At 61.6% G+C, this 57,241-nt stretch carries 49 protein-coding genes (1 of these 49 only partly in view); 25 read left to right on the top strand and 24 right to left on the bottom strand.

The window, feature by feature from the left end:
• The first annotated feature begins 112 nt into the window (after window positions 1–112).
• From K6N12_RS10320 to K6N12_RS10310, 3 genes are all read left to right on the top strand, one after another.
• Complete coding sequence (locus K6N12_RS10320) at window positions 113–772, top strand: YggS family pyridoxal phosphate-dependent enzyme (protein ID WP_097625083.1); 660 nt, start codon at window positions 113–115, stop codon at window positions 770–772.
• An 82-nt stretch (window positions 773–854) separates the two neighbouring features.
• The gene (locus K6N12_RS10315) at window positions 855–2,765 is read left to right on the top strand and encodes a propionyl-CoA synthetase (RefSeq protein ID WP_131710934.1); all 1,911 of its coding nucleotides are present in this window, start codon (window positions 855–857) and stop codon (window positions 2,763–2,765) included.
• A gap of 256 nt (window positions 2,766–3,021) precedes the next feature.
• On the top strand, window positions 3,022–3,957 hold the full coding sequence (locus K6N12_RS10310) for a flagellin N-terminal helical domain-containing protein (protein ID WP_097625081.1): 936 nt from the start codon (window positions 3,022–3,024) through the stop codon (window positions 3,955–3,957).
• A gap of 65 nt (window positions 3,958–4,022) precedes the next feature.
• Here K6N12_RS10310 and K6N12_RS10305 read toward each other — a convergent pair whose 3' ends face one another.
• Window positions 4,023–4,730 (bottom strand): DUF1013 domain-containing protein, encoded by a 708-nt coding sequence (locus K6N12_RS10305; RefSeq protein ID WP_003589549.1) that lies wholly within the window; start codon window positions 4,728–4,730, stop codon window positions 4,023–4,025.
• A 229-nt stretch (window positions 4,731–4,959) separates the two neighbouring features.
• On the opposite strand from K6N12_RS10305, the gene acs reads away from it, so the two are divergent.
• Window positions 4,960–6,915 (top strand): acetate--CoA ligase, encoded by a 1,956-nt coding sequence (gene acs / locus K6N12_RS10300; protein WP_097625080.1) that lies wholly within the window; start codon window positions 4,960–4,962, stop codon window positions 6,913–6,915.
• A gap of 190 nt (window positions 6,916–7,105) precedes the next feature.
• On the opposite strand, the gene K6N12_RS10295 is transcribed toward acs, so the two are convergent.
• Window positions 7,106–7,327: a DUF1674 domain-containing protein gene (locus K6N12_RS10295; RefSeq protein WP_097625079.1), complete on the bottom strand. Its 222-nt coding sequence runs from the start codon at window positions 7,325–7,327 to the stop codon at window positions 7,106–7,108.
• Window positions 7,328–7,435: 108 nt separating this feature from the next.
• Between K6N12_RS10295 and htpX the strand changes: the two genes are divergently transcribed.
• The 4 genes from htpX (at window position 7,436) to purH (ending at window position 13,402) form a co-directional block, all read left to right on the top strand.
• Entirely contained in the window at window positions 7,436–8,398 is a 963-nt protein-coding gene (gene htpX, locus K6N12_RS10290; protein WP_097625078.1) for a zinc metalloprotease HtpX, read from the top strand.
• Window positions 8,389–9,777 (top strand): RsmB/NOP family class I SAM-dependent RNA methyltransferase, encoded by a 1,389-nt coding sequence (locus K6N12_RS10285; protein ID WP_097625077.1) that lies wholly within the window; start codon window positions 8,389–8,391, stop codon window positions 9,775–9,777. The genes htpX and K6N12_RS10285 overlap by 10 nt, the downstream gene beginning before the upstream one ends.
• A 183-nt stretch (window positions 9,778–9,960) precedes the next feature.
• Entirely contained in the window at window positions 9,961–11,634 is a 1,674-nt protein-coding gene (locus K6N12_RS10280) for a heparinase II/III family protein (RefSeq protein ID WP_097625076.1), read from the top strand.
• 151 nt (window positions 11,635–11,785) lie between these two features.
• Window positions 11,786–13,402, top strand: a complete 1,617-nt coding sequence (gene purH / locus K6N12_RS10275; protein WP_097625075.1) for a bifunctional phosphoribosylaminoimidazolecarboxamide formyltransferase/IMP cyclohydrolase — start codon at window positions 11,786–11,788, stop codon at window positions 13,400–13,402.
• Between the two features lie 8 nt (window positions 13,403–13,410).
• On the opposite strand, the gene K6N12_RS10270 is transcribed toward purH, so the two are convergent.
• Together K6N12_RS10270 and K6N12_RS10265 are read right to left on the bottom strand one after the other, a co-directional pair.
• Window positions 13,411–14,799, bottom strand: a complete 1,389-nt coding sequence (locus K6N12_RS10270; protein WP_097625074.1) for an MFS transporter — start codon at window positions 14,797–14,799, stop codon at window positions 13,411–13,413.
• 23 nt (window positions 14,800–14,822) lie between these two features.
• On the bottom strand, window positions 14,823–19,598 hold the full coding sequence (locus K6N12_RS10265; protein WP_131710933.1) for an NAD-glutamate dehydrogenase: 4,776 nt from the start codon (window positions 19,596–19,598) through the stop codon (window positions 14,823–14,825).
• Between the two features lie 275 nt (window positions 19,599–19,873).
• Between K6N12_RS10265 and pdxY the strand changes: the two genes are divergently transcribed.
• The 3 genes from pdxY (at window position 19,874) to K6N12_RS10250 (ending at window position 23,172) form a co-directional block, all read left to right on the top strand.
• On the top strand, window positions 19,874–20,749 hold the full coding sequence (gene pdxY, locus K6N12_RS10260) for a pyridoxal kinase PdxY (protein WP_131710932.1): 876 nt from the start codon (window positions 19,874–19,876) through the stop codon (window positions 20,747–20,749).
• A 71-nt stretch (window positions 20,750–20,820) separates the two neighbouring features.
• On the top strand, window positions 20,821–21,462 hold the full coding sequence (locus tag K6N12_RS10255) for a carbonic anhydrase (RefSeq protein WP_097625071.1): 642 nt from the start codon (window positions 20,821–20,823) through the stop codon (window positions 21,460–21,462).
• Between the two features lie 96 nt (window positions 21,463–21,558).
• Window positions 21,559–23,172, top strand: coding sequence for a GGDEF domain-containing protein (locus K6N12_RS10250; protein WP_097625070.1), 1,614 nt, complete (start codon window positions 21,559–21,561; stop codon window positions 23,170–23,172).
• A 51-nt stretch (window positions 23,173–23,223) separates the two neighbouring features.
• Here K6N12_RS10250 and K6N12_RS10245 read toward each other — a convergent pair whose 3' ends face one another.
• From K6N12_RS10245 to K6N12_RS34800, 3 genes are all read right to left on the bottom strand, one after another.
• Window positions 23,224–24,045, bottom strand: coding sequence for a lytic murein transglycosylase (locus K6N12_RS10245; RefSeq protein WP_097625069.1), 822 nt, complete (start codon window positions 24,043–24,045; stop codon window positions 23,224–23,226).
• A gap of 168 nt (window positions 24,046–24,213) precedes the next feature.
• On the bottom strand, window positions 24,214–25,248 hold the full coding sequence (locus K6N12_RS10240) for an aspartate-semialdehyde dehydrogenase (protein ID WP_003589565.1): 1,035 nt from the start codon (window positions 25,246–25,248) through the stop codon (window positions 24,214–24,216).
• A 111-nt stretch (window positions 25,249–25,359) separates the two neighbouring features.
• Window positions 25,360–25,566, bottom strand: coding sequence for a hypothetical protein (locus K6N12_RS34800; RefSeq protein ID WP_097625068.1), 207 nt, complete (start codon window positions 25,564–25,566; stop codon window positions 25,360–25,362).
• Window positions 25,567–25,660: 94 nt separating this feature from the next.
• Between K6N12_RS34800 and K6N12_RS10230 the strand changes: the two genes are divergently transcribed.
• The 5 genes from K6N12_RS10230 to K6N12_RS10210 all read left to right on the top strand — a co-directional run bounded on the left by K6N12_RS10230 (window position 25,661) and on the right by K6N12_RS10210 (window position 32,010).
• Window positions 25,661–27,415, top strand: coding sequence for an alkaline phosphatase (locus K6N12_RS10230; protein ID WP_097625067.1), 1,755 nt, complete (start codon window positions 25,661–25,663; stop codon window positions 27,413–27,415).
• Between the two features lie 97 nt (window positions 27,416–27,512).
• Window positions 27,513–27,980 (top strand): hypothetical protein, encoded by a 468-nt coding sequence (locus tag K6N12_RS10225; RefSeq protein ID WP_097625066.1) that lies wholly within the window; start codon window positions 27,513–27,515, stop codon window positions 27,978–27,980.
• Between the two features lie 6 nt (window positions 27,981–27,986).
• Window positions 27,987–28,679 carry an ABC transporter ATP-binding protein gene (locus K6N12_RS10220; RefSeq protein ID WP_097625065.1) on the top strand — a complete coding sequence of 231 codons (693 nt, stop codon included), beginning with the start codon at window positions 27,987–27,989 and terminating at the stop codon, window positions 28,677–28,679.
• Complete coding sequence (locus K6N12_RS10215; RefSeq protein ID WP_097625064.1) at window positions 28,676–29,938, top strand: ABC transporter permease; 1,263 nt, start codon at window positions 28,676–28,678, stop codon at window positions 29,936–29,938. Before K6N12_RS10220 ends, K6N12_RS10215 begins: the two co-directional genes overlap by 4 nt.
• A 185-nt stretch (window positions 29,939–30,123) precedes the next feature.
• Window positions 30,124–32,010, top strand: a complete 1,887-nt coding sequence (locus K6N12_RS10210) for an MFS transporter (protein WP_097625063.1) — start codon at window positions 30,124–30,126, stop codon at window positions 32,008–32,010.
• Between the two features lie 36 nt (window positions 32,011–32,046).
• Here K6N12_RS10210 and lpxE read toward each other — a convergent pair whose 3' ends face one another.
• Both lpxE and leuB read right to left on the bottom strand, forming a co-directional pair.
• The gene (gene lpxE / locus K6N12_RS10205) at window positions 32,047–32,799 is read right to left on the bottom strand and encodes a lipid A 1-phosphatase LpxE (RefSeq protein ID WP_179867095.1); all 753 of its coding nucleotides are present in this window, start codon (window positions 32,797–32,799) and stop codon (window positions 32,047–32,049) included.
• Between the two features lie 231 nt (window positions 32,800–33,030).
• Window positions 33,031–34,143, bottom strand: a complete 1,113-nt coding sequence (gene leuB, locus K6N12_RS10200) for a 3-isopropylmalate dehydrogenase (protein ID WP_012559363.1) — start codon at window positions 34,141–34,143, stop codon at window positions 33,031–33,033.
• Between the two features lie 168 nt (window positions 34,144–34,311).
• Between leuB and K6N12_RS10195 the strand changes: the two genes are divergently transcribed.
• Window positions 34,312–35,244 (top strand): pyridoxal-phosphate dependent enzyme, encoded by a 933-nt coding sequence (locus tag K6N12_RS10195; protein ID WP_097625062.1) that lies wholly within the window; start codon window positions 34,312–34,314, stop codon window positions 35,242–35,244.
• Between the two features lie 60 nt (window positions 35,245–35,304).
• Here the strand turns inward: K6N12_RS10195 and leuD are convergent, their stop codons facing one another.
• From leuD to K6N12_RS10180, 3 genes are all read right to left on the bottom strand, one after another.
• Window positions 35,305–35,913 (bottom strand): 3-isopropylmalate dehydratase small subunit, encoded by a 609-nt coding sequence (gene leuD / locus K6N12_RS10190; protein ID WP_064841181.1) that lies wholly within the window; start codon window positions 35,911–35,913, stop codon window positions 35,305–35,307.
• A gap of 133 nt (window positions 35,914–36,046) precedes the next feature.
• On the bottom strand, window positions 36,047–36,466 hold the full coding sequence (locus K6N12_RS10185; RefSeq protein ID WP_097625061.1) for a VOC family protein: 420 nt from the start codon (window positions 36,464–36,466) through the stop codon (window positions 36,047–36,049).
• Between the two features lie 110 nt (window positions 36,467–36,576).
• Window positions 36,577–36,810 carry a hypothetical protein gene (locus K6N12_RS10180; RefSeq protein ID WP_003589579.1) on the bottom strand — a complete coding sequence of 78 codons (234 nt, stop codon included), beginning with the start codon at window positions 36,808–36,810 and terminating at the stop codon, window positions 36,577–36,579.
• A 113-nt stretch (window positions 36,811–36,923) separates the two neighbouring features.
• Here K6N12_RS10180 and K6N12_RS10175 point away from each other — a divergent pair, with 113 nt between their 5' ends.
• Window positions 36,924–37,829, top strand: a complete 906-nt coding sequence (locus tag K6N12_RS10175) for an HpcH/HpaI aldolase/citrate lyase family protein (RefSeq protein WP_097625060.1) — start codon at window positions 36,924–36,926, stop codon at window positions 37,827–37,829.
• On the top strand, window positions 37,829–38,035 hold the full coding sequence (locus K6N12_RS10170) for a DUF1737 domain-containing protein (RefSeq protein WP_003589581.1): 207 nt from the start codon (window positions 37,829–37,831) through the stop codon (window positions 38,033–38,035). The genes K6N12_RS10175 and K6N12_RS10170 overlap by 1 nt, the downstream gene beginning before the upstream one ends.
• Before the next feature lie 187 nt (window positions 38,036–38,222).
• Here the strand turns inward: K6N12_RS10170 and K6N12_RS10165 are convergent, their stop codons facing one another.
• The gene (locus tag K6N12_RS10165) at window positions 38,223–38,660 is read right to left on the bottom strand and encodes a metallopeptidase family protein (protein ID WP_003589582.1); all 438 of its coding nucleotides are present in this window, start codon (window positions 38,658–38,660) and stop codon (window positions 38,223–38,225) included.
• Window positions 38,661–38,821: 161 nt separating this feature from the next.
• Between K6N12_RS10165 and K6N12_RS34080 the strand changes: the two genes are divergently transcribed.
• From K6N12_RS34080 to bfr, 5 genes are all read left to right on the top strand, one after another.
• Entirely contained in the window at window positions 38,822–39,766 is a 945-nt protein-coding gene (locus K6N12_RS34080; RefSeq protein WP_245426770.1) for an ImuA family protein, read from the top strand.
• Window positions 39,678–41,222: a Y-family DNA polymerase gene (locus K6N12_RS10160; protein WP_280952922.1), complete on the top strand. Its 1,545-nt coding sequence runs from the start codon at window positions 39,678–39,680 to the stop codon at window positions 41,220–41,222. Before K6N12_RS34080 ends, K6N12_RS10160 begins: the two co-directional genes overlap by 89 nt.
• On the top strand, window positions 41,219–44,683 hold the full coding sequence (locus tag K6N12_RS10155; RefSeq protein ID WP_097625058.1) for an error-prone DNA polymerase: 3,465 nt from the start codon (window positions 41,219–41,221) through the stop codon (window positions 44,681–44,683). Before K6N12_RS10160 ends, K6N12_RS10155 begins: the two co-directional genes overlap by 4 nt.
• Before the next feature lie 121 nt (window positions 44,684–44,804).
• Window positions 44,805–45,203 (top strand): (2Fe-2S)-binding protein, encoded by a 399-nt coding sequence (locus tag K6N12_RS10150; protein ID WP_082366254.1) that lies wholly within the window; start codon window positions 44,805–44,807, stop codon window positions 45,201–45,203.
• The gene (gene bfr, locus K6N12_RS10145) at window positions 45,169–45,654 is read left to right on the top strand and encodes a bacterioferritin (RefSeq protein WP_003589587.1); all 486 of its coding nucleotides are present in this window, start codon (window positions 45,169–45,171) and stop codon (window positions 45,652–45,654) included. Before K6N12_RS10150 ends, bfr begins: the two co-directional genes overlap by 35 nt.
• Window positions 45,655–45,738: 84 nt before the next feature.
• Here bfr and K6N12_RS10140 read toward each other — a convergent pair whose 3' ends face one another.
• From K6N12_RS10140 to rsfS, 6 genes are all read right to left on the bottom strand, one after another.
• Entirely contained in the window at window positions 45,739–46,272 is a 534-nt protein-coding gene (locus tag K6N12_RS10140) for an RNA pyrophosphohydrolase (RefSeq protein WP_097625057.1), read from the bottom strand.
• A gap of 38 nt (window positions 46,273–46,310) precedes the next feature.
• Window positions 46,311–47,507: a divergent polysaccharide deacetylase family protein gene (locus tag K6N12_RS10135; protein ID WP_097625056.1), complete on the bottom strand. Its 1,197-nt coding sequence runs from the start codon at window positions 47,505–47,507 to the stop codon at window positions 46,311–46,313.
• Between the two features lie 74 nt (window positions 47,508–47,581).
• A complete protein-coding gene (locus tag K6N12_RS10130) occupies window positions 47,582–48,904 on the bottom strand; it encodes a S41 family peptidase (protein ID WP_003543943.1) in 1,323 nt (440 codons plus the stop codon).
• Complete coding sequence (locus tag K6N12_RS10125) at window positions 48,894–50,294, bottom strand: murein hydrolase activator EnvC family protein (RefSeq protein WP_097625055.1); 1,401 nt, start codon at window positions 50,292–50,294, stop codon at window positions 48,894–48,896. Before K6N12_RS10125 ends, K6N12_RS10130 begins: the two co-directional genes overlap by 11 nt.
• 163 nt (window positions 50,295–50,457) lie before the next feature.
• Window positions 50,458–50,940: a 23S rRNA (pseudouridine(1915)-N(3))-methyltransferase RlmH gene (rlmH, locus tag K6N12_RS10120; protein WP_097625054.1), complete on the bottom strand. Its 483-nt coding sequence runs from the start codon at window positions 50,938–50,940 to the stop codon at window positions 50,458–50,460.
• Window positions 50,941–51,056: 116 nt separating this feature from the next.
• Entirely contained in the window at window positions 51,057–51,500 is a 444-nt protein-coding gene (gene rsfS, locus K6N12_RS10115) for a ribosome silencing factor (protein ID WP_003589592.1), read from the bottom strand.
• Between the two features lie 209 nt (window positions 51,501–51,709).
• Between rsfS and K6N12_RS10110 the strand changes: the two genes are divergently transcribed.
• Complete coding sequence (locus K6N12_RS10110; protein WP_097625053.1) at window positions 51,710–52,069, top strand: winged helix-turn-helix domain-containing protein; 360 nt, start codon at window positions 51,710–51,712, stop codon at window positions 52,067–52,069.
• A gap of 8 nt (window positions 52,070–52,077) precedes the next feature.
• Here the strand turns inward: K6N12_RS10110 and modC are convergent, their stop codons facing one another.
• The 5 genes from modC to K6N12_RS10085 form a co-directional block, all read right to left on the bottom strand.
• A complete protein-coding gene (modC, locus tag K6N12_RS10105) occupies window positions 52,078–53,145 on the bottom strand; it encodes a molybdenum ABC transporter ATP-binding protein (protein ID WP_097625052.1) in 1,068 nt (355 codons plus the stop codon).
• Window positions 53,142–53,843 (bottom strand): molybdate ABC transporter permease subunit, encoded by a 702-nt coding sequence (gene modB, locus K6N12_RS10100; protein ID WP_097625051.1) that lies wholly within the window; start codon window positions 53,841–53,843, stop codon window positions 53,142–53,144. The genes modC and modB overlap by 4 nt, the downstream gene beginning before the upstream one ends.
• 266 nt (window positions 53,844–54,109) lie before the next feature.
• Window positions 54,110–54,904 (bottom strand): molybdate ABC transporter substrate-binding protein, encoded by a 795-nt coding sequence (gene modA / locus K6N12_RS10095; RefSeq protein ID WP_097625050.1) that lies wholly within the window; start codon window positions 54,902–54,904, stop codon window positions 54,110–54,112.
• Between the two features lie 478 nt (window positions 54,905–55,382).
• The gene (locus K6N12_RS10090) at window positions 55,383–55,982 is read right to left on the bottom strand and encodes a nicotinate-nucleotide adenylyltransferase (RefSeq protein WP_239620443.1); all 600 of its coding nucleotides are present in this window, start codon (window positions 55,980–55,982) and stop codon (window positions 55,383–55,385) included.
• Between the two features lie 37 nt (window positions 55,983–56,019).
• Window positions 56,020–57,241, bottom strand: partial view of a glutamate-5-semialdehyde dehydrogenase gene (locus K6N12_RS10085; RefSeq protein ID WP_097625048.1) — the 3' portion only. The gene runs 62 nt beyond the window's last position; the window shows 1,222 of its 1,284 coding nt (coding positions 63–1,284); the start codon falls outside the window, past its right edge — the gene reads right to left on this strand; it ends in the stop codon at window positions 56,020–56,022.

The raw sequence follows: 57,241 nt of genomic DNA, 5'->3' as shown, positions 1-57,241 counted from the left end.
CGGCCGATCTTCGTCCTGGCCGGGCGATTTCGCGAGAGCGGGTCTTGGCAAGCACAGAATGGCTGGTTAGTTCATTGCCGATCCTTTCATGCTGGTATGTCGAGGCAGAACGATGGAACTTCAAGAGCGCTTGAACGACGTGCGGTCGCGGATTGCGGCTGGTGAACGCCAGGCAGCCCGCCCTGCGGGTTCCGTTCAGCTCGTCGCGGTGTCGAAGACCTTCGAGGCGGAGGCGATCCGCCCGGCTATCGACGCCGGGCAGCGCGTCTTCGGGGAGAACCGGGTGCAGGAGAGCCAGGGCAAGTGGCCGGCGCTGAAGGCCGAGCGGCCGGATATCGTGCTGCACCTGATCGGACCGCTGCAGTCGAACAAGGCGGCGGATGCGGTGGCGCTTTTCGATGTCATCGAGACGGTGGACCGGGAAAAGATCGCCCGCGCGCTTGCCGAGGAGATGAAGCGGCAAGACAAGAGGCCGCGGCTCTATGTCCAGGTCAATACCGGGCTCGAGCCGCAGAAGGCCGGCATTGCTCCCGAAGAGGTCGCGTCCTTCGTCGCCCTTTGCCGCGAAGAACTCGGCCTTTCCATCGAGGGTCTGATGTGTATTCCGCCGGCGGAGGAAAATCCCGGACCGCACTTCGCCCTGCTGGCAAAACTCGCATTCAAATGCGGCGTCGAAAAACTGTCGATGGGCATGTCGGGCGATTACGAGACAGCGATTGCCTTCGGCGCCACCAGCGTGCGCGTGGGATCGGCAATTTTCGGCGCCCGCTGATACTCTGCTTTGGTCGGGCTTCCCGTTCCCCCCACTGCCGCCTAGATTGAGATCGAGGCTTGCATATCCTGGGGAGGAGCAGATGCAGAACGGCTATCATCAGGCTTATACTGCCTGGAAACGGGATCCCGAAGCCTTCTGGCGCGAAGCCGCCGCCGATATCGACTGGTTCAAACCGCCGGCGCGGGTATTTTCGCCCGATGAAGGCGTCTATGGCCGCTGGTTCTCAGGAGCTGAAACCAATACCTGCCACAATTGCCTCGACCGTCATGTGACTGCCGGGCGCGGTGGCGAGACGGCGGTTATCTTCGACAGTGCGATGACCGGCGAGAAGCGCCGTTTCACTTACGACGAAGTCCTTGACGAAGTGAAGGCCATCGCCGCGACGCTGCTTGACCTCGGGATCGCCGGAGGCGATCGCGTCATCCTCTATATGCCGATGGTCCCGCAGGCGGTGTTTTCGATGCTCGCCTGCGCCCGCATCGGTGCGGTTCACTCCGTCGTCTTCGGTGGTTTTGCCGCCAGCGAGCTCGCTGCCCGCATCGATGATTGCGGCGCGAAGCTGGTGATCACCGCGAGCTGCGGGCTCGAGCCCGGCCGCATCGTCGCCTATAAGCCCCTTGTCGACCAGGCGCTCATGCTGGCGCGCTCGAAGCCGGAGCGCTGTCTGGTGCTGCAGCGGCCGGAACTCCGGGCGGATCTCGTCAGCGGCCGCGATCAGGATTTCGAGGCGGCGGTGGCGCAGCATCGCGGAGCCGAGATCGCCTGTGTTCCAGTCAAGGCAACCGACCCGCTCTATATCCTCTACACCTCCGGCACCACCGGCCAGCCGAAGGGCGTCGTGCGCGACAATGGCGGTCATTTGGTCGCGCTCAACTGGTCGATGCGGAATATCTACGGCTTGAAGCCGGGTGAGGTCTTCTGGACGGCTTCGGATATCGGCTGGGTCGTCGGGCACTCCTACATCGTCTATGCCCCACTGATCTCGGGCGTCACCACCCTGATCTTCGAGGGAAAACCGGTCGGCACCCCGGATGCCGGCGCGTTCTGGCGCGTTGTATCGGAATATAACGTGCGGGTGCTCTTCACCGCGCCGACGGCGTTCCGCGCGATCCGCCGGGAGGATGGCGACGGGGAACTGATGCGGCGGTATCCCATGCCGGATCTGCGGGCGCTGTTTCTCGCCGGTGAGAGGGCGGACCCGGAGACGCTGAAATGGGCGGAGCGCATGCTCGCCATCCCGGTCATCGATCACTGGTGGCAGACGGAGACCGGCTGGCCGATTGCCGCCAATCCGCTCGGCCTCGGCGCCCTTCCCGTCAAGCACGGTTCGCCGGCGCTGCCAATGCCCGGCTATGATATCGCCGTGCTCGACGATGCCGGCCATCCGATCGAGGCGGGAACGCTCGGCAATATCGTCATACGGCTTCCCTTGCCGCCGGGCTGCCTGCCGACCCTCTGGAATGCGGACGACCGTTTCCGGTCGGCTTATCTCGACGAGTTTCCCGGCACCTACAAGACGGCCGATGCCGGCTATATCGACGAGGACGGTTATCTCTTCATCATGTCGCGCACCGACGACATCATCAATTGCGCCGGTCATCGGCTTTCCACCGGGGCGATGGAGGAAGTCTGCGCGCGTCATCCCGATGTCGCCGAATGCGCGGTCATCGGCGTGATCGACAGGTTGAAGGGTCAGGTGCCATGTGGATTCCTGGTGCTGAAACGGAATGTTTTGCGCGAGGTGACGGCGATCGAATCAGAGGTGGTGGCGATGATTCGCGATCAGATCGGGCCTGTCGCCGCCTTCAAGATGGCCATCACCGTTAACCGATTGCCGAAGACGCGCTCCGGCAAGATCCTTCGCGGCACGATGCAGAAAATCGCCGACGGCATACCTTGGAAAATGCCCGCAACTATTGATGATCCAACGATTTTGGAGGAAATTGCCGAGGCGCTGCGCCGGCGTGGTTTGGGCTCTCTGCCGATGTGAAATTACACATTCCTTAAGCCCAATTGAGGAATTGTTAACCATGTGATGCAAGGGTTTGTTAACGGCAATGGCTTGTATAGCAGGCTTTGCATGACGCGGTCGCCGTTACCGGCCTACTGCATAATTCCTTAAATCGGAATCGATCTAAGGGCAAAATTATGCAGCAGTTGAAGTGCTACAGCGTCCTTTGCGCGTCTGAAAGACGCGCGGCGCTGTAGTCCGGAATGCCCTTTCTCCAAAGATTGTGGAACGGATCATGACAAGCATCCTTACCAACAACGCTGCCATGGCAGCGCTGCAGACTTTGCGCGGCGTAAACGACAGCCTCAAGGACACCCAGGGTCGCGTTTCCTCGGGTTATCGTGTCGAGAAGGCAGCCGACAATGCTGCCTACTGGTCGATTGCTACGACCATGCGTTCTGACAACAAGGCGCTTTCGGCCGTCTCCGACGCGCTCGGACTTGGCGCGGCCAAGGTCGACACCGCCTATTCGGCCATGGACAGCGCGCTCGACATCGTCAGTGAAATCAAGGCGAAGATCGTTGCCGCCACGGAAAAGGGCGTCGACAAGACGAAGATCCAGCAGGAGCTCGATCAGTTGCAGGAACAGCTGCTCAGCATCGCCCAATCGGCGTCTTTCTCCGGTGAAAACTGGGTCGCCGGCGCCGACGGCACGAAGAGCGTGGTTTCCTCCTTCGTGCGTGATGGCAGCAATGCCGTCTCGGTCAAGACGACGGACTATGTGCTCGATTCGGGATCGCTTGGAAATGTGCTCTTCGGCATGACGAGCACCGGTGCGATCGAGACATCAAGCGGGATCATCGGCACGGCCTTCAACGGAACCTATGGCGGCACCTTCATCGTCATGGCGTCGATCTATGATCTCGATATTACCGGTTTCACCCAGGGCCAGCTCGATTCAGCCCTGACCGGCGTCGAACTGGTTTTGGGTGCCATGACGGCCGCCGGCTCGGCTCTCGGCTCAATCTCGACCCGTATCCAGCTGCAGGAAAATTTCGTCAGCGGTCTTCATGATTCGATCGACTCCGGCATTGGCCGCCTGGTCGATGCCGATATGGAAGAGGAATCGAGCAAGCTGTCGGCGTTGCAGACGCAGCAGCAGCTCGCCGTCCAGTCGCTGTCGATCGCCAACAGCTCGGCGCAGAACATCCTCACCCTGTTCCGCAGCTAATCCGCAACAAAAAACCCCGCCGGTCAGCTCATACCGGCGGGGTTTTTTATCAGATCGTCGATCTCTCAGTACTGATCGTCGTCGTCCTCGTCCTTCGGCGCCGAGCGCAACGAACTCAGCTTGCGGAAGACGGCGTCGGCATCGATTTCCTTTTCCTTTTCCTCCTCGCGCTCGTAGCTCGGGGTCAGGCGCTCGGTTTCCTGGGCCGATTGGAGCGTCGCGCCAAGCTCGGCGGCGGTCGGCAACGGACGGCCCTTGGAAGCCTTTTCCACTTCCATGTCGAGATCGATCTGGCTGCAAAGGCCGAGCGTTACCGGATCCATCGGCGCCAGGTTGGCGGAGTTCCAGTGGGTGCGCTCGCGGATCTGCTCGATGGTGGATTTCGTCGTGCCGACGAGGCGGGAAATCTGCGCGTCCTTCAGCTCCGGATGGTTGCGAACGAGCCAGAGAATGGCGTTCGGACGGTCCTGACGCTTGGAAACCGGCGTATAACGCGGGCCGCGGCGCTTGGATTCCGGCACCCGCACCTTCGGTTCGGAAAGCTTCAGCTTGTGGTTCGGATTGGCTTCGGCGCGGGCGATCTCGTCGCGGGAGAGCTGTCCGGTCGAGATCGGGTCGAGGCCCTTGATGCCCTGCGCGGCTTCGCCATCGGCGATCGCCTTGACTTCGAGCGGATGCAGTTTGCAGAACTGCGCGATCTGATCGAAAGACAGTGCCGTGTTGTCGACAAGCCAGATGGCGGTCGCCTTCGGCATGAGCAGTGTTTGAGCCATGGATATAGTCCTTCTATCGTCCGCGCCGGTCGCGGTCCGTGGATTGTCACCACAATGTCCGGGAAATATGGCGCTATATAACCGCACTGTCGCAGAATTGCAATTCTTCCGGAATGAAATGACCTTTGTCTAATTGCCGCCACGATGCGAGCTGCTATGAATTGCCGTGTTTTGAAATCCGGGCCCTAAACTCAGGCAGCCCGTCGCATGTCCCATGAGGAGGAGTTGCATGTCGGAGAAGATCTATCCGGTCACGAAGCCGGTGAAGGCGCGCGCCCTGATCGATAAGGAAAAGTACCTGAAATGGTACGAGGAAAGCGTCGAGAACCCGGACAAGTTCTGGGGCAAACACGGCAAACGGATCGACTGGTTCAAGCCCTATACCAAGGTCAAGAACACGTCCTTTACCGGCAAGGTTTCGATCAAGTGGTTCGAAGACGGGCAGACCAACGTCTCCTATAATTGCATCGACCGGCATCTCAAGACCAACGGCGACCAGGTAGCGATCATCTGGGAGGGCGACAATCCCTATATCGACAAGAAGGTCACCTATAACGAGCTCTACGAACATGTCTGCCGGATGGCGAACGTGTTGAAGAAGCATGGCGTCAAGAAGGGCGATCGCGTTACCATCTATATGCCGATGATCCCGGAAGCGGCTTACGCGATGCTCGCCTGCGCCCGCATCGGCGCGGTGCATTCGGTGGTCTTCGGCGGCTTTTCGCCCGAGGCGCTCGCCGGGCGTATCGTCGATTGTGAATCCACCTTCGTCATCACCTGCGACGAAGGTCTGCGCGGCGGCAAGCCGGTGCCGCTGAAGGACAATACCGATACGGCGATCCATATCGCCGCCCGCCAACATGTGCATGTCAGCAAGGTGCTGGTGGTGCGCCGCACCGGCGGCAAGACCGGCTGGGCGCCGGGCCGCGATCTCTGGCATCACCAGGAAATCGCCACGGTGAAGCCGGAATGCCCGCCGGTGAAGATGAAGGCGGAAGACCCGCTCTTCATTCTTTATACGTCAGGCTCGACCGGCAAACCGAAGGGCGTGCTGCACACGACCGGCGGTTATCTCGTGTATGCGGCGATGACGCATGAATATGTCTTCGACTATCATGACGGCGACGTCTATTGGTGCACCGCCGATGTCGGCTGGGTCACCGGCCACTCCTATATCGTCTACGGGCCGCTCGCCAACTGCGCAACGACGCTGATGTTCGAGGGTGTTCCGAATTTCCCCGATCAGGGCCGCTTCTGGGAAGTCATCGACAAACACAAGGTCAACATCTTCTACACCGCGCCGACAGCGATCCGCTCGCTGATGGGGGCCGGCGACGATTTCGTCACGCGCTCCTCGCGCTCATCGCTGCGCCTGCTCGGCACTGTGGGTGAACCGATCAATCCGGAAGCCTGGGAGTGGTATTACAATGTCGTTGGCGACAAGCGCTGCCCGGTGATCGATACCTGGTGGCAGACCGAAACCGGCGGCCATATGATCACGCCGCTGCCCGGCGCCATCGATCTGAAACCCGGTTCTGCGACAGTGCCGTTCTTTGGCATCAAGCCGCAGCTGGTCGACAATGAAGGCAAGGTGCTGGAAGGGGCCGCCGACGGCAATCTCTGCATCACCGACAGCTGGCCGGGCCAGATGCGCACGGTCTATGGCGATCACGACCGTTTCATCCAGACGTATTTCTCCACCTACAAGGGGAAGTATTTCACCGGCGACGGCTGCCGGCGCGATGCGGACGACTATTACTGGATCACTGGCCGTGTCGACGACGTGCTCAACGTCTCCGGCCACCGGCTCGGCACCGCGGAGGTGGAATCCGCACTCGTCTCGCACAATCTGGTTTCGGAAGCCGCGGTCGTCGGTTACCCCCACCCGATCAAGGGCCAGGGCATCTATTGCTATGTGACGCTGATGGCCGGTCACGAAGGAACGGACACGCTCCGCCAGGAACTGGTGAAACATGTGCGTGCCGAAATCGGCCCGATCGCCGCACCCGACAAGATCCAGTTTGCGCCCGGCCTGCCGAAGACCCGTTCCGGCAAGATCATGCGCCGGATCCTGCGCAAGATCGCCGAAGACGATTTCGGCGCGCTTGGCGATACCTCGACGCTCGCCGATCCGGCCGTCGTCGACGATCTGATCGCCAACCGGCAAAACAAGGCGACGGCCTGATATAGCGAGCCGCTCCAGCCTATCGGGTTCTGGGGCGGCTCACTTCCTACATTTGGAGGCGTGGCCGGCGGCTCCTCATATTGCTGTAAGAGAAGATTGCCCGCGAGGTGACGTTAGCCGGATTCTTTGGCAACGATCGACCATTCCGTCCAGCACCTCGCGTGTCAGTTCCCGACCGAGACGAGAAAACCTAAAAATCGATCGCCCGGCCATTGATCTCGTAATCGCCGAAGCGGGCCGGCTCGGCGCCGCCGCGGCCGCCGGTTTCCGGTGGCAGCTCCAGCGGCTTCTGGTTCTTTCGCCGCTCCTCGGCTTCGGCAAGCGCACGTTTGGCAGCCGGGGACAGCATCTTGCGCGGCTGCGATGCCTCGGCAGTCGGCGTTTGGCTATTGTCGTTATCGGCGTCCTGCATGGCATCTCCTGCCCGAAAATATTGAAAATGGCTGGTTAATAACCAAATCATAATGTGCCGGTGCCGCGATTGAAAGCTTGCGCCGGCGAAATCGGATGGAGATCCGCAATGAACCTCGTCCGCACTGCCATGTTGCTTGCCTTCATGACGGCGCTTTTCATGTTTGTCGGCTTTCTGATCGGCGGTCGCGCCGGCATGATGATTGCTTTCGTCATTGCCGCCGGCATGAATTTCTTCTCCTATTGGAATTCCGACCGCATGGTGCTTTCGGCCTATCGCGCCCAGCAAGTCGATGAGCGCAACGCACCGGAGTTCTTTGCGATCGTGCGCAATCTCGCCCGCAATGCCGGCCTGCCGATGCCGAAGGTCTATCTCTATGACAGCCCGCAGCCGAATGCCTTTGCCACCGGCCGCAATCCCGAGAACGCCGCCGTCGCCGCCTCGACCGGCCTGCTCCAAGCATTGTCTCCAGAGGAGGTCGCCGGTGTGATGGCGCATGAGCTCGCCCATATTCAGAACCGCGACACGCTGACGATGACGATCACGGCAACGCTTGCCGGGGCGATCTCGATGCTCGGCAACTTCGCCTTCTTCTTTGGCGGCAACCGGGAAAACAACAACAATCCCCTCGGATTCGTCGGCGTCCTCGTCGCGATGATCGTGGCGCCGCTTGCGGCCATGCTGGTGCAGATGGCAATCAGCCGGACGCGCGAATATTCGGCCGACCGCCGCGGCGCCGAGATCTGCGGCAATCCGCTCTGGCTTGCTTCCGCCCTCGGCAAGATCGCGCGCGGCGCCGCTCACGTGCCGAATGAGGATGCCGAGCGCAACCCGGCGACCGCGCATATGTTCATCATCAATCCGCTCTCCGGCGAGCGCATGGACAATCTGTTTTCCACGCATCCGAACACGGAAAACCGCATCGCTGCGCTGCAGGACATGGCGCAGGGCGGCATGAACGTCTCGACGCCGCCGGTTCGGGCTGCTACTCCGTCGCGCAAATCGCGCTCTGTTCCGGATACGGGTCTTGGTCGCGGTGGTTCGCAACCGCCAAAAGGTCCATGGTCTTGAATTCAGACGGCACGAAGAAACCATTCCGCAAGCATAGGCCCTCCGCCGAGCGATCCGCGCCTGTAAAACCTGGCCTGCAGGCACGGGCCGCGGCGGCAAAAATTCTCGGCGCCGTCATCGATCGCAAACTGCCGCTCGACGGTGCCCTCGATCATGAACACGGCAATCCGGCCTATCGGGCGCTTGGCGAAAGCGACCGGGCGCTTGTCCGCGCCATCCTGAACACGACGCTGCGCCATCTGCCGCGTATCGATGCCGCCATAGGTTCGCTGCTGGAATCGCCGCTGCCGGAGGGGGCACGGGCGCTGCAGCATGTGCTTTCGATCGGCGCCGCACAGATCCTCTATCTCGATGTGCCCGACCATTCGGCCGTCGATCTTGCCGTCGAGCAGGCCAATCAGGATCCGCGCAACCGGCGTTTTGCCAAGCTGGTCAATGCCGTTCTTCGCCGGCTCGGCCGCGAGAAAGATGAGGTGCTCGCCGAAATCGGCAAGGTCGCGCCGATGCCGGCCTGGTTCATCGCCAAGCTGGAAAAAGCCTATGGCCGGGACGCGGCGCTGGCGATTTCGGAATCCCAGCTCCAACCGGCCGCAATCGACCTGACCGTCAAGTCGGATGCCGAAGGCTGGGCAAAGCGGCTGAACGGCGTTGCACTGCCGACCGGCGGTGTGCGGCTCGCGGCTTTCGATGGCGGCATCCCGTCGCTTGAAGGCTTCGATGAGGGCGCGTGGTGGGTGCAGGATGCGGCCGCAAGCATTCCGGCCAGACTGTTCGGCGATCTCTCGGGCAAGCGCGCCGCCGATCTCTGCGCCGCGCCCGGCGGCAAGACGGCGCAGCTCATTCTTGCCGGCGGTGCGGTCACTGCGCTTGACCAGTCGGAAAGCCGGCTGAGACGGCTGCGGTCGAATCTCGACCGGCTCAGCCTTAAAGCAGAGACGATCGCGGCGGACCTGACGACATTCGAACCGGCCGAGCGTTTCGATGCAATCCTGCTCGATGCGCCCTGCTCTTCCACTGGCACAACACGCCGGCACCCCGATGTGTTGTGGACAAAGGGACCCGAGGATATCGGCAGGCTGGCGGCGCTGCAGGAGCGGCTGCTGCGTCATGCGCTGACATTGCTGAAGCCGGGTGGCACTCTGGTTTTTTCGAATTGTTCGCTGGATCCCGCCGAAGGCGAGGAGGTCGTTGCCCGCGTTCTTGCCGACACGGATGAGATCGAGCGCGCTCGCATCGATGCCGGCGACTGGCCCGGCCTTGAAGCGGCGATCACGCCGCTCGGCGAATTCCGCACGCTTCCGACCATGCTAAAAATGCCCGATGGCATCGCCTCCGGTCTCGACGGCTTTTATGCCGCCATGCTGCGGCGCGTGGCCTGATTGCGGGCTCACGCGCGTCGTGCCACGTCTGCCCACGCAAGACGCTTTACATCGCGCCTGACCGCGGGCGAAACACGTTAATTTGCGTATATTCGAACATTGTTACGAATTAATTCATTGCGGGCGATGAAATCGGCCGCTTTTCACCTATTCTTAACCACGAGGGTCAATAGACAATAGAATATGCAGTCCGGTCGGCGTTTTGCGAGCATGTATGTTCGGGAGGCTTGGCGGCGCGCCTTGCGCCGCGTCGCATTGCTGCGCCTAAAGCTCTTCCGCCATTCGATCAACGTGCCCGAGCGTCTGATCGTCGCGCCGACCGATCTCCGCAGCATCGATTCGCATGTGGCCGACGAGATCCTCAACGGACGATTTCTGCTGGCCGGGCGGATGCTGGAAACGAGTGGAAAGTCACCCTTCACCTTTACCCTGCCTTCGCGCCCCTTCGCGATCCGCCTTCACAGCTTCGGTTGGCTGCGGCATATCCGAGCGAACAAGACGGAGCGCAGTTCGGCCGCTGCCCGCGCGATCGTCGACAGCTGGCTTTCCATCCATGCCGGCCGCATGGAGGGGATTGCATGGGAGATCGACGTCACCGCGCAGCGCGTCATAGCCTGGCTCTCGCATTCGCCGGTGGTGCTGCAGAATGCCGACCGTGGCTTTTATCGCCGCTTCATGAAGTCGCTGGCCTTCCAGGTGAGGTTCCTGCACCGCATGGCGCCCTATACGCTTGGCGGCCTGGAGCTGTTTCGGCTGCGTATCGCGCTCGCCATGGCCTCCGTCGCCATGCCTGCCCGCGCATCGACGCTCAGAAAGGCAGCACAGGCGCTCGACCGCGAATTCGATAGCCAGATTTTGCCGGATGGCGGCCATATCTCGCGCAATCCGCGCGTCGGCCTGGAATTGCTGCTCGATCTGCTGCCGTTGAGACAAACCTATGTCAATCTCGGCCATGACCTGCCGCAGAAGCTGATCTCCGGCATAGACCGCATCTATCCGGCGCTGCGGTTCTTTCGCCATCAGGACGGGGATCTGGCGCTGTTCAACGGGGCGACATCAACGTTGGCAAACGAGCTGATCTCGGTGCTCAGATATGACGAGACCGCCGGCCAGCCGTTCAAGGCTTTGCCGCAGTCGCGCTATCAGCGGCTTTCCGGCGGAAAAACAGTCATCATTGCCGATGCCGGCACGCCGCCTTCAGGAGGCGCGTTGCGGACCGTGCATGCCGGAAGCCTCTCCTTCGAAATGTCGTCCGGCCGCCACCGCTTCATCATCAATTCGGGCTCGCCGAAATTTGCCGGGCACCGCTATGTCCAGATGGCGCGCACGACGGCGGCGCATTCGACTGTTATTTTGAACGACACTTCGTCCAGCCGCTTTTCGCCCTCGCCCTTCCTCAATCACGCGATTACCGAACCGGTGAGAACAGTCACCGTCGAGCGCGCCGAAACGGAGGACGGACGCGACGGCATCAAACTCAGCCATGACGGTTATCTCAGGGTGTTTGGGGTGTTGCACGAGCGTGAGCTGACACTCAATGGCGCAGGCTCGATCGTGACCGGGCGCGACCGGCTCGTCGTCCGGGAAGGATCTGAGCATGACGAGCCCCTGAAGGCCGTCGCCCGTTTTCATATCCATCCCTCCATCGTCCTGCAGCAGAGCGACGGGGAGTCCGTGCTGCTGACGGCGCCGGACGGCGAAAGCTGGCTGTTTTCGGCGCCCGGCAATGAAGTGCTGATCACCGAGGACATATTCTTTGCCGACAGCTCCGGCATTTGCGGCTCGGACCAGATCGAAATCGACTTCGATCTTGCCGAGAAGACGGAAATCCGCTGGTTTTTGTCCCGCAAGGGATAGCACCTGTTTGCGCGGCGGCGAAGCTGTGCTAACGCGGCCTCAGAATGCGAGCGTCCTGGAGCAGGATGATCTTAGGCCCGAGCCGGCCTGAAATCCGAATCCTGCTCTAAACCAAGCGGATGTCTCCCGAAGCCCGAACGGAGAAGGTTTCATGGCCGTCATTTCCAAGAAGATCCCCGCCCCCGACAAGGTCGAAATCAAGACCGCCCTCCTCTCCGTCTTCGACAAGACCGGGATCGTCGAACTCGCCCAGGCACTGTCGGAACGAGGCGTACGGCTGCTGTCGACCGGCGGCACCTACAAGGCGATCGCCGCCGCCGGCCTTGCCGTTACCGATGTCTCCGAGATCACCGGCTTTCCCGAGATCATGGACGGGAGGGTCAAGACGCTGCATCCGACGGTGCATGGTGGCCTGCTGGCGATCCGGGACGATAGCGAACATCAGGAGGCGATGAAGACCCACGGCATCGAGGCCATCGACCTCGCCGTCATCAACCTCTATCCCTTCGAGGAAGTGCGCGCGGCCGGCGGCGATTATCCCACCACCGTCGAGAATATCGATATCGGCGGCCCGGCGATGATCCGCGCATCGGCCAAGAACCATGCCTATGTGACCATTCTGACCGACCCCAACGATTATGCCGAGTTCAAGGAGCAGCTTTCCGCCGATGCCGGCAAGACGGCCTATGCCTTCCGCCAGCGTATGGCCGCCAAGGCCTATGCCCGCACCGCGGCCTATGACGCCGTGATTTCCAACTGGTTCGCAGAAGCGCTGTCGATCGACACGCCGCGCCACCGCGTTATCGGCGGTGCACTGAAGGAAGAGATGCGTTACGGCGAAAACCCACACCAGAAGGCTGCCTTCTATGTGACCGGCGAGAAGCGCCCGGGTGTTTCCACGGCTGCCCTCCTCCAGGGCAAGCAGCTCTCCTACAACAATATCAACGATACGGATGCCGCCTACGAGCTGGTCGCCGAGTTCCTGCCCGAGAAGGCGCCGGCCTGCGCCATCATCAAGCATGCCAATCCCTGCGGCGTCGCCACCGGGTCGAGCCTGGTCGAGGCCTATCGGCGGGCGCTTGCCTGCGACAGCGTTTCCGCCTTCGGCGGCATCATCGCGCTCAATCGGACGCTGGATGCCGAAACGGCCGAAGAGATCGTCAAGCTCTTCACCGAAGTGATTATCGCGCCTGATGTGACCGAGGAAGCGAAGGCGATCATCGCTCGCAAGCCGAACCTGCGGCTGCTGTCGGCCGGCGGCCTGCCAGACCCGCGTGCTGCGGGCCTGACAGCGAAGACCGTTTCCGGCGGCCTGCTGGTCCAGAGCCGCGATAACGGCATGGTCGAGGATCTGGAGCTCAAGGTCGTCACCAAGCGCGCGCCCACCGCGCAGGAGCTTGACGATATGAAGTTCGCCTTCAAGATCGGCAAGCACGTGAAATCGAACGCCGTGGTCTATGCCAAGGACGGCCAGACGGCCGGCATCGGCGCCGGCCAGATGAGCCGCGTCGATTCCGCCCGCATCGCCGCGCTGAAGGCGGAAGAAGCCGCGAAGGCGCTTGGCCTGGCAGTGCCGATGACGCATGGCTCGGCAGTCGCCTCCGAAGCCTTCCTGCCGTTTGCCGACGGTCTCCTGTCGATGATCGCCGCAGGCGCGACCGCGGTGATCCAGCCGGGCGGTTCGATGCGCGACCAGGAGGTCATCGATGCCGCCAATGAACATGGCATCGCCATGGTCTTCACCGGTATGCGCCACTTCCGGCACTAATTGGGCGTCTATGCGCGGTCGGCCGGATAGGGCGTGCGGATCAGGAGCACCAGTCCGCCGGCGAGAAACAGGATCAGCGTGGCCATTCCAAGCCGCGGTGATCCGCTCATATAGGTCACCAGCGAGAAGAGCAGCGTCGCCATGAAACTCGTGGCGCGCCCCGAAAGCGCGTAGATGCCAAAGTAGCGGCCGGCCTCTTCAGGGCTGACGCTGCGGGCGAGATAGGAGCGCGACGAGGCCTGCACCGGCCCGAAGGCGAACCCGATCAGCAGGCCGTAGAGGATATAGGCTTTTTCCGCCGCAGTGCCGAAGAGGCCGCCGGAATCCGCCGTCGGCAGCGGCAGCAGGCCAAACAGGGTGTAACCCGGTCCTGTCGAAATGATGCCGATCGTGGCGAGAAGCAGCATGGTCAGGCTGATGACGACCGTCACCTTCGAACCGACACCCTTGTCGATGCGGCCGGCGATCAGGCAACCGAAGATCGCGACGACATTGAGGATGATGCCGTAGATGCCGATCTCGATCGTTGCCCAGCCGAACATGCCGGCGGCGAAGATACCGCCGAGGATCAGCAGGCCGTTGACCCCGTCCTGATAGATCATCCGGGCGATGAGAAATCTCAGTATGCCGCGGCGTTCCTTGAGTTCGCCAAGCGTGTTTTTCACTTCCCGCAGGCCGGCGCGGACGGCGGGGCCGAACGGAAGACCTCTGCCGACATCCGGCGTGAAGAAGAACATCGGCAGGATGAAGATCAGATACCAGACGGCCGAAATCGGCCCGGTGATGCGTGCATCCTCTCCGGTCCGAGGATCGAGACCGAAGAGCGGCTCGAGGCCGAGGATGGTCTTGCCGCTCTCCGGGCTCGCCGCCAGAAGCGTCACGACGGCAATGAGCACGATGATGCCGCCAAGATAACCGAGCCCCCAGGCTGTGTTGGACAGCTTGCCGACCTCGTGTTTGGCGACCAGGCGCGGCATCATCGAATCGTTAAAGACGATCGAAAACTCAGCCGAAATCGAGGCGAGGATCATGAAAATGACCGGATAAAGAACAGGCGAGCCGGGGGCTGCGAACCACAGGCAGAAAAGGCTCGCGATCTTGATGACCGCGAAAAAGCCGATCCAGGGCTTGCGTGCGCCGGACTGGTCGGCGATCGAGCCGAGGATGGGCGAGAGCAGGGCGATGATCACCGAGGAGATCGTCGCCATGTTGCTCCACGTCGTCTGCGCGGAAACCGGGTCATCGGTCAGACGGGAGACGAAATAGGGACCGAAGATGAAGGTGGTGACCACGGTAAAGAAGGGCTGGGCTGCCCAATCGAAGAACATCCACCCCCAGATGCCCTTCTCCGTGGCTTTCGGCGGCTGCGTTCCTGTCCAGTCGATGCGATTCAACATCCGCTCCTTTTCCGCGGACTGTCTCACCTCGCCCGGTCGCGCGCAAGATCGGTCAGGATACCTGCAGCAACGGTAATACGCGCAAGATTGGGATCGCCGCCGTCGCTGAGGCTCGATAGCTCTTCGACGATCCGGTTGATGCGGATGCGATCCTGGGCATGCCAGGCCTGAACCGGGAGCTTTTCCTTGCCGTGATCGGACAGCGCCGAGATGACGATGTCGCGTCTTGCGCTGGCGATCTGGTCGATGCTGCGGGCAAGCGCCAGGTTCTCGTAATGGTCGGAGGTGAGGATCCGCCCACCCGCCGCCAGCAGCCGGGCAATCCGGAAGGTCTGGGATACTGCGAAGTAGTTTTCAGCGGCGCGCACCAGGGGCTCGCCGGTGCGCTCGGCGATCTGCATGATCTCAGGCACGAGCGCGAAGGTCTGGAGGTTGGCGATCTCGGCTGCGAGCTTTTCGGGCACGCCCGCCTGGGTATATTCGGCTTGGCGCGCCGCGGCATCGCCGGCCGATTGTTCGGCAAAGGCGGGCTTCAGTTTCTTCAGAGCGGCCTGCAGCCGGCTAATCACTTCGGCCATATCCGACTTGGTCATCGCGGTCTTCAACAGCAGGCGCGTCAATACGGTAAAGCTATGGCTGATTTCCTCGTAGATACGGTTCTGCATTTCGCCGGATATCCGGCCGTCGAGCGCATCCGTTTCGGCCCAGAGCCGGGTCAGGTCGAAACCATCGCGCGCAACGATTGCCGCGCGCACCACTTCCGGTGCCGAAGCGGCCGTCGCATCCATCATGGCAACGGTGAAGCTCGGCCCGCCGCGGTTGATCGCTTCGTTGGCAAGCACCGTCGCGACAATTTCGCGCTTCAGGCGATGACCGGCGATATCGCCGGCGTTCGACTTCTGCATCTTGACGGGGAAATAATTCAAAAGCGTCGCGGTAAAATAGGGGTCATCCGGCAGATCGCTGGCGGCCAGCGCATCGAAGAGCACGATCTTGGCATAGGATACCAGCACGCCGATTTCCGGTCGCGTCAGCGGCTTGCCGGCGGTATAGCGTTCGGCCAGCGTCTGTTCGTCCGGCAGCGTCTCGACCTTCCGGTTCAACTGGCCGGCCGCCTCGAGCACGCTCATGAAACGGCCAAGCTCCAGGCCGTTTGCCGTGCCCTTGCGTTCCGTCAATGAAATTGCCAGCGACTGCAGGTAGTTGTTGCGCAGCACCAGGCTCGCCACTTCGCTGGTCATCGAAGACAGAAGCTGGTCGCGTTTTGCCCGAGTCAGGCGCCCGTCATGCATGGCGGCCGCCAGTGCGATCTTAATGTTGACCTCAACGTCCGAGGTGTTGACGCCGGCCGAATTGTCGATGGCGTCGGAGTTGCAGCGTCCGCCCTTGAGACCGTAGGCGATGCGGCCCTTCTGGGTGACACCGAGGTTTGCGCCCTCGCCGATCACCTTGGCGCGCACCTCAACCGCGGTGACGCGGATCGGGTCGTTGGCGCGGTCGCCGACTTCGGCATCGGTTTCGGACGGGGCTTTCACATAGGTGCCGATGCCGCCGAACCAGAGCAGGTCTACCGGGCTCTTCAGGATCGCCGTGATGATTTCGAAGGGCGTGGCCACGGCCTTGTCGATGCCGATGGCGGCCACCGCTTCCGGTGTCAGCGTGACCGATTTCGTCGCGCGGGAGATGATCATCGCACCCTTGGAGAGCACGCTTTTGTTGAAATCCTGCCAGCTTGACCGCGGCAGGTCGAAGAGCCGCTGGCGTTCGGCGAGTGTCTTTTCCATATCGGGATCAGGATCGATGACGATATCGCGGTGGTCGAAGGCGGCTATCAGCCGGATCTTCGGAGAGAGCAGCATGCCGTTGCCGAAAACGTCGCCCGACATGTCGCCGACGCCGGCGACCGTGAAGGGCGTCGTCTGGATGTCGATGTCCATTTCACGGAAATGGCGTTTGACGGTTTCCCAGGCGCCGCGGGCGGTGATGCCCATCTTCTTGTGGTCGTAACCGGCCGAGCCGCCGGAGGCGAAGGCATCGTCCAGCCAGAAGCCGGCTTCCTGCGCCAGCGCATTGGCGGTGTCTGAGAAGGTCGCGGTGCCCTTGTCGGCGGCGACCACGAAATAGGGGTCGTCGCCGTCGAGCCTGACCGTATCCTTCGGCGGCACGATCTCGGCGCCCGATATATTGTCGGTGATCGACAGCAGCGTGCGGATATAGGTCTTGTAAGCCTCGCGGCCGGCGTTGAAGATCTCGTCGCGGCTGCCGCCGACGGGGAGCTTCTTCGGATAGAAACCGCCCTTGGCGCCGACCGGCACAATGACCGCGTTCTTCACCTGCTGGGCCTTGACGAGACCGAGCACTTCGGTGCGGTAATCCTCGGCGCGGTCCGACCAGCGCAGGCCACCGCGTGCCACCTTGCCGAAGCGCAGGTGCACGCCTTCGACTTCGACGCCGTAGACGAACATCTCGCGGAAGGGTTTGGGCTGCGGCAGCCCGTCGACCAAGTGCGGATCAAGCTTGAAGGCCAGCATCGGCTTCGGCGATCCATCGGCATTCTTTTGGAAATAATTGGTGCGAAGCGTCGCATCGACGATATTGACGTAGCGGCGCAGGATACGGTCGTCGTCAAGGCTCGGCACGTCGGCAAGCTCGACTTCGATCGCCTGATGCAGGTCGGCAAGCTTCTTGACACGGGCCTTTTCGGAAAGCCGGGTATCGAGCGTGTCGTGGAAGAGCCGGAAGATGGCGGCGGCGACACCGGGATATTTGTCGAGCGTGGTGGCGATATAATCCTGCGAATAGGCGATGCCCGCCTGGCGGAGATAACGCGCATAGGCGCGCAGCACGTTCGTCTCGCGCGCCGAGAGCCCGGCCGAGAGGATCAGCCGGTTGAAGCTGTCATTGTCGATCGTGCCGGCGAAGGCGGCGACAAAAGCTTCCTCGAGGGCGGAGCCGTAACGCTGCAGATCGATGTCGCCGCCGTTGCGGGCCTCGAGTTCCATATCGTGCAGCACGACGAGTTTCGTTTCTCCGTCTGTCGCCGGTACATCGATGTCGAAGGTGCGTTCGCTGACGACATTGAAGCCGAGATTCTCAAGCAGCGGCACGCGGCGCGACAGCGCCAGCTGGCCGCCGGCGTGGAAAATCTTCAGCGAGAGGGTGCGGCTCTGCTCTTCCTGACGATGGTAGAATTCGATGCGAAGTGGCTCGCCGGCGGCGCAGGCAACGATATCGGCGAGATCGGCCACGGTTTCTTCAGGCGTGAAGGAATCCTGAAAGGCCTGGTCGACTGATATCTTCGGTGCCTTGGGTCCGGCCAGCGCCTCGAAACGGTCATCCCAGCGGGCGGTGATCTCGCGGATCACCTGCTCGAGCTTTGACTGCGGAATGCGCGGTGTTTTGCCGCCGGAGCGGCCGATGATGAAATGCACGCGCGCCACGCCGCCTTCCGGGAAAGCCGGGTAATAGGCGGAGACACGACCGTCATAGACGGTCTTCAGATAGGTGCCGATCCTTTCGCGGACGATCGAGTCATATTCCTCGCGCGGCACGTAGACGATCACCGAGACGAAGCGGTCGAAATGGTCGATGCGCGGCAGGACGCGCACGCGCGGCCGGTCGGCGAGGTCGTTGATCTGTTCGGCAAAACTGGCAAGCAGCGTGGTGTCGATCTGGAAAAGGTCGTCGCGCGGATAGGATTCCAGCGTGTTGTCGAGCATGCGGCCGGAATGGCTCATCGGGTCGAAGCCGAAATGTTCCTTCACCTTCTCGATCTTGGAACGCAGCAGCGGGATTTCCGAGGCGAGCGACGTATAGGCCGTCGAGGTGAAAAGCCCGACGATGCGCAGCTCGCCGGTGACGTTGCCGTCGGCGTCGAAGCGTTTGACGCCGACATAATCCATATAGGCCCGGCGATGGACGATGGATTTCACATTCGCCTTCGTGACGATCAGGAAGTCGGGACCGTCGAGGAAAGCAAGGATCTCAGGCGTCGTCGTCACGGCATCCTTGCCGGTGCGCAGCACGAGCACATCGGGATTGGAGAGAATGCCGAGGCCGGTACCCTTGTCGCGTTCGACCCTGGCGTCGGAACCCTTGCCGGAATAGACATATTCGCGCATCCCGAGGAACGTGAAATTCTCGTCGCGAAGCCATGTCAGGAAGGCGACGGCTTCATCGCGATCAGCCTTCTTCCGGCTGGCGCCATTGGCTGAAAGCTCGGCGATCACCCCATCGATCTTGGAGAGCATCGGCTTCCAGTCGGACACCGACAGGCGGACCTGCTCGAGCACGGTTTCGATGCGTTTGACGAGATCAGAGGCTTGGTCGGAGTTGAGCGGCGCAATATGGAGCTGGATATGGCTGACGCGGTTGGCCGGGTCGCTCGGGTGATCGGCGGAATAGAGCGCAGGCGCCTTACCTTTCTCCATGACCAGGATGGGGTGCACGGCCATGAACAGATCGCGATAGGTGCTCGTCACTTCACCCATGACCGATTCAAACAGGAAAGGCATGTTCCGATCAGTGACCGAAAGCACCGAAACGGCAATGCCACCGGGCGTCACATCGGCGATGGTGTCGATGCCGACGCGGGGCGCCTTGCCGTTCCAGGCGGCGAGTTCCTTTGCCGAATGCACGGCGGAGAGCGCCAGCATCTCAGGCGTATAGAGTTCGAGATCGTCATTGCTGGCCCGTCCGAAGAGAATTTCCGGATCGAGATGCGCTTCGCCCGTCGCCTTGGCGATCTTGCGCGCGCTTTCGATCTGCTTTTCCCGTTTCGGATTGTTTCTGGCAGCCATGAATCGCCTCCCGCAATGGACTGGTTTTCTGCAAGCTAGCAGAAGATTTCGCGAAAAAATCTCTAAAATGCGGCCTTGAGGGATCGTATTGATGCTTTTTTGACGCTGGAAATGGGAAATTGTCAGAGATTTTTCCGATTTCATGGCCAAAACGAACGGAAGGATCCTCTTTTTGTTTTTCGTTCCGCGGCACATTTCCATGTTCACGTGAAGAACGGTTGACAGCGTGGCGTCAAAAAGATCATCAAACGCGGTCATCATTCGGATCTTGTCTCATGTCGGAAAATGCAGCGGGCGCAGTCATCGTCATCTCCAGCCATGTGGTGCGCGGCTCGGTCGGAAACCGGGCGGCCGTCTTTGCCCTGGAGACGCTTGGTCATCCGGTCTGGGCGATGCCGACCATCGTGTTGCCCTGGCATCCCGGCCACGGCCGCTCGACGCGGCTTACATTTGCGGAAGCGGATTTCGACGCGGCGATCGACGATCTGATCCGGGCGCCCTGGATCGGCGAAGTCAAGGCGGTGCTTTCGGGCTATTTCGGCAATGCCGCCCAGGCGCGCTCCGTGGCTCGGCTGATCGCCGCGCTCAGGCAAGATAATCCCGAGCTTCTCTATGTCTGCGACCCCGTCATGGGTGATCTCGGCGGTCTCTACGTGCCGGAGGCGACCGCCGAGGCCATTCGCGACCATCTGATCCCACTCGCGTCGCTGGCGACGCCGAACCGCTACGAACTTGCATGGCTGTCCGGGGCAGCACTTGACGACAACAGCGCGATCATGGAGGCGGCGCTGGCGCTCGGGCCGTCGCGCATGCTCGTCACCTCGGCCGTGCCGATGATGGCAGGGGGTACCGGCAATCTCTATCTTTCCGGCCGTCACGCGCTTCTTGCCGAGCACCGCGTCGTCGAAAACCCGCCGAACGGTCTCGGCGACCTGCTGGCTGCCGTCTTCCTGTCGCGCCTGCTTTCCGGTCTCGAGGACGAAAAGGCGCTTCAGCTTGCCACAGCAAGCGTCTTCGAGGTGCTGGCACGCGCCGTCAAGCGCGGCAGCAACGAGTTGATGCTGGCGAGCGATGCGTCCAGCCTCTCGACGCCGATGGCCATGGTGCAGATGCGCCGGCTCGTGCACCCGGCGCAGCGGCGGAAAAAATGACGCATCCGTCAATGTACTCATTTTGCAGTGCAGCAGTTGATCTTGTCTTCCGCGCGCGCTAATCCAGAAGCATGCAGCGTTTTCCAAATTCCCTTCTGGACGGTTACCGCAACTTCATGAACGGGCGTTATGCCGATGCCCGCGACAGGTATCGACTGCTTGCCGAAAACGGTCAGAGTCCGAGCACGCTGGTCATTGCCTGTTCGGATTCACGTGCCGCACCGGAGCTGATCTTCGATGCCGGCCCGGGTGAGCTCTTCGTTATCCGCAACGTCGCCAACATGGTGCCGCCCTACGAGCCGGACGGCCATTTCCATTCGACGTCGGCCGCGCTCGAATTTGCGGTGCAGGCGCTGAAGGTCTCGGATATCGTCGTGATGGGCCACGGCCGCTGCGGCGGCATCCGCGCCGCGCTCGATCCCAATGCCGAGCCGCTGTCGCCGGGCGATTTTATCGGCCGCTGGATGTCGCTGGTCAAGCCCGCTGCCGAGCAGATCCAGAGTAATGACGTGATGACGGCCGCAGAGCGGCAGACGGCGCTGGAGCGTGTCTCGATCCGCAATTCGATCGAAAATCTCAGAAGCTTTCCCGACATCAAGGCACTCGAGGAAGCGGGAAAAATGCATCTCCATGGCGCGTGGTTCGATATTTCGACCGGCGAACTCTGGGTGATGGACGCCGAGACACGTGACTTCATTCGTCCCCAAATCTAGGGATCTGCCGCTTTATCAGTTTATTAAGAATTGCTGCTAAGATTGGCGTCAATTGGTCGCGCACGACCGACGTTTTGAGTACCGTGGCGATTGGCGATGAAGTTCGAGACCATCAAAAGGGTTATCCTGGCCGCCATCATGCTGCCCTTCGTCTTCATGCTCATTGAAGGCGTCGTCGTCATACGGGCTTCAGTCAACCAATACAGGGATCTCGAGAAAGACCGGCAGTTCGCCGACGTTCTTGCCCGTGGCGGGTCGATCGCCGCCACGGAGATCCTGAGCGAAATCGGTGCCACTCGCATTTATCTCGCGCATCCGAGCAGCAAAACTGCCGCTGATATGCAGAAAAGCCGGGCAACGCTCGATGACGAGCGCCTTGCCTTCTATGCCAGCCTGCCTTCCCGCGATACGCTCGATGAAGGGCTTGCGGAAGAATTGTCGATTCTCAGCCTTGCCTACAGCCGCATCGTCGCCGCGCGCGGCGCCGTCGACCAGGGCCGTTATGTCGGCAGCGATCCCGGGTCGATCTACTGGTACGCAGCTCTCAAGCAGCTTGCCGTCGTCGATGCGCTTTCACCCTTGATCAGCGACCCGGTGCTGCTGGAGAAATCCAACCAGCTGATGGGCATCATGCTGACCTATTATGGGGAGAGGCTGATCACCGGCATTGGCAGCCGTTACCTTGACCAGGGCGTGTCCGCCAGATTTCCGGTGGAGCTGTTCGTGCAGGGCAAGGTCATGATCGGCGAGGGCATGGATCACATGGTCTTCCATTCGGCGGCGCCGATCGTACGCGACATTGTTGCCTATCTCGGTCGCCGCGACCAGGTGAAGGCGAATGCGATCACCGACGCCATTCTCGCCGGATCGCGGCCGACGCCTGAGGTGCGCGACGTCTGGGCGGCTGCGCAGAGCGAACGCATGACTTTCCTGCAACAGAAAATGATCGAGGCGGCGAGAGATATTCACGAGACCGGCGAAAACTTTTCGACGCGTTCGCATATACACCTGACGCGGATCCTGGCGCTGTGCGCCGGCTTGCTCATCCTCGCGACCTTGGTGATGATGCTGGCGGCAAGGGGTCTGCGCCTGATCGATCGGCTGACGCGGGACCGGGAGACGCTGGTCGGCGAGTTGCGCAACGCGGCCCAGACCGATCTCCTGACCGGCCTTTACAACAGGCGCGGCTTCGAGTTTGCCGCATCGGCGCTTCTCACGCAGGCCGAGCACGGATCACGCTGGATTTCCGTCGTGCTCTTCGACCTCGATCATTTCAAGAAGATCAACGATATCAACGGCCATGACGCTGGCGATGCCGTGCTCCGGCATGTCGCGGGCGTCGCGCGCGCGAATTTCCGTTCCTTCGATCTGCTGGTCCGTCATGGCGGCGAGGAGTTCCTGGCGCTCCTGCCGGATTCGACGCCCGACGATGCGGCAATCGTTGCCGAGCGCGTGCGGCTGGCGATCGAGGCGGCGGAAATCCCCTTGGAGAGTGGCGAGGTTCTCAGGGTGACGGCAAGTTTCGGATGTGCCGGCCGGGCAAATGAAGCCGCCAACCGGAACTTCGAGGATCTGGTCAAACGCGCCGATCTCTCGCTCTACGCCGCCAAGGCCTCCGGCCGCAATTGTGTCGTTTCGGGGCCAATCGTCCCGGCGCAGGAGGAGCGCCGCAAGACGGCCTCCGGCGGCGGCTTTGATTCCCGCATATAAAAAACGCCGCATGTCCCAGCGGCGTTTTCGGGTATCGTTGTCGAAGAAGACCTATTTGCCGTCGATCTGCTGGCCGATATAAGCGATTGCCTGCTGATAGACGCTGGCGGCGTTCCAGCCCTGGATGGCGACGAAATTCGGCTCTCCGGGCTGATAGCCGGCGCCGGCGCGCCAGCCATGGCCCTTGAGGAAATTCGCCGTCGAGGCCAGTGCATCGGCACGCGAACCGACCATGTCAACTCGGCCATCGCCATCGCCGTCGGCGCCGAAGCGCACGACATTGCGCGGCAGAAACTGCGTCTGGCCGATTTCACCGTGGGCAGCACCCTTGGCCTGCGGGCTCAGATAACCCTCGGAGACGAGCTGGAGCGCGGCATAGAGCTGGTCGGTGAAATAGTCCGAACGGCGGCAGTCATAGGCGAGCGTCGAAACGGCCGACAGCGTGTGCTGGTTGCCCATATAGCTGCCAAAACCGGTCTCCATGCCCCAGATGGCGATTAGCGGGCCGGCCGGAACGCCGAAACGGCGCTCGATCGAGGCAAAAAGCGCCTGGTTGGCGGCTTTCATGCTGCGGCCGCGGGAGATGACGGCGGCACCGCCGCGCTTCTGCATGAAGGCGTCGAAGGAGAGTTTGAAGCTCTTCTGGCCGCGGTCGGCGGCGATCGTCGGTTTGTTGTAATTGACGTTGGCAAAGGCGCGGCTCAGAACCGCCTGGCTGACGCCATTGGCTGCTGCCGTCTGCTTGAAATCGGCAACCCAGGCCTCGAAGCCGGCGCTGGTATTGCCGCATTGCGGTCCTTGCGCGAACGCCGGTACCGCATGGAGGACGCCCATTGCCGCAGCGGCCGCCAGAAACAACTTTTTCATGCGCATTGAGAAACCCCGCTCTCGATCTGCATAGTTTTTAGGCGGGCAAGAGAATGCCAGCCACTCACGATTTTGTCACGATCACCTTTTAGCGAGCGCTTATACAGTTGATTTGCCCCGGAAAAGCCCCGCTCACCGAGCAGGGCTTTAACATCTTATGGTTTACAAATCGTATCAGGCGGCCTGCTTGCGCGGCTTGACGAGGCCGCGATTGACCAGCAGCTCGGCGATCTGAATGGCGTTCAATGCGGCGCCCTTGCGCAGGTTGTCGGAGACCACCCAGATGTTGAGGCCGTTTTCGACCGTCGCGTCCTCGCGGATGCGCGAGATGTAGGTCGCGTCCTCGCCGGCGGATTCATAAGGCGTGATGTAGCCGCCGTCCTCACGCTTGTCGATGACGAGGCAGCCTGGTGCATCGCGCAGGATATCGCGGGCCTGGTCGGCGGTGATCTCGTTTTCGAACTCGATGTTGACGGATTCCGAATGGCCGATGAAGACAGGCACGCGCACTGCCGTGCAGGTCACCTTGATCTTCGGGTCGAGCATCTTCTTAGTCTCGGCCAGCACCTTCCACTCTTCCTTGGTGTAGCCGTCTTCCATGAAGACGTCGATGTGCGGGATGACGTTGAAGGCGATACGCTTGGTGAACTTCTTGTTCTCGATCGGATCGGCGACGAAGACGGCGCGCGTCTGATTGAAGAGCTCGTCCATGCCGTCCTTGCCGGCGCCGGAGACCGATTGGTAGGTCGAGATGACGACACGCTTGATCTTGGCGAAGTCATGCAGCGGCTTCAGCGCAACCACCAGCTGGGCGGTCGAGCAATTCGGGTTGGCGATGATGTTGCGCTTGGTGAACTGGCTGATGGCGTCCGGGTTCACTTCCGGCACGATCAGCGGCACGTCGGCGTCGTAACGCCAGGCCGAGGAATTGTCGATGACGATGCAGCCCTGCTGACCGATCTTCGGCGAAAACTTCTTGGAGATTTCGCCGCCGGCCGACATCAGGCAGATATCGGTGTCGGAGAAATCGTAATTCTCCAGATTGGAAACCTTCAGCGTCCGGTCACCATAGGAAACCTCGGTGCCCTGCGAACGCGCGGAGGCGAGCGCCACGACCTCATCGGCGGGGAAGCCGCGTTCGGAGAGAATGTTGAGCATCTCCCGGCCGACATTTCCGGTTGCTCCCGCAATTGCTACTTTGAAACCCATTTCTCAAGCTCTCTTTCTCTTCTCTCCTCTTGTCCGGTGAGGGGAAAGGCGCGACGGATCGCGTCTTCCTGTCCCCAGCCGAGCCGGGGAGAGAGCGGCAGGCCAGAGACGTCAGACGGTTTTCGTCGTCGTTTTGGCCTTGGTTTTGGCAGAAACCGGAACGGCAATATCCACCCCGGCAACCCGTGCCCGGTCATTGCGGTCAGCAATGGCGTGTTCGTCGCGAACCATGGAGATTCCTTTTCCGCTGTTGCTCTTAGAAGGTTTTCCACAGGAGTCAAGGTTTTTGCGCTCGGAGCCTGCAGGCGAAAGCGGCAGCCACGACGCTGCGGCGTTTTGTCATGCCGCTGTCATCCCCGGGAGGTATCCCGGCTCGGTTATTTAATGACTGCAACGAAAACGGGGGTTTTCCATGCGTACGCTTCTTGCCGCCTTTGCGGCCACCACCATGCTTGCGGGCGCGGCTCAGGCGACAACGGTCTATCCGCTCGATCGCGCCACGATTCTTGCCGGTTCGCCGTTCGATTTCAAGGTCGAACTCAACAAGCAGGTCAAGCCCGAAGACGTGAAGATCACGGTCAACGGCCAGGACTACAAGACCGTCCTCGGCGGCGAGGCGCAGTTCGTCGAACTGGAAAAGGGCAAAGAGGATAAGGCTCTCGGTTCCGCTCTGCTGCTGCGCGGCCTGAAGATCTCCGCTCCCGGCGCCTACAAGGTCGAGGTTGCTGCCGGCGACGAAACGAAGTCCGTCACCTGGAATGTTTACGAAACCGCGGCCCAGCCGAAGGCCAAGAACATCATCTTCCTGCTCGGCGACGGTCTTTCCGTCGCGCATCGCACCGCTGCCCGCATCATGTCGAAGGGCATGACCGAGGGCAAGGCGAACGGCCGCCTGAACATGGACGATCTCGATCGCATGGCTTTCATCGGCACCTCCTCGACGAATGCCGTCTCCACGGACTCCGCCAATACCATGTCGGCCTACATGACGGGCCACAAGACCGCCGTCAACGCGCTCGGCGTCTACGCGGACCGCACCCCGGCCTCGCTCGATGACCCGCGCGTCGAAACCTTCGCGGAAGCTGTTCGCCGCACGACGAAGAAGTCGATCGGCATCGTCGCAACCGCCGAAGTCGAAGACGCGACGCCGGCTGCCGTCGTTTCCCATACCCGCAACCGCAACGACAAGGCCGATGTCGTCGGCATGCTGCTCGACGTCAAGCCGGAAGTCCTGCTCGGCGGCGGCTCGGCCTATTTCCTCGGCAAAGAGGTCGCCGGTTCCAAGCGCAAGGACAACCAGGACTACATTAAGCTGTTCCAGGATGCCGGCTACAAGCTTGCGACCGACAAGAACGAGCTCGCCGCCAATGCATCGGCCGAAGGCAATCTCCTCGGTCTCTTCCACACCGGCAATATGGACGTCACGCTCGATCGCGAGTTCCTGAAGAAGGGCACCGTCGACAAGTTCCCGAACCAGCCGGGTCTCGTCGCCATGACCAAGGTTGCGCTCGACCGCCTCTCCAAGAATCCGGACGGTTTCTTCCTGATGGTCGAGGGTTCCTCGATCGACAAGATGTCGCATCCGCTCGATTGGGATCGCGCCGTCTTCGAAACCATCGAATTCGACCAGGCCATCGGCGTTGCCCGCGAATTCCAGAAGGCCCATCCGGACACGCTGATCGTCGTCACCGGCGACCACACCCACGGTGTATCGATCATCGGCACCGTCGATGACGACAAGCCCGGCACCGAAATGCGCGAAAAGGTCGGCACCTATGCGGAAGCCGGCTTCCCGAACTACAAGGACGAAAACGGCGACGGTTACCCTGACAAGATCGACGTCAGCCGTCGCCTGTTCCTGAGCGCCAACAACGGCCCTGACCACTACGAGACCTTCCGTCCGAAGCTCGATGGTCCGTTCGTTCCGGCTGTCCAGAACGAAAAGAAGGAATATGTCGCCAACGAGCAGTACAAGGATGTTCCCGGCGCGGTCTTCGTGCAGGGCAATATTCCGAAGACCGGCGACAGCGGCGTCCATGCGGTCGACGACGTCGTCCTGCAGTCGGCCGGTCCGGGTTCTGAAGAGTTCCATGGCTATATGGAACAGAGCGACGTCTATCGCGTGCTCGCCGACACCTTCGCTCTCGGCGCCAAGCAGACGAATTGATCTGAGGCCGATCCGGCAGTCGCTTGCCGGCTTTGCCTGTTTCGTCGATCATGGTCCCGGCCGTTCAGCGGCCGGGATTTAATTCTTGGAGATCGCCATGGAAAAGCTCCCTTCGCTGCATCTCAGCCGCCGCGGCCTGATCGGCGCCATCGGCACGCTGGCTTTCGCCGCTGTTGCTCGCCCGAGTTTTGCAGCAGGTTCCGTGATCAGTTTCGATGAGCTTTATGGCAAGTTCGGCGTGCTCGGCCTTGAATTTTCCGACAAGGTGAAGCGCCTTGCCGGGCAGGAAATCAGCATGAAAGGTTTCATGGCGCCGCCCCTGAAGGCCGAGGCTCAGTTCTTTGTGCTCACCGAGATGCCGATGTCGCTCTGCCCCTTCTGCTCCTCGGATGCGGACTGGCCGGATAATATCGTCGTCGTCTATCTCGGGGAGAAACAGACCTTCGTGCAGCCGCGCCAGACGATCGAAGTGCGCGGCATGCTGGAATATGGCTCCTGGACGGACCCGGACACCGGCTTCGTCAGCCTGCTGCGGATCCGCCGGGCCGAATATTCCGCCGTCTGAACCGATATGCTCGCTCTCAATATCGAAAACCTAGATGTCACCTTCCCAGGCCTGTCCTCGTCGGCGCTGGCAATCACTAGCCTGTCGATCGATGCCGGCAGCAGGGTTGCCATTACAGGCGCGTCCGGATCCGGCAAGAGCACTTTCGTCAATATCGTTGCCGGGCTGGAACGGACGCGCCAGGGCCGCATCCGTTGGAACGGCGAGGATATTGCTGGTTTTTCCGAAAGCCGGCGCGACCGGTTCCGTGCCGCCAATATCGGCCTGGTCATGCAGGAATTTCATCTCTTTCCCGGCCTGTCGGCGCTGGAGAACGTGCTTTTACCGGCGCGGCTTGCGGGTGTCGCCACGGCTGATGTCATTGAGCGGGCGCATGCGCTTTTGAGCACGGTCGGTCTTTCCCGCCCCGGCCAGAAGATCGAAACCATGTCGCGCGGCGAGATGCAGCGCGTGGCGATCGGCCGGGCGCTGCTGCGCAAGCCCGGCGTCATCATTGCCGACGAACCGACGGCAAGCCTCGATGCCGAAAGCGGCGAGGCTGTCGGCGATCTCATCCTCGATCTCGCCTTTGCCGAAGGCAGCACGCTGATCGTCGTTTCACACGATCAGCGCCTTGCCGGCCGCCTCGACCGGCGTATCACCTTCGGTTCCGGCCGGGTCAGCAACGATTCCGCGGCAACGGCGGGAGAGGCTATATGATCCGTTTCATCTTTTCCGATCTTCGCCGCCTCTGGGCGGGGTCGCTGGTGGTCGTGCTGCTGGTGGCGCTTGCGACCGCGCTCGGCGTTTGCGTCGTGCTGCAGGAGCGGGCGCTTCGTCTCGGCAGCGCACGCGCTGCCGACAAGTTCGATCTCGTCATCGGCGCCGGCGGCAGCGAGACGCAGCTCGTGCTGTCCTCCGTTTTCCTGCAGCCCTCGCCTTTGCCGCTGATGCCGGGCGATGTGCTGGCCAGGCTTGCCGCCGATCCCCGCGTCGACTGGGCGGCGCCGATCGGCTTCGGTGATTCCTTCTCCGGCTATCCGATCGTCGGCACGACGGTGACGTTGGCGGAGAACCTGTCTGGCGGCTTTGCCGAGGGCAGGATTTTCGCCCGCGAGGGAGAAGCGGTGATCGGCTCTGCGGTCAAGTTACCGCTCGGGGCCGAGATCAAGCCGATGCATGGCGTGGCGGAAGAAGGCGGCGAGACCCACACCGAACTCGTCTATCACGTCGCCGGCCGCTTGCGGCCGACCGGCACGGCCTGGGACCGGGCCATTCTGGTTCCGATCCAGGCCGTCTGGCATATCCATGGTCTGGGGGCGGAAGAGCATGAAGGCGAGGCTGGACACGATCATGAGCATGAAGGCGCCGGTCACGATGTACATGAGCATCACGGCGAAATCGACCCGGATGCCGTGATCGACGAGAAGTGGGCTGCGGATGCTCCCGGCCTTCCCGCCATCCTCGTCAAGCCGAAGACGATAGCCGACGCCTATAAGCTGCGGCAGGAGTATCGCAGCGGCAATACCGTCGCCGTTTTCCCCGGCGAGGTGCTGACCAATCTCTACGGCACGCTCGGCGACGCCAAACAGATCCTTGTTGCGGTCGCCGCCGGCGCGCAAGCGCTCGTCGCCGCCTCGCTGGTGCTGGTCACGGTCATCCATATCGGCCAACGCCGGCGCCAGATCGGCGCGCTGCGGGCTTTCGGCGCCCCGCGCGGCGCGATTTTCGGCATCGTCTGGCTGGAATTCTTCTTCCTGGTGGCCGTCGGCATCGGGCTCGGTTTCACGTTCGGTTACGCTGCGGCGCTGACCTTGTCTGGCATGTTCTCTCAGACGAGCGGGATCGCCATGCCGGTCGGTTTCGCCCGTGAAGACGCCGGGCTTGCGGCGGTGCTGCTCGTCTTCGCGACAATTTTGGCCGCGCTGCCGGCGGTGCTCGCCTACCGGCAATCGCCGGCGCAGGCGCTGAGAGCGTAACCAGGCCGGCTGACGACTCGGCTGCCTGCCAAGCGCGTTGCCATTAGACTAAAGTCATAATCCCAAAGCATCTCTCTTTTTGATCTGCCGTTTCTGGCACACTCTCGTCAGGCGTGTCGCGGCCAGGGGTCTGCTTTGAGGAGAGTAGGTCGCGCGCGTGCTCATCACTCTGTGGAGGACAGACAATGGCAAATGTCGCAAGCATCGACGGCGCGAAGGCCGGTCCGATGACCGGCGAAGAGAAGAAGGTGATCTTCGCTTCTTCGCTCGGCACCGTTTTCGAATGGTATGATTTCTATCTCTACGGTTCGCTCGCCACCTATATCGGCGCGACCTATTTCACCCAATATCCCGAGGCGACGCGCAACATCTTCACGCTGCTTGCCTTTGCCGCCGGCTTCCTGGTGCGCCCGTTCGGCGCGCTGGTATTCGGCCGTCTCGGCGATCTGGTCGGCCGGAAGTACACCTTCCTGGTGACGATCATGATCATGGGTCTGTCGACCTTCCTCGTCGGCATCCTGCCGGGTGCCGCCACCATCGGCATCGCAGCCCCGATCATCCTGATCGCACTGCGCCTGCTCCAGGGTCTGGCGCTGGGCGGTGAATATGGCGGTGCGGCAACCTATGTCGCCGAACACGCGCCGAACGGGCGCCGCGGCTACTTCACCTCATGGATCCAGACGACGGCGACGCTCGGCCTGTTCCTGTCGCTGATCGTCATCGTTCTGGTTCAATATCTGATGGGTGCGGCTCAATTTGCTGCCTGGGGCTGGCGCATTCCGTTCCTGGTCTCGGTCGTCCTGCTCGGCATTTCCGTCTGGATCCGCCTGAAGATGAACGAATCACCCGCGTTCCAGCGCATGAAGGCGGAAGGCAAGGGCTCCAAGGCGCCGCTGACCGAAGCCTTCGGGACATGGAGAAACGCCAAGATTGCGATCATCGCGCTTCTCGGCGCCACCATGGGCCAGGCGGTCGTCTGGTACGGCGGCCAGTTCTATGCATTGTTCTTCCTGCAGAACGTGCTGAAGGTAGACCTGCAGTCGGCCAACATCATGGTCGCCATCGCGCTCTTCCTCGCCACGCCGTTCTTCGTCATCTTCGGCGGTCTCTCCGATAAGATCGGTCGCAAGCCGATCATCATGGCAGGCCTTCTCATCGCGGCGGTAACGTATAATCCGCTGTTCAAGGCGATGACCTGGACGGCCAACCCGGCGCTTGCCGAAGCACAGGCCTCGATCCGGGCAACGGTTACGGCCGATCCGGCGGATTGCAAATTCCAGTTCAATCCGACCGGCACGTCGAAGTTCACCAGCTCCTGCGACGTGGCGACGGCGTTCCTGACAAAGAACTCGGTGCCTTATGATGTCGTGTCCGGTCCCGCCGGTCAGCCGGCAACGGTAAAGGTCGGCAACGAGACGATCCCGAGCTTCGACGTCGTTGCCGCCGGCGACAAGGCCAAGGGCATGACCGCGGCTTTCGAAAAGGGCGTCAATATCGCGCTCCACGATGCCGGCTATCCGCTGAAGCGCGGCGCCGCCAAGGTGCCGGATGCCAAGCTCGATGCTTTCATCGCAGCCAATCCGGAACTGTCGCTGAATGCCGATACCGTGCGTGCCGGCGAGAAGGAAACCATGCCGGCGGCCAAGCTGGTCGAGACCAAGCTGCTGACGGCGGATGAGGCCAATGGCGTCACCGACATGGCGGTCTATAACGTCGCCAATGGCGGCGCTTTCGCCATGACCGCCGATCCCGCCCGCGTCAACTGGATCGGCACGATTGCGATCCTGTTCGTGCTCGTCCTCTATGTAACGATGGTCTATGGCCCGATCGCCGCTCTGCTGGTCGAGCTTTTCCCGACCCGCATTCGCTATACCGGCATGTCGCTGCCCTATCACATCGGCAACGGCTGGTTCGGCGGCCTGCTGCCGGCGACGGCCTTCGCGATGAGCGCTGCCGCGGGCGATATCTATTACGGTCTCTGGTACCCGATCGTCTTTGCGTCGATCACCCTGGTGATCGGCCTGATCTTCCTGCCGGAAACGAAGAACAGAGATATCCACGCTATGGACTGAGCGGCGCTTCAGCGCTTGAGGTAAATGGCCCGGCGCTTACAAGGCGCCGGGCTTTTTCATGTCGGGGAAGAAGTGTTTCGCAATCGGCCAGCCATCCGGCCCCAGTTTGAAGAGCAAGCCGCAGCGGGCAAAGACGATCGCCGTCAGCAGCGAAAACCAGCCGCCGAAGGCAAGGCCGGCAATGACGTCGCTCGGATAGTGGGCGCCGACCATGACGCGCGTCATGCCGAGCCAGATGGCGCCGGCGATGAAGAGAACGCGGTAGCGCGGAAACAACAGGGCAAAGGCGGCGAAGAAGGCCCCGACCGTGGTGGAATGGCCGGAGGGGAAACTTTCGAAAGCGGCATGGCCTGAAAAGGGCGTGAAGGAAAACATGCCGTAGTCGTAAAAATGGTCGGGACGGGCCCTGCCGATCGCCCGTTTCAGCAGATTGGCGAGAAGCCCGGAGAAGACGACGGTGGCAAAGAGATAGGCGCCGATCCAGCTGACATAGAGCGCCTGCGCCTTGGAGCGCGCCGTCTTCACCAGCTTGTAGCCCGCCCTGCCCTGAAAGAACAGCAGGATGCTGGTAAAGATCAGCCAGGCGGAATCGCCGAAACCGGTCATCATCTCGCCGAGGTGCTTCACCGGTGCGGGAACTTCGCTGGCGCCGATCGGTGCATCGAAGAGCAGCATGGAGAGGATCACGGCATTGAGCGTGATGAAGAGGCAGGCCTTCCAACGCAATGGCGGCATGCCGACGCCGCTCCGGCGCCAGCGCCTGTCCAGGGAAGCCCAAAATGCCCGCATTGCCATCGTCCGTTCGAATTCGCCCTTGAGCGCCGCGCGCCCGAAAGACGCGTCGAGGGCGCGCTTATTACCGGGATAGGCGCTCGCTGAAATCCGGCGCAAAAATACACGAGATTGCGGCCGAGAATAGTCCGTTTCGGAGAAATCGACCGAGCGGGTTGCGGCTCGCGCTCCCCGCATAAACAGCCCTCCGCATGTCATGCGGAGGGCCCATGTTTCACGTGAAATATATCAGGCTGACAGCGTCTTGAACTCGGCAAGGATCGCATCGCCCATCTCGACGGTGCCGACCTGCCTCGCGCCATCGGCCATGATGTCGCCGGTGCGGATGCCCTTGTCGAGCACGTTGGCGATCGCCTTTTCCAGGTCGTCGGCTTCCTTCACCAGATTGAAGGAGTAACGCAGGCACATGGCGAAGGAGGCGATCATGGCGATCGGGTTGGCGATGCCCTTGCCGGCGATGTCGGGGGCCGAGCCGTGCACCGGCTCGTAGAGCGCCTTGCGCTTGCCGGTCTTGCCGTCAGGCGCGCCGAGCGAGGCCGACGGCAGCATGCCGAGCGAGCCTGTCAGCATGGCGGCGACATCGGAGAGCATGTCGCCGAAGAGATTGTCGGTGACAATGACGTCGAACTGCTTGGGCTGACGCACCAGCTGCATGCCGCCGGCATCGGCCAGCATATGTTCGAGCTGGACGTCGGAATATTTCGCCTTGTGCGTCTCGGTCACCACCTGGTTCCAGAGCACGCCCGACTTCATGACGTTGCGCTTTTCCATGGAGCAGACGCGGTTCTGCCGGGTGCGGGCCATTTCGAAGGCGACGCCGGCAATGCGCTCGATCTCGTAGGTGTCGTAGACTTGGGTGTCGATACCGCGCTTCTGGCCGTTGCCGAGATCGATGATCTCCTTCGGCTCGCCGAAATAGACGCCGCCGGTCAGTTCGCGGATGATCAGGATGTCGAGACCTTCGACCAGTTCCGGCTTCAGAGATGAGGCCGAGGCAAGGGCCGGATAGCAGATGGCGGGACGCAGGTTGGCAAACAGCTGAAGGTCCTTGCGCAGCCGCAACAGGCCGGCTTCCGGGCGCACTTCGTAAGGAACGCTATCCCATTTCGGACCGCCGACGGCGCCGAAGAGAACGGCATCGGCGGCAAGCGCCTTTACCATATCGGCTTCGGAGATCGCCGCGCCATGCGCATCATAGGCGGAGCCGCCGACAAGGCCTTCGTCGGTGACGAAACCGGCACCCATCGCCTCGTTCATATAGGCGATGATCTTGCGGACCTCGCCCATCGCCTCGGGACCGATGCCGTCACCCGGCAGCAGGAAAAGATTGCGCACAGTCATGAAACCCTCCTGGAAAAACAAGTTGCGGTTTCTTAGACCCCGGAAATGGGCATTTCAAGCGAGAGAAGCAGTGAATCGGTACGCTTCGGTTTCGGTCGTGATGATTGCTCCTGCGCTTGCAAACAGGCTAGAACGGCATCTTACCTTCCATGTCCCCGGATGTTTCCCATGCCTTTAGCACCGCTCCATCTCGATACGCCATTGGTTCAGACAGCGCCTGACTACAGCGCCAGCGGCAAGCGGCTCTGGCTGAAGCTCGATGCGCTGCAGCCTTCCGGCAGCTTCAAGCTGCGCGGCGTCGGCCGGCTTTGCCAGCACGCAGTGGAAAATGGCGCGCGCGAGATCTTCTGTGCGTCCGGCGGCAATGCCGGTATTGCCGCGGCCTATGCCGGCCGGGCGCTCGGCGTGCCGGTCACCATCGTCGTGCCGGAAACGACGGCGGCCGATGTCCGGCAGACGATCGCCGCAACGGGCGCCAATGTCCTCGTCCACGGGTCGGTTTTCGACGAAGCCAATGCCCATGCCGTCGAACTCGCGGAGAGCCGCAAGGCGAGTTATGTGCATCCCTTCGACCATCCGCTTCTGTGGGATGGTCATGCGACGCTGATCGACGAGGTGGTGGCGAAGGGTGCAAAATTCGATTGCGTCGTCACCAGCGTCGGCGGCGGCGGGCTGCTTGCCGGTATTGTCGAGGGGTTGAAGCGCAATGGGCTTGCCGATGTGCCTGTCATTGCCGTCGAAACCGAAGGGGCGGCCTCGCTGAACGCCAGCCTCAAGGCGAATGAACGTATCACCCTGCCCGCCATCACCTCGATTGCCACGTCGCTCGGCGCGCGGCAGGTGGCGCAGCATGTCTTCGACTTGCCGAAACAGCATCCGATCGAAAGTGTTCTCGTCAGCGACGCCGATGCGGTTGCCGCCTGTCTGAAATTTGCCGATGCGCAGCGCATTCTGGTCGAGCCGGCCTGCGGTGCAGCACTTGCCGTTGCCGATGTGCATGCCGAGCTGTTTGCCCGCTTTGACAATCCGCTGATCGAAGTCTGCGGCGGCATCGGCGTATCGCTCGAAAAGCTGCGGCTCTGGAAAGAGAAGTTTCTCTGACCTGATATCAAAGAAAAAGCCGGGCGAAGGCCCGGCTTGATCGATCACCAGTTGGATGGCTTAAGCAGCCCAGGGGTGCGAAGCGGCGTTCTTCTTTTCGAAGCTGTCGATCGCCTTGCCCTTTTCCAGCGTCAGGCCGATGTCGTCGAGGCCGTTCAGCAGGCAGTGGCGCTTGAACTCGTCGAGATCGAACTTGATCGAGCCGCCATCGGGACCGGTGATCTCGAGATTCTCAAGGTCGACGGTCAGGATGGCGTTGGAGCCGCGCGAGGCGTCGTCCATCAGCTTGTCGAGATTTTCCTGGCTGACCTTGATCGGCAGGATGCCGTTCTTGAAACAGTTGTTGTAGAAAATATCGGCGAAGCTGGTGGAGATCACGCAGCGGATGCCGAAATCGAGCAATGCCCAGGGAGCGTGCTCGCGCGAGGAACCGCAGCCGAAATTGTCGCCGGCGACCAGGATTTTGGCGTCGCGATAGGCCGGCTTGTTCAGCACGAAATCCGGATTTTCGGAGCCGTCTTCATTATAACGGGCTTCAGCGAAAAGGCCGGTGCCGAGGCCAGTGCGCTTGATGGTCTTCAGATAATCCTTCGGAATGATCATGTCGGTGTCGATGTTGACGACCGGCAGTGGCGCAGCAACGCCCGTGAGCTTCACGAATTTATCCATGACCCATGCTCCATTTCAGCAAATCTACTTTCTGAATTTGCATCTAGTCCAGTTTTCCGCCGAAATGAAGGAGAATCTTTGGAAAAGGCAGCCACGCGACGTTTCGCGCGGCCTGCCCTCTGCGTATGTGCCGTTACTTGGTCGGTGCGTTCAGGCCCCAGACGACACCGAACGGGTCGCGAAGCTGGCCGTAGCGGTCGCCCCAGAACATCAGTTCGACCGGCATGACGACTTCGGCGCCGGCAGCGACGGCGCGATCCCACCAGAAATCGATATCGTCGATAACCAGCTGGATAGCGAAGCCTTCATGGCCTTTGAAGGGATGGCCGTATTCGGGATAGGCATCCGACAGCATGAGGGAGCTGCCGTTGATGTAGAGATGCACATGCATCGTCCGGCCACTCTCGTCGACCGGTACGATATAGGCTTCTTCGGCGCCGAAAGCTTTTTTGTAGAATTCCGCGGCTTTCACAGCACCGCCGACCGTCAGATAGGGCAGCAGGCCATTCTTGACCGGCGGCATCTTGACCGGATTGTTTTCCGTCGCATCCATGCTCTTCCTCCATTCGTTTTGAAGCGCCGGCAGAATGCTCGGCTGCTTCTAAGACGTATGATGGAAGCATGATGCGACAGTGTCAGTCAGGTTTTTTAAGCGTGAGCCGTTCAGAGATCGATGATCGTGCCGCGGCCGTCGTTCCAGATGCGCATTTCGCGTTGGCCATTGTTTGCCTTGGCGCGCACCGGAGCGGGCTTCATCTTCATCGATAGCGCACGTCCGACCATCAGCACGGTCAGGATACCGCCGACGGCAAGCGTCACCGAGAAGGTGAAAAGCAGCATGGCCACGAAAACGGTGGCGCCGGCAAGCATGAAGAAGATGGAGCGAATGTTCTGCATGGGTTTTAGACCTTTCTTCGGAAAGGAATGTGGTCCTTCTTTTTCCTCTCTGCAAGGCAAGCATGGCTTTTTGTTGTCTTGCCGGGCTTTGCGAAGCTTGGCACTAATGATCGATGAGCCAAACCATCCCTCGCCGTTCGTTAAATCTGCGCCGCTCGGTGCTGAGCGTGCCCTCCATTAATCTCCGGGCGCTCGAAAAAAGCCATTCGCTTGATTGCGATACGGTTATTTTCGATCTGGAGGATTCCGTCTCGCCCGAGAAGAAGGGGCAAGCGCGGGAAAATCTGCGCGCCTTTTTTGCCGGCCCGCCGCTTGAGGGCAGGGAGAGGATCATCCGCATCAATTCTTTGTCATCCGAATTCGGGCCGGCGGACCTGGATCTGGTCAAGGCGCTTTTGCCCGACGCCGTTCTGCTTCCCAAGGTCGACGGACCTCGGGATATCACCGATATGGGCGATCTGCTCGCCGATTCAGATGCGCCGGAGGAACTGCGCATCTGGGCGATGATCGAGACGCCGCGCGGCGTGCTGAATGCTGGAGCGATCGCCGAATCCGGCCGCACGCCGGGCTCGCGGCTCGATTGCCTCGTCGTCGGGCTCAATGATCTGCGCAAGGAAACAGGCGTCCTGCCGCAGCCGGGACGAACCTATCTCGTGCCGTGGCTGATGCAGGTCGTCCTGGCGGTCAGCGCCTACGGGCTCGATGCGATCGACAGCGTCTTCAACGACTTCAGGGACGAGCAGGGGTTCGATGCCGAATGCCTGCAGGGCCGGGCCATGGGTTTTGCCGGCAAGATGCTGATCCATCCGACCCAGATCGAGGCCGCCAATCGGCATTTCGGCCCGGATCCGGCAGCGATTGCGGAGGCGGAGGCGATCATCGCTGCCTTTGCCGATCCGGCTTCCCAGGGGCTGAATGTCATCAATTCAGGCGGGCGGATGATCGAGCGGCTGCATCTTGTCCAAGCCGAAGCTCTGGTTCATAAAGCTCGCCTGATTTCTGCAAGAAAGCCCGCCTGATGAAACTCTACCGCTTCCTGACCGGTCCCGACGATGCTTCCTTCTGCCACAAGGTCACCGCCGCCCTCAACAAGGGCTGGTCGCTGGAGGGCTCGCCGACCTATGCCTTCAATGCCGCAACCGGCGCGATGCAGTGCGGCCAGGCCGTCGTCAAGACGGTCGAAGGCAAGGATTACCATCCCGAGATAAAGCTCTCCGAGCAATAACGCGTCCTGCCGGAAGCACGGCTTCAGCTCTTTGTTTGTGCACGTCGTTATCCCGGAACCGCTGCACACTTTCCGGGCGACATGTATTACAGCGCCGCGCGTCTTCAGACGCGCAAAGGACGCTGTAACAGTTTGAATCTACGCATCGTGCTATCCGAAAATCGATTCCGATTTTGGGGCCGATGCGCTAGCGCTCGGCGGCTTCCTCGGCGCTTGCCTCGATCCGCTCCATATCGTCGTCGCTCAGCCCGAAATGGTGGCCGATCTCGTGGATCAGGACGTGGGTGATGATATCGCCGAGCGTCTCGTCGTTCTCGGCCCAGTAATCGAGAATGGGGCGCCGGTAGAGGCGGATGCGGTTCGGCATCTCGCCGGTTTCCAGCGTGAAACGTTCGGAAATACCCCTGCCCTCGAAAAGACCGAGAAGATCGAAAGGGGTTTCCAGCGCCATGTCCTCGAAAACATCGTCATCGGGGAAATCTTCGATCTCGATCGTAAGGTTGGTCGTCAGCTGGCGAAACTCATCCGGCAGATGGCTATAGGCCTCCATGGCCAGCGACTCGAAGGTGCTGATCGTCGGCGCATGGCGGTCCCGCCAATCATCGCTCTGGTCTATGCGGGCCATGAATATTCCTTCCTTTGCGGGCCCATATAGAACCTTTATCGCCGATTTTCGAGTGCGGAATCAAAGGCAGGAATAAATTCATAGAAAATGGCCGTTGACTCTTCATTAGCTCTCTGGAATCTATAAGAACATAACAGGAACAATACGGATTGGAGAACGCCATGGCGCAGCACGCCCTGGCGCGCGAGCGGCTTTTTGCGCTCCGCGAAACCATCGCCAAACTGGAGGGGAAGCCCGCGCCGGCGCTTGCGGCAGCGGAGCGGGAAGCCTTGGCAGAGGGGGGAAAGACAGCTCGGAGATGCAGTCTGCCGCCGCTGGCGTTTGGGGTGGAGTGTCTTGACGAGGCGCTGGAAGGCGGCCTGCCCCTCGATGCGATCACCGAATTCCGCTCCGCTCTGTCGCGTGATGCCGGTGCGGCAAGCGGGCTGGCGATGGCTGTCGCCGCGCGACTGCAGAAGCAGGAAGCAGATGCCGGCAGGCTTCTGCCGTTGCTCTGGATCGGCGATGCCGTCGGCACGCTGGAGGCCGGTCGTCCCTATGCTCCCGGGCTGCGGGATTTCGGGCTGAGCCCGGAGCGGTTTCTCCATGCGGCGCCGCGCAAGCTGGACGAGGCGCTCTGGCTGGTGGAAACCGCGTTGGAAAGCGCTGCCTTCTCGGCCGTCATCTTCGAAGTGCGCGGCAATCCCGCCCATTTCGGCCTGACCGAAAGCCGCAGGCTCAGTCTTCGGGCGCGTGCTGCCCGCCGTCCGCTCTTTCTTGTCCGCCAGGCCGGGGCGGAGGAGGCAAGCAGTGCGGCCTTCCGTCTGCATGTCGAACCGGGTCCATCCGCTCTGCGGCCGTTGCCGGGGGAATCGAAGCTTTCCGGCAGCATCGGCAATCCGATTTTCCGTCTCACGCTGGAGAAGGGCCGTAATCCGGCCCCGCTCTGCTTTTTTCTGGAGTGGAACCCCCATGAACGCGAATTTCTCCCTCTCGCCGAGCCAAACCTCGTTCGTCCTCCAGGCGAGCCGTCAGCGTATTCTGGCGCTCAGCTTTCCGCATCTGCCAACGGACCGCATCGCCCGCAGGCGATGGGGGCTCTCCTGGCGTTCGACAGGGCGTCCTGAGGCACCGCCTATCGTCTGTTCCGGCAAGCTCAACAATGCCATGCGGCTGACGGCGCTGGACGAGTTGGCAGAGCGGCTGGGGCTGAAAAAGGATCAGGGCGTTGCCGAAGCGCGCGCCATGTACCCAACGCTCGAGGTCGCCGAAGACGATCCGGCAGCCGACCGCCGGTTGCTGGAGGCCATTGCCGACTGGTGCGACCGTTATACGCCGCTGGTGGCGTTCGACGGCAAGGACGGTCTGTTTCTCGACATTAGCGGCTGCGCCCATCTCTTCGGCGGGGAAAAGGCGCTTCTCAAGGATGTGCTGTCGCGGCTTTTTCATATGGGGATCGATGCGCGTGGCGCCATCTCATCCTCACCAGGCCTTTCCTGGGCAGCGTCGCGCTTCGGGCAAGGCGGCGTGATCGAAGACGAGGAGGCGGAGCAGGTGCTGATGTCCTTGCCGGTTGCAGCCTTGCGGCTGGAAGGACAAACCGTCGATGCGCTGAGGAAGCTTGGCCTGAAATATGTCGGCGACGTCATCGATGCACCGCGCGCGCCGCTGACCCGCCGGTTCGGCGCAGGACTGCTTCTGCGTCTCGACCAGGCGCTGGGACGCGAGGAGGAGCCGGTCTCGCCGCGGCGTCCTGTCGCCAGCCTCTCGGCCGAAAGCCGCCTGATCGAGCCGATCGGCACGGAAGAACAGATCCTTGCCGTCACCCGGCAGGTCGCCATATCGCTGCAGCCGTCGCTGGAGACGCGGGGGATTGGCGGGCGGGTGTTCGAACTGGTGCTGTTCCGCGTCGACGGCAGGGTTTTTCGTATCGCCGTCGGCGCTTCGCAGCCGCTTCGCGAACCAAAATTCATTGCCGGGCTTTTTTCCGAGCGATTGCAGGCGGTTTATGACGATCTCGATGCGGGCTATGGTTTCGAAATCCTGCGGTTGAATGTGTTGCGGCATGATCCCTTCAATGAGGCGCAGGGTGATTTCGAGGGCGACCGTCAGGGAGAGATCTCGCTTTCTGTTTTCGTCGACCGGGTCTCGGCCCGGCTGGGTGCGGATTGCCTGCAAAGCTTCCAGCTCCGCGAGAGCCACGTGCCGGAACGCGCCGTCATCACCGTTCCCGTGATGGATCGTCTTCCCAAGCGGATGGCGGCGCAGGATATCCAGCTTCCTTTCCGCCAAGAGCGCCCGCTGCGGCTCTTCGCCACGCCGGAGCCGGTCGAGATCATGCTTGCCGAAGTGCCCGATGGTCCGCCGCAGATTTTCCGCTGGCGGCGCTTGCAGCATCAGGTGGCAAGAAGCGAAGGGCCGGAACGGATCGCCATGGAATGGTGGATCGATGGGGATGACGCCGAGGCGCGCGACTATTTCCGCATCGAGGACGAGACCGGACATCGCTTCTGGATCTATCGTCGCGGTTTTTATGGCCGCGAACTCGATCCTCGCTGGTTCATACACGGTGTGTTTGCATGAAGAGCGGGTCCGCATTTTTCGAGATCGGCGTGAGGACGAATTTTTCGTTTCTCGAAGGCGCCTCCGGTCCGGAAGAGATGGTCGTGCAGGCCGCTCATCTCCGGCTTGGCGGTCTCGGCATTGCGGACCGGAATTCGGTTGCCGGCGTGGTCAGGGCGCATGCGCAGGCGCTGCAGCTCGAAGAGAGATACAGGAACAGAGAGGCGATCTTGGCCAAGGCGGAGAAGGAAGGGAAACGGGAAGAGATTCTCGAGCCCATCCGGATTCAGCCGGGCGCCCGCCTGGTCTTTTCAGATGACACGCCGGATATCCTCGCCTACCCACGCAATCGGCGGGGCTGGGCAAATCTCTGCCGTCTTCTCAGCGCCGGCAATCTGAAGGAAGAAGCGGTCAAGGGGAACTGCATCCTGACGGAAGCGGAGCTGATGGAATGGGGGGACGAGATGATGCTCGCACTGGTTCCCGATCGCACCCTTATCGATCATCAGGAGGGCCAGTCGGCGCTGGAAGATTATCTGGAACGGTTTCGCAGACGGTTCCGCAAGGATTTCTTTATGGCGCTGGCGCCAGCCTATGACGGCCGCGACAGGCAGGTCTTTGCGGTGCTTGCCATGCTTGCGGCGCGCAATCGCGTGCCGCTGATTGCGACCAATCAGCCGCTTTACCACCATCCCGAACGCCGGCCGCTTTCGGATGTGGTGATTGCGATCCGGGAGCATGTGCAGATCGCGCAAGCCGGATTCCTGCTGGCGCCGAATGCCGAGCGCTACCTCAAGGATTCACGTGAAATGGTCCGGATCTTCCGGGACTATCCTGGTGCGATCGAAAATACCCAGGTCTTCTTCGGCAAACTGACCTTTTCGCTGAAGGAGTTGGAGCATAATTATCCGCCTGAAAACGATCCCGGCGAAACGCCGCAGGAGACGCTCGAGAGGCTGACGCGGGCGGGAGCCGCAAGGCGCTATCCCGAGGGTATCCCGGCCAAGGTGGCGAAGCAGATCGATTATGAGCTAAAACTCATCGGCGATAAGAACTATGCCTCCTATTTCCTGACGGTTCACAGGATCATCCATCACGCCCGTTATGACCTCAAGGTCCTGTGCCAAGGGCGCGGATCGGCGGCAAATTCGGTCATCTGCTATTGCCTCGAAATTACGGAAGTCGATCCTCAAAAGAGCACGCTGCTCTTCGACCGTTTCATTTCGATGGATCGTGACGAACCGCCGGATATCGATGTCGATTTCGAGCACGATCGGCGCGAAGAGGTCATCCAGTTCATCTACAGAACCTACAAGAGAGAACATGCCGGGCTGACGGCTGGGGTGACCACCTACCGGACCCGCTCGGCCGGCCGCGAAGTCGCCAAGGCCTTCGGCTTGTCGGAGGATGTCCAGTCGGCGATCAGCAGCCTCGTCTGGGGCTGGTCGGAGGACAATCTTTCCGAGCGGGATGCAAAGGCGGCCGGTCTCGACATCAAGGATCCGGTCACCAGGAACGTGCTGAAATATGCCTCCGAGCTTCTCGGCTTCCCCCGCCATCTCACCCAGCATGTCGGCGGTTTCGTCATCACGCGGGATCGGCTCGACGAGGTCGTGCCGATCATGAAGACGGCGATGCCGGATCGGTACATGATCGAATGGGACAAGGACGATCTCGACAACGTCAAGATCCTCAAGGTGGATGTGCTGGCGCTCGGCATGCTGACCTGCCTGCGGAAGGGTTTTTCGCTGCTCGAACGGCATTACGGTGTGAAGAAGACGCTGGCAGATCTCGGCAACAGGGAACATGGGGACGAAGGCAGGCCGGTTTACGAGATGATGGGCCGGGCCGATACGCTTGGCGTCTTCCAGATCGAGAGCCGGGCGCAGATGAGCATGCTGCCGCGCCTCAAGCCGAAGCTGTTCTACGACCTCGTCATCGAGGTGGCCATTGTCCGGCCTGGACCGATCCAGGGCGATATGGTGCATCCCTATCTGAAGCGCCGAGAGCAGCGGGCCAAGAATATCCCGATCGAATATCCAAGCAAGGAGCTGGAAGCGGTTCTCGAAAGAACTCTCGGCGTGCCGCTGTTTCAGGAACAGGCGATGCAGATCGCGATTACTGCTGCAGGCTTCAAACCGGCAGAGGCCGACAAGCTTCGCAGAGCGATGGCGACATTCAAGAGAACCGGCACGATCGGCAATTTCAAGACGCGGTTCATCGAGGGAATGACCTCAAAGGGCTATGCTCAGGAATTCGCCCAGCAGTGTTTCAACCAGATCAAAGGCTTTGGTGAATATGGTTTTCCGGAAAGCCATGCCGCCTCCTTTGCGCTGCTCGTCTATGCCTCCTCATGGCTCAAGGCCTATTATCCCGACGTCTTCTGCGCGGCGATGCTGAATTCCCAGCCAATGGGGTTTTATGCGCCGGCGCAGCTGGTGCGGGATGCACGCGAGCACGGGGTTAAAATCCTGCCGGTCGACATCAACGAATCCGACTGGGATTGCGGTCTGGAAGAGGCCGCTTTCGATCCGAGTGCCGTCGATTTCCGCCACCGTGAGATGCGCGGGATCATCAGGGCCCGGCACGCGGTGCGGCTCGGCTTCCGGCAGATCAAGGGTGTCTCGGATAAAGAGATGGAGCTGCTCGTCAAAAATCGAGGCAAAGGCTACAGTTCCGTTCGGGATCTCTGGCTGCGGTCCGGCCTGCCGAAATCCGTCATCGAGCGACTGGCGGATGCGGATGCGTTCCAATCCCTGAGGCTATCACGACGCGACGCGCTCTGGGCGGTGCGGGCGTTGGATGTGAAGAGCGCGGCCGAGGAGCTGCCGCTTTTCGAACAGGCCCGTCATGTCGATCTCCAGGCCGAACCGGCAACGAAGCTGCCGGAAATGCTGCCGGGAGAGCAGGTCATCGAGGACTATCGTTATCTCTCGCTGTCACTGAAGGCGCACCCGGTCTCCTTCCTGCGCGAGGAATTGCGGCATGCGGATGTGACGCGCAATGTCGATCTGTTGAAGGTCCCCAACGGCAGAAGGGTGACTATCGCCGGCCTCGTGCTGGTGCGCCAGCGGCCGGGATCGGCCAAAGGCGTGATCTTCATGACGCTCGAGGATGAGACCGGCGTCGCCAATGCGATCGTCTGGCCGAAAATCTTCGACACATACCGCTCGGTCGTGATGGGCGCCCGGCTGGTGAAAATCCGCGGTAGGCTGCAAAGCCAGAGCGGCGTGATCCATACCGTCGTCGAGCATATCGAGGACATGACGCCGGCGCTCGGCATTCTGCAACGCGAGGCTCGGCGTTTCGGCGTCTGTGAGCGGGCAGACGAAGTGCTGAATCCAGGTGTCGATCAGCGGCAGAGAAAGCTTGCGCAGGCGCAGGAGAGAGCGGAGCTGGAAAAACGGATGGTGGCCACAGGCCGCAATTCCGGCGCAGCGGAAACCGCCGAGGTGATGCCGCGCGGACGCAACTTCCATTAAAATGCGTGAGCACCGATCGGGGTCGTCGGTCCCCTTCACTTGCCTCATGGCGCCATCACCCTGGAAGCACTGCATAATCTCGGGCGACATGCATTGGCTTGTCATTCCGACACCGTGTCCGATGAAGCGGGGCTCGAATTTTTTCTTGACAGCCACCATCTTCTTTAGCAGAAAACACGATAGTCAGTGTCATGTTTGGAATGAAGACGTGCTTGTCTGCAGCTGCAATTATATAACCGACAAGGAAATCCGGGAGGTTATCACCAACCTTCTCGATGAAGACTGTTGGCAGCTTATCGTGCCGGCGAAGGTCTATCACGCTATGGAAAAACGCGGCCGTTGCTGCGGCTGTTTCCCCAACGTCGTCGACATCATTATCCAGACGACGGAGGAGTATCACGCCCGTCGCCACTCGACGGAGACGGAAATATTTGATTTCATGTCCCGCTTGAAACAATTCCATGAGGAAAACAGGAGAGCGGACATTGAAAGGCGACAAAAAAGTCATCGAGCGGCTTAACGAGGCGTTGTTCCTCGAGCTCGGGGCGGTTAATCAATATTGGGTTCATTATCGTCTTCTTGAGGATTGGGGTTACACCAAGCTCGCCAAGAAGGAGCGCGCCGAATCGATCGAAGAGATGCATCATGCCGACCGGCTTGTTGCGCGCATCATTTTCCTCGAAGGCCATCCTAATCTGCAGACCCTTGCACCTCTGCGCATCGGCCAGAACGTCAAGGAAGTGCTGGAGGCCGATCTTGCCGGCGAATACGACGCCCGCGCAGCCTACAAGAAGTCGCGCGATATCTGTCACGAAGCTGGCGACTACGTTTCCATGAAGCTCTTCGAAGAACTGCTGATGGATGAGGAAGGCCATATCGACTTCCTCGAAACGCAGCTCGATCTACTCGGGAAAATCGGCGAGAGCAAATACGGCCAGCTGAACGCGGATTCCGCCAACGAGGCAGAATAAGCTACCACGAGATGCCGGCCGCCTTTGGGCGGCCGGAACTCCTGCCGCTTGCCGAGCGCAAACGGTGGCGTCACCCCGGCATGATCAGTCTTCCGATTGCAGTGTCGCCAGATGCTGGAATTCGGCGATGACCTGATCGTACACGCCCCGCTTGAAAGCGACGATCAGGCTGGGCAGTTCCTGCATCGGCTTCCATTCCCACGCATCGAATTCCGGCTCGTGGCCGCCGGGCGGCGGATTAATGGCGATCTCGCTGTCGTCGCCGTCGAAGCGGAAGGCGAACCAGCGCTGCGTCTGGCCGCGGAATTTTCCCTTCAATCCGATACCGATCAATGCCGGCGGCAGATCATAGTTGATCCAGTCGCCCGCTTCGGCAAGCAGGGTCACCGTCTTGATGCCGGTCTCCTCGTAGAGCTCGCGATAGGCGGCGTCCAACGGATCCTCGCCCTTGTCGATGCCGCCCTGGGGCATCTGCCAGAGCTGCGGCGAGCCGTCATATTCCGAATTGCCGTCGGGAATGCGCCGCCCGGCCCAGACGAGGCCGTCGCGGTTCAGGATCATCACGCCGACGCAGGGGCGGTAGGGCAGGTCCTCGGCTTTCACGGTCGCCTGGCTCATCTTCTTCTCCGTTCAGGGATTCGCTTAAGAGACTGATCTCAAGGGTTCCGGGGGTCGTTGGAAAGGGCGGCGACGCCGACGATCTCGATGCCGCGTATCGCAGCCTCCTCGCTCCATTTGGCGATGGCGTCGACGCTTTCATCGAAAGCCGAGGCGACGCCGATCGCCTGGCCATTCTTGCGCGCGATGCGCTCGAGCTCGTCAAGCTTCTTCAGGACGGCGTTGATATCGAGCTGGCCGTCGAGCTGCAGGTCGGCGAAGGCATAGGGCAGTTCCGTTCCCTTGGCGACATCAGCCGTCTTCGACTGCGCCGAGGTGCCGTCGTCGAGGAACAGCAGCCCGCGTTTGCCGATATCACGCATGACAGGTTCCATGGCGGTGGAATCGGACAGGAAACGACCGCCGAGATAATTCATGACGCCGGTGTAATTCGTGATCTCGCCCATCGCCTTGTGCAGGTTCTCGATATTGCGGGCCACGGGTTTCGTGGTCAGCAGCGTTTCCGGGCCGGGATCATTCGCCGGGTAATCAAAGGGCTCGAGCGGCACCTGCAGAAGAATCTCGTGGCCGCCGCGGCGGGCTTCCTGCATCCAGCGCTGCAGGCTGTTGCCGCTTGCGGCAAAGGCGAAGGTGATTTCCTCAGGCAATTCGGCGATGGCGCGCTGCGTCCCGGTCTGGCTGAGCCCGAGGCCACTGACGACGATGGCGATGCGGACGCCACGCGCGCCGGACGAGGGACGGGCATATTGGTCCATCGGCCGTCGGCCATCGGGACCGACGATCGGCAGCCTGCCGAAAGGGGTGTCTTCGAGCAGTGCTTCATTCGGCTGGGCCGCCATGCGCGGATCCTGGCCGATCTGCATGGCATCCACCAGCACCGGCCCGCTGCCGTCGCGCGGGCGGGGGCTGTATTTGGTGACGACGGAGCCGTCGCCTGTGACCATCTGTTCGACATTGGCGCCCGAGCGCGGTTCGGCGCGCGGCATGCCGTCCGCCGCCTGGTTGGTGGTCGTCGCCGGTGGCTGAGCGGTATTGGAGGGTGGCGTTGCGGCCTCTCCGGCCGCCGGTGGTTTGGTGCGTTCGAGCCCATCGCCGCGAAACGCCGTATAGAGGGAAAAGCCGCCTATCGCGAAAAGACAAAGACTGGCGGCGATGCGGCCGAGGCGCAGAACACCCGGGCGCCGGCGGCCGGCTTTGCGGTTGCGGCCCAAAGGCGCATGCAGGTCCGTTCCCAATTTTTCACCCGCTCCAAAACCGGGAAACAGCAGAAAGGGTCAAGGCCGGGCGGTGCCCGGCCTTGAGGTGATGATTACTTGGCGACGACCGCCTTATCAGGGTTCGGCGGGAAGGCCGGATCGGTCTTCTTGCCACGCAGCAGATCGAGCGCGTAGTTCAGCTGGACGTCGTCCTTCGGATCCGGCGGCACATAGGCAACGGAGCCCGAACCTTCGTCGGTCTCGCTCTGGCCCTTGATATGGCCGCGCAGGCTGGATTCGCCTTCGGTCACCATCTTGCCCTGCAGTTCCTCGGGCAGCGGCTCTTCGACCTTGATGTCGGGGGTGATGCCGGTGCCTTGGATCGAGCGGCCCGACGGCGTGTAGTAGAGCGCCGTGGTCAGGCGCAGCGCGCCGTTTTCGCCGAGCGGAATGATCGTCTGGACGGAGCCCTTGCCGAAGGAGCGCGTGCCGAGAACGGTGGCGCGGCGCAGATCCTGAAGGGCGCCGGCGACGATTTCCGATGCGGAAGCCGAACCGCCGTTGATCAGCACGATAACCGGCTTGCCATCGGTCAGGTCGCCAGGACCGGCATTGAAGCGGCGGGTTTCATCGGGATTGCGGCCGCGGGTCGAGACGACTTCGCCGCGCTGCAAGAGGGCGTCGGAGACGTTGATCGCCTGATCGAGCAGACCGCCCGGATTGAGGCGCAGGTCGAGGACATAACCCTTCAGCTTATCGGCCGGAACGGTGTCCTTGATCTTCTTGATCGCCTTTTCCATGTCGGGATAGGTCTTCTCGGTGAAGGAGATGATGCGGAGATAGCCGACATCGTCCTCGACACGCGACTTGACGGCCTGGACGGCGACGACGTCACGGACGATCGTCAGCTCGATCGGCTTGTCGGCGCCCTTGCGGATCAGCGTCAGCTTGATCGGCGTGTTGACGGCACCGCGCATCTTCTCGACCGCGTCCTCGAGCTTCAGGCCGCGCACGGACTGGCCGTCGATCTCGGAAATGTAATCACCGGCGAGAACACCGGCCTTGGCGGCGGGCGTATCGTCGATCGGGGTGATGACCTTGACGAGTTCGTCTTCCATCGTGACTTCGATGCCGAGGCCGCCGAACTCACCCTTGGTCTGGGTGCGCATATCCTCGGCGTCCTTCGCATTCATGTAGCTCGAATGCGGATCCAAAGAGGAAAGCATGCCGTTGATGGCGTTCTCGATCAGCTTGTCTTCGGCCGGCGGCGTCACGTACTGGGCGCGCACACGCTCGAAGACATCGCCGAACACCGAGAGTTCCTTGTACGTGGACGATCCGGCCGCTTCTGCCGGCACACCCGCCGAGTAAATGACGCTCATGGCGGTCGCACCCATCAATGCGCCGACCAGAACAAGAGAAGCCCTACGAATCATTGCGTGCCTTTCCAGTGTCTTTGGCGGTCCACCACGGTCGGGAATCGACCGGTTTACCGTCCTTTCGAAATTCAATGTAAAGCGTTGGCCGGTCCGTTTCCAGCGCCAATGCAGTTGCGCTTGCCACTCTTTTCGCGCCCATCACGGCGAGCGGCTCGCCGGCGAAAACGAATTTTCCCTGACGGGTATTGATTGTTTCCATTCCCGAGAGAACCAAGTGGTAGCCATCGCCGGTGTCGAGGATGATCATCTGGCCGTAACTGCGGAAGGCGCCGGCGAAAACCACCAGGCCATCGGCAGGCGCCGTCACCACCGTTTCCGGATTGGTGGCGACCGTCATTCCCATTGCCTCGTGTCCGGTGCCGTCGGCATCGCCGAACTGGCGCAGGATATCGCCCGCAACGGGCACCTCCAATTTCGCCTTCAATTCTCCGAAGCGATATGCGGGCGCAATGCGGTTTTTATCGGGCACGCCGCTGTCGGCCAATGCCTTGGCCTGGGCGCGCTGCTCGTCGGTCATCAGCTTGCGATTCTCCTCCGCCTGGCGGGCGGCCGCAGCCGCATCGCGCACCGAAGCGATCTCGGATTCCACCGAGGCGACGAGGCCTTCAAGGTTGGTCGCCTTGCCCGCCAGTTCCTCTGAGCGTTTCTTCTCGGCCTCGAGTTCGGCGGCATTGCTGCGGCTGAGCTTGTCGTTTTCGGCAAGCAGCAGGTCCATGCGCCGCTCTTCCTCGATACCATCGGTCATCGTCGCGGTCAGGCCGGCCTTTTCGGCAGCGCTTGCTGTCTGCAAGGCGGCAAGGCTTGCCAGGTCTGCGGCAAGCTTGTCGGTCTCCTTGCGGATGCCGGGCACGACGGCGCCGAGCAGGATGGCGCTGCGCACCGAGGCGAGCGCGTCATCGGGGGTGACGAGCAAAGCGGGCGGCGGGTTGCGGCCCATGCGCTGGAGCGCTGCCAGCACCTCGGCCAGAAGGCCGCGGCGCTCGTGCAGGGACCGGCGGATGCCATCCTCCTTGACGCCGAGATCGGCAAGCTTCTTCTCGCTTGCAAGGATCTGCTTGTCGAGCGCCTTGCGGCGGGCGGCGGACTCGATCAGCGCTTGGCGGATGCTTTGCGTGCTCTTGTCCAGATCGGCGATACTCTGTTGAAGCGCGCTCACCTTGTCGCTGGAAAGACTGATCGTTTTCGACAGGATTTCCAGTTCGGCACGGGTCTTGTCCCGTTTGGCGGCCAGCTCGGCGGCCGGGTCGGGCGGCGGCGGCTCGGCTGCCGGCTGCGGCGCAGATTGCGCCGCTTCAGGTGCGGCATCCTGCGCCCGGACGATGAAGGGATTTGCCGACACGGCAACCACCGCTACACCGACACCGGCCGCGATAGCCGGCAGGATCATGCGGTGTCGCCTGGTTGCTTCTCTCGTCATGCGTGTTAGGGCACTTTCTCAAATCGCGCGGAGACTAAGCTGATTTGGCGCGCTTTGCCAGAAAGTTTGACGGCCAACGGCCGGCAGGCGGAACACGGCTGCGTGACAATGCGAATTGCCGAACGCTGGAGCATCAGACGCGGTGATAGGGGTGGCCGGACAGGATGGTCACGGCGCGATAGAGCTGTTCGGCGATCAGCGTGCGCACGAGCTGATGCGGCCATGTCATCTTGCCCAGACAAAGCGTGGCGTCGGCACGGTCGTAGAGGGAGGGATCGAGGCCGTCAGCGCCGCCGATGGCGATCGTCAGGTCGCGTTTGCCCTGGTCGCGATAGGCGCCGAGCAGGCCCGCGAAGGCTTCGCTGTCGAGCGCCTTGCCGCGTTCGTCGAGAAGAATGAGGATGCTGCCATCGGCAAGCGATTTCAGAAGCAGTGCCGCTTCCTCGCGCTTGCGGGTTTCCGCATTGGAGGCGCGGCTTTCGGCCACTTCCGCAACACGGGTAAGTTCGAGGCCGACGGCAGGGCCGGCCTTGGCGAAACGGTCGAAATAACGGGCCGCAAGATCCTTTTCGGGGCCGGATTTCAGCCGTCCCACCGCAAAAAGACCAATTCGCATTCATCCGCTCCCGCTGATGCGGCACATCGGGCGCACAAGGCGCCGCCGGCCGGTTTTCATATTGCCCGGCCAGCCAATGCCACGTTCAGGCGCCGGACAGAATGCCGGCCTGCCTGTCAGTGCCGCGTTTCTTCATCCATATCCGGAGCCGCCCACATCTTTTCGATGTTGTAGAACTCGCGGATTTCAGGACGGAACACATGCACGATAATGTCACCGGTGTCGATCAGCACCCAATCGCCGCCTTCCTGGCCTTCGACGCGGGCCGTGCCGAGGCCGTCGTCCTTCAGGTCGGTGAGCAGGTGATCCGAGATCGCCATGACGTGCCTGTTCGATCGGCCGGAGACGACGATCATGTAGTCTCCGAGCGCCGATTTTCCGGCAATGTCGATGGTGACGATATCTTCAGCTTTGGAGTCCTCGAGGCTGGCGAGGACGGTTTCTAGGGCACGGGCGGCGGCATCGGCGCCACGTTCCGCACTCTTCGGGATAACGGCGAACGTTTTTCCCTTGGCGTGTACTGTTGTCAGTGCTTTCCCTTTCCTGGAATGACAAACCATGCACAACACGAGATCCGATCGAGACCGGATCATGGTTAAGATAGGCATCAAACCATTAATGTTTCAAGACGTGCTAAGATACAGAACGGCCGAAAATCCGATCTGGCGTCCGAATTGAAGAATATTGCCGCGCGGGCTGCTGGTGCAGGCGGTGTACAGTTTCCGTACCGCCGCGTAAAGTGCGCCAAATTTCACGATTTCACGATTCGATGACCGATCCAGCCGCAAAAACACTCGTGCCCGTCCTGCGAATCAGCTTCCCGGATGAGGATCGGCTCGGCCACGGCAAGATGGAGCTCCTGGAGCACATACGCGCGACCGGATCGATCTCGGCGGCGGGCCGGGCGATGGACATGTCCTATCGGCGCGCATGGCTGCTGGTCAGCGAGATGAACCAAATGTTCTCTGAACAGGTGGTGGAGCCGCAGCGCGGCGGTCAGAAGGGCGGCGGCGCGGCGCTGACGCCGTTCGGGGAAGAATTGCTCGAGCGTTTTCGCCGGATGGAAAAGACGATGCGCGAGAGCCTCGCCGAAGATCTCGCCTGGCTCGAAGCAAAACGCGGTCTGTAGAGAACGGATCAGGCCTCCAAAGCAACCGTCTTGATGACGGCGAAGACGGTCTTGCCGGGGCGAAGATCGAGGCGCTCGCAGGACAATGCGGTAATGCGCGAAAGAATGGCGTCGCCGCCGCAGTCGATCCGGATTTCGACGGTTCCGTCCTCGTCCGAAGATATGGCTTCGATCCTGCCTTCGAGAATGTTCAACGCGCTGAGGCCCTCGGGCCTGACGGTCGCCAGCATGACGTCGCGCGATGGAATTCGGATGCGCACCGGTCGGCCTGGCGCAAGCGCTGCGCCCGGAATATGCAGCTGCGAGGATTTCAGCGCGACGGTCGACAGGCGGTGATGGGCATCGAAGCTTTCGACGATGCCTTCGAGCAGCGCGCCCGCCTCTTTCCGGTCGGCCGCCGCAGAGGGACGGCTCAAGATGTCGACGGCCGGGCCGGTCGCCTCCACCTTGCCGTCGCTGAGGACGATTACCTGGTTTGCCAGCCGCGCCACCTCCGCGATCGAATGGCTGACATAGATGATCGGAATTTCGGTCTGATCGCGCAATCGCTCCAGATAGGGCAGGATCTCGGCCTTGCGCGCCTCGTCGAGGGCCGCCAGCGGCTCGTCCATCAGCAGCAGGCGGGGCGCAAAGAGAAGGGCGCGGCCGATGGCGACACGCTGCTTCTCGCCGCCGGAAAGTTTTGCCGGGCTGCGCTCCAGCAGCGGCTCGATGCCGAGCAGGTCGACGATGCGATCGAAGTTTTCCCCGCCTACGGTCTTCGCCGTGAACCAGCGGCCGTAGGAAAGATTGGCGCGGACGCTGAGATGCGGGAAAAGCCGCGCCTCCTGGAAGACATAACCGAAGCGGCGGCGATGTTTTGGGACGAAAGTGCCGGTTGCGGTTTCGGTCAGGGCCTCGCCGTCAAGGATAACGCGGCCTTCGTCGGGGCGGGCGAGGCCGGCGATGATGCGGATCATCGAGGTCTTGCCGGAGCCGGAGCGGCCGAATAGTGCGGTGACGCCACGCTCGGAGGTGAAGGCGGCGTCGAGCAAAAAGCCGCCGAGCCTCTGTTTTGCCGCGACGATCAGCGTCATTCGGGATCGATCCTTTGGCCGGCGAGGCGGGCGAGGAATTCGGAGGCGAGCAGCGCGGCCATGGAAATGACGATGGCGACGGCTGTCAGCCGCAGTGCGCCAGCATCGCCGCCCGGCACCTGGGTAAACGTGTAGATCGCTGCCGACAGCGTCTGGGTTTCGCCGGGAATGTTGGAGACGAAGGTGATCGTCGCGCCGAATTCACCCATCGCCTTGGCGAAGGAAAGGATCATGCCGGTGATGATGCCGGGCAGCGTCAGCGGCAGGGTGATCGTCAAAAACACCCAGGCGGGACCGGCGCCAAGGGTTCCTGCCGCCTCTTCCAGCTTACGGTCAACAGCCTCGATCGACAGGCGGATGCTGCGCACCATCAGCGGAAAGGCCATGACGGCGCAGGCGAGTGCCGCGCCCGTCCAGCGGAAGGAAAGGACAATGCCGAAATACTGGTCGAGCAGGCTGCCGACCGGACCGCGGCGACCGAACAGGATGAGAAGAAGGAAGCCGGTGACGACGGGGGGCAGGATCAACGGCAGGTGCACGATGCCGTTCAGCACCGACTTGCCCCAGAAGCGGCCGCGGGCAAGCAGCAGAGCGACGAGAATGCCGAAGGGCAGGCTCGCCAGCATGGCGACAAAAGAGACGCGCAGGCTGAGCAGGATCGCCGTCCATTCCTCGTTGCTCAGGCCGAAGATGTCCAAATGCAGCTATCTCCCCCGGAAATTCGGTATCACTCGGTGTCTGCCCGTCATCCGGCTGCCGCCACCTTCTCCCCAAACGGGGCGAAGGGGATATGCCGCGACCTCTCCGTCCCTCGCCAACCTTTCGCAGGGCACGTCCCCTCTCCCCGCGAGCGGGGAGAGGGTTAGGGTGAAGGGCAGCCATTGGCTCGAACCGGACAGGAGGCTCGCCTAAGTGAGCCTTCACGCTAAGCTGTCACTGTTGATTCCGCAATCATTTGGCCGCTTCAATCACTAAGGATGGTAAAACCCTGCGCCGTGAAGAAGGCGGCGGCTTTGTCGGATTTCAGGAAGTCGAGATAGGCTGCGGCATCCGGGTTTTTGCTCTCGGCAAGAATGGCGACCGGGTAAATGATCGGCGGATGGGAATCGGCCGGGAAGGTGCCGACGACGGCGACACCCTTATCCGCGGCGGCATCCGTTTGATAGACGATGCCGTAGGGCGCTTCGCCGCGGGAGACGAGGGCGAGGGCGGCGCGGACGCTTTCGGCGCCGGCGACCCTGCTTTCCACGGATTTCCAGACGCCGAGTTTGTCGAGGGCGGCCATGGCGTATTTGCCGGCCGGGACCGATTTCGGCTCACCCATCGCCAGTTTGCCATCACCCAGAAGCGCTGCGAGATCGAAGCCCGGCTTGATCTCGACCGGTTTTGCCTTGGCCTTCTCGGCAACGAGCACCATCCGGTTTCCAAGCAGATTCGAACGGGTATCGGCCTTGATGAGGTTCTTCTCGGCGAGGTAGTCCATCCAGGCAAGGTCGGCCGAGATGAAGACATCGGCGGGTGCCGCGTTTTCGATCTGCTTGGCCAGTGCCCCGCTTGCCGCATAGGAGGTGACGGCTTCCTTGCCGCTTTCCTTGGCCCAGGCGGCATTGGCGGCATCGAGCGCATCCTTGAGGCTCGCCGCCGCAAAGACGGTGAGCTTGTCGGCGGCTGCGGCCGGCGTCGGAAGCGCGGCTGCTCCAAGCCAGATAGCGGTGATTGCGGTGGTTGCCAGTTTCATCCATTGCCGGCGGTTCTGCATGATTTACTCCCCAGGGATCGAAATATTGCGACGAATATAACGATGCTCATGACTTGGCCAGGGATATATCCAACAAAATATAACCGTATCGGCTGGGCACCCGCCATTCACGGAATCAGGAAGCGCCGGGGTTTCGGAGAAAAACCATATGCGGGCGCGTAACTGGCACGGGGATACCAGACGAGATGCTATGGGCCCAGCCGGGCAAAGGGTGTCTGGCCTGCCGATAAAAACGGCAGCATTCCCCAGTTCGTCCTCGATAGGATTGCATCGCTCGCATTGCTGCATTGCACAAATCGATATTCACCTTCCTGCGGAATATGATAAAACATAGTCATCGAAACGGCTTTCTCCTCCTCCCATAGCCGTTCGATAGGGTCGACAACACTCCTCCTCCCAGTTGTCGATCGAGTTTATAAGCCCGACGGATCCTCCCCCGTCGGGCTTTCTCGTTTCTAGGATTTCCTTGAAAATCAGCCTATTCGGAACTGCCCGGCAGCGCGCCGTTGCGGATTGCTGTCGAACTCAGCCCGGAGCGCGGGCCGTGGATGAAGGTCCAGGCCGGCGCGGGTTTCTTCCAGAGAATACGCGCGTCGTCCTCGTCGACGCGGGCGAAATCGAAGGTCCTCGTCATTTTCGAGGAGAGATAGGAGAGCGTGGCGCCCGGCCGGTCGATCACCGCGATTGGGAAGGTGCGGACGATTTCCTGCCACTTCTGCCATTTGTGGAAGGTCTGCAGGCCGTCGGCGCCCATGATCCAGATGAAATGCACATGCGGATTGCGGGCCTTGACGCGGGCGAGCGTATTGGCGGTGTAGCTGACGCCGAGCGCCTGTTCGAAGGCGGTGACCTTAACGCGCGGATCGGCGGCGACACGCTCGCTTTCGGCAATGCGCTCGGCAAGCGGTGCCAGGTGGTTGCGGCTCTTCAGCGGATTGCCGGGGGTGACCATCCACCAGAGCTGGTCGAGGCCGAGCCGCTTGATGGCAATCTCGGCGACCAGCGCGTGGCCCTGGTGCGGCGGGTTGAACGAACCGCCGAACAGACCGACGACCATGCCGCGCTCGCTGTGCGGCATGCGGAGATAATGCCGGTCCAGACTCTCCGTCGTCACGTCAGGTCCGCGTCTGTCCGGCGCCGTGCACCCGATATTTGAACGACGTCAGCTGCTCGACGCCGACCGGGCCGCGGGCATGCATCTTGCCGGTAGCAATGCCGATCTCCGCGCCCATGCCGAACTCGCCGCCATCGGCAAATTGCGTCGAGGCATTGTGCAGCAGGATCGCCGAATCGACTTCGGTGAAGAACCGCGCCACGACATCGGGGTCCTCGGCGATCACAGCCTCGGTATGATTCGAGGAGTAGTTCTGGATATGGGCGATCGCGCCGGATATGCCGTCGACGACGGCGACCGAGATGATCGCGTCGAGATATTCGGTCGACCAGTCCTCCTCGGTCGCAGGCTTCAGGCCGGGGGCGACCTTCAGCACCGTCGGCGAAGCGCGGACCTCGCAGCCGGCCGCGGTGAGCACCTCGAGCAGCGGCGTCAGATGCGTGCCGATCGCGGCGCCATCGACAAGCAGGGTTTCAGCCGCGCCGCAGATACCGGTGCGGCGCATTTTGGCATTGACGACGATCTGCTTGGCCATCTCGATATCGGCCGAGCCATCGACATAGATATGGCAGAGGCCCTCGAGATGGGCGAAAACCGGCACGCGGGCCTCGCTCTGCACGCGGGCGACAAGGCTCTTGCCGCCGCGCGGCACGATGACGTCGATCGCTCCGTCCAAGCCGCGCAGCATGGCGCCGACGGCCGCGCGGTCGGTGACGGGCACGAGCTGAATAGCATGCTCTGGAAGTCCCGCCGCCTTCAGACCCTTGACCAGGCAGGCATGGATCGCCTGCGATGAACGGCGCGAATCCGAACCGCAGCGCAGGATCACGGCATTGCCCGCCTTGAGGCAGAGGGCGCCGGCATCGGCGGTGACGTTCGGCCGGCTTTCGAAAATGACGCCGATGACGCCGAGCGGCGTACGGACGCGCTCGATCTTCAACCCGTTCGGCCGGTCCCAGGCGGCGATGACTTCGCCGACCGGGTCGGCAAGGGCGGCAATGGCGCGGATTCCCTCGGCCATCTCGGCAACGCGTTTGTCGTTCAGCGTCAGCCGGTCGACGAAGGAGGCGAGCATCTCGCTGCCTTCGGTGTCTTTCAAATCCTTGGCATTCTCGGCAAGGATCTCCGCCTTGTTGGCCAGGATCGCATCGGCCATGGCGTTCAGCGCCCTGTTCTTGACCTCGGTGGACGCAAAGCTCAGCGGTCGCGCGGCAGCCTTTGCC

Origin of the sequence: Rhizobium redzepovicii (assembly GCF_019793435.1) — a bacterium.
In the GTDB taxonomy this organism is placed as follows: Bacteria; Pseudomonadota; Alphaproteobacteria; order Rhizobiales; family Rhizobiaceae; genus Rhizobium; species Rhizobium redzepovicii.
Note: the sequence above shows the minus strand (reverse complement) of the source record. Positions and strands in the feature narration are given on the sequence as shown.

What these genes read in the sequence shown, in the direction of transcription:
- K6N12_RS10320 (WP_097625083.1), top strand. Translation starts at nt 113, where the DNA reads ATGGAACTTCAAGAGCGCTTGAACGACGTGCGGTCGCGGATTGCGGCT.
- K6N12_RS10315 (WP_131710934.1), top strand. Translation starts at nt 855, where the DNA reads ATGCAGAACGGCTATCATCAGGCTTATACTGCCTGGAAACGGGATCCC.
- K6N12_RS10310 (WP_097625081.1), top strand. Translation starts at nt 3,022, where the DNA reads ATGACAAGCATCCTTACCAACAACGCTGCCATGGCAGCGCTGCAGACT.
- K6N12_RS10305 (WP_003589549.1), bottom strand. Translation starts at nt 4,730, where the DNA reads ATGGCTCAAACACTGCTCATGCCGAAGGCGACCGCCATCTGGCTTGTC.
- acs (WP_097625080.1), top strand. Translation starts at nt 4,960, where the DNA reads ATGTCGGAGAAGATCTATCCGGTCACGAAGCCGGTGAAGGCGCGCGCC.
- K6N12_RS10295 (WP_097625079.1), bottom strand. Translation starts at nt 7,327, where the DNA reads ATGCAGGACGCCGATAACGACAATAGCCAAACGCCGACTGCCGAGGCA.
- htpX (WP_097625078.1), top strand. Translation starts at nt 7,436, where the DNA reads ATGAACCTCGTCCGCACTGCCATGTTGCTTGCCTTCATGACGGCGCTT.
- K6N12_RS10285 (WP_097625077.1), top strand. Translation starts at nt 8,389, where the DNA reads ATGGTCTTGAATTCAGACGGCACGAAGAAACCATTCCGCAAGCATAGG.
- K6N12_RS10280 (WP_097625076.1), top strand. Translation starts at nt 9,961, where the DNA reads ATGCAGTCCGGTCGGCGTTTTGCGAGCATGTATGTTCGGGAGGCTTGG.
- purH (WP_097625075.1), top strand. Translation starts at nt 11,786, where the DNA reads ATGGCCGTCATTTCCAAGAAGATCCCCGCCCCCGACAAGGTCGAAATC.
- K6N12_RS10270 (WP_097625074.1), bottom strand. Translation starts at nt 14,799, where the DNA reads ATGTTGAATCGCATCGACTGGACAGGAACGCAGCCGCCGAAAGCCACG.
- K6N12_RS10265 (WP_131710933.1), bottom strand. Translation starts at nt 19,598, where the DNA reads ATGGCTGCCAGAAACAATCCGAAACGGGAAAAGCAGATCGAAAGCGCG.
- pdxY (WP_131710932.1), top strand. Translation starts at nt 19,874, where the DNA reads ATGTCGGAAAATGCAGCGGGCGCAGTCATCGTCATCTCCAGCCATGTG.
- K6N12_RS10255 (WP_097625071.1), top strand. Translation starts at nt 20,821, where the DNA reads ATGCAGCGTTTTCCAAATTCCCTTCTGGACGGTTACCGCAACTTCATG.
- K6N12_RS10250 (WP_097625070.1), top strand. Translation starts at nt 21,559, where the DNA reads ATGAAGTTCGAGACCATCAAAAGGGTTATCCTGGCCGCCATCATGCTG.
- K6N12_RS10245 (WP_097625069.1), bottom strand. Translation starts at nt 24,045, where the DNA reads ATGCGCATGAAAAAGTTGTTTCTGGCGGCCGCTGCGGCAATGGGCGTC.
- K6N12_RS10240 (WP_003589565.1), bottom strand. Translation starts at nt 25,248, where the DNA reads ATGGGTTTCAAAGTAGCAATTGCGGGAGCAACCGGAAATGTCGGCCGG.
- K6N12_RS10230 (WP_097625067.1), top strand. Translation starts at nt 25,661, where the DNA reads ATGCGTACGCTTCTTGCCGCCTTTGCGGCCACCACCATGCTTGCGGGC.
- K6N12_RS10225 (WP_097625066.1), top strand. Translation starts at nt 27,513, where the DNA reads ATGGAAAAGCTCCCTTCGCTGCATCTCAGCCGCCGCGGCCTGATCGGC.
- K6N12_RS10220 (WP_097625065.1), top strand. Translation starts at nt 27,987, where the DNA reads ATGCTCGCTCTCAATATCGAAAACCTAGATGTCACCTTCCCAGGCCTG.
- K6N12_RS10215 (WP_097625064.1), top strand. Translation starts at nt 28,676, where the DNA reads ATGATCCGTTTCATCTTTTCCGATCTTCGCCGCCTCTGGGCGGGGTCG.
- K6N12_RS10210 (WP_097625063.1), top strand. Translation starts at nt 30,124, where the DNA reads ATGGCAAATGTCGCAAGCATCGACGGCGCGAAGGCCGGTCCGATGACC.
- lpxE (WP_179867095.1), bottom strand. Translation starts at nt 32,799, where the DNA reads ATGCGGGCATTTTGGGCTTCCCTGGACAGGCGCTGGCGCCGGAGCGGC.
- leuB (WP_012559363.1), bottom strand. Translation starts at nt 34,143, where the DNA reads ATGACTGTGCGCAATCTTTTCCTGCTGCCGGGTGACGGCATCGGTCCC.
- K6N12_RS10195 (WP_097625062.1), top strand. Translation starts at nt 34,312, where the DNA reads ATGCCTTTAGCACCGCTCCATCTCGATACGCCATTGGTTCAGACAGCG.
- leuD (WP_064841181.1), bottom strand. Translation starts at nt 35,913, where the DNA reads ATGGATAAATTCGTGAAGCTCACGGGCGTTGCTGCGCCACTGCCGGTC.
- K6N12_RS10185 (WP_097625061.1), bottom strand. Translation starts at nt 36,466, where the DNA reads ATGGATGCGACGGAAAACAATCCGGTCAAGATGCCGCCGGTCAAGAAT.
- K6N12_RS10180 (WP_003589579.1), bottom strand. Translation starts at nt 36,810, where the DNA reads ATGCAGAACATTCGCTCCATCTTCTTCATGCTTGCCGGCGCCACCGTT.
- K6N12_RS10175 (WP_097625060.1), top strand. Translation starts at nt 36,924, where the DNA reads ATGAGCCAAACCATCCCTCGCCGTTCGTTAAATCTGCGCCGCTCGGTG.
- K6N12_RS10170 (WP_003589581.1), top strand. Translation starts at nt 37,829, where the DNA reads ATGAAACTCTACCGCTTCCTGACCGGTCCCGACGATGCTTCCTTCTGC.
- K6N12_RS10165 (WP_003589582.1), bottom strand. Translation starts at nt 38,660, where the DNA reads ATGGCCCGCATAGACCAGAGCGATGATTGGCGGGACCGCCATGCGCCG.
- K6N12_RS34080 (WP_245426770.1), top strand. Translation starts at nt 38,822, where the DNA reads ATGGCGCAGCACGCCCTGGCGCGCGAGCGGCTTTTTGCGCTCCGCGAA.
- K6N12_RS10155 (WP_097625058.1), top strand. Translation starts at nt 41,219, where the DNA reads ATGAAGAGCGGGTCCGCATTTTTCGAGATCGGCGTGAGGACGAATTTT.
- K6N12_RS10150 (WP_082366254.1), top strand. Translation starts at nt 44,805, where the DNA reads ATGAAGCGGGGCTCGAATTTTTTCTTGACAGCCACCATCTTCTTTAGC.
- K6N12_RS10140 (WP_097625057.1), bottom strand. Translation starts at nt 46,272, where the DNA reads ATGAGCCAGGCGACCGTGAAAGCCGAGGACCTGCCCTACCGCCCCTGC.
- K6N12_RS10130 (WP_003543943.1), bottom strand. Translation starts at nt 48,904, where the DNA reads ATGATTCGTAGGGCTTCTCTTGTTCTGGTCGGCGCATTGATGGGTGCG.
- K6N12_RS10125 (WP_097625055.1), bottom strand. Translation starts at nt 50,294, where the DNA reads ATGATCCTGCCGGCTATCGCGGCCGGTGTCGGTGTAGCGGTGGTTGCC.
- rlmH (WP_097625054.1), bottom strand. Translation starts at nt 50,940, where the DNA reads ATGCGAATTGGTCTTTTTGCGGTGGGACGGCTGAAATCCGGCCCCGAA.
- rsfS (WP_003589592.1), bottom strand. Translation starts at nt 51,500, where the DNA reads ATGGTTTGTCATTCCAGGAAAGGGAAAGCACTGACAACAGTACACGCC.
- K6N12_RS10110 (WP_097625053.1), top strand. Translation starts at nt 51,710, where the DNA reads ATGACCGATCCAGCCGCAAAAACACTCGTGCCCGTCCTGCGAATCAGC.
- modC (WP_097625052.1), bottom strand. Translation starts at nt 53,145, where the DNA reads ATGACGCTGATCGTCGCGGCAAAACAGAGGCTCGGCGGCTTTTTGCTC.
- modA (WP_097625050.1), bottom strand. Translation starts at nt 54,904, where the DNA reads ATGCAGAACCGCCGGCAATGGATGAAACTGGCAACCACCGCAATCACC.
- K6N12_RS10090 (WP_239620443.1), bottom strand. Translation starts at nt 55,982, where the DNA reads ATGCCGCACAGCGAGCGCGGCATGGTCGTCGGTCTGTTCGGCGGTTCG.